The sequence below is a fragment of the Aeromonas aquatilis genome (genome assembly GCF_054052405.1).
On record NZ_JBSTYP010000018.1, the window covers coordinates 1 to 56,116 of the forward strand.

52 protein-coding genes, 4 tRNA genes and 1 riboswitch (1 of these 57 cut by a window edge) are annotated in these 56,116 nt (G+C 60.1%); of the genes, 34 read left to right on the top strand and 22 right to left on the bottom strand.

Annotated features, from left to right (window positions below; all coding sequences use genetic code 11):
• Positions 1-308, top strand: a 308-nt coding sequence (locus ACW5W8_RS08870; RefSeq protein WP_498627428.1) for a hypothetical protein, incomplete at its 5' end; no start/stop codon positions are given.
• Positions 309-532: 224 nt separating this feature from the next.
• Positions 533-1,024, top strand: a complete 492-nt coding sequence (locus ACW5W8_RS08875) for an RNA recognition motif domain-containing protein (RefSeq protein WP_498627430.1) — start codon at positions 533-535, stop codon at positions 1,022-1,024.
• Between the two features lie 7 nt (positions 1,025-1,031).
• Here the strand turns inward: ACW5W8_RS08875 and murI are convergent, their stop codons facing one another.
• The 3 genes from murI to ACW5W8_RS08890 all read right to left on the bottom strand — a co-directional run bounded on the left by murI (position 1,032) and on the right by ACW5W8_RS08890 (position 4,962).
• Positions 1,032-1,835 carry a glutamate racemase gene (gene murI, locus ACW5W8_RS08880; protein WP_498627431.1) on the bottom strand — a complete coding sequence of 268 codons (804 nt, stop codon included), beginning with the start codon at positions 1,833-1,835 and terminating at the stop codon, positions 1,032-1,034.
• Between the two features lie 108 nt (positions 1,836-1,943).
• Positions 1,944-3,794, bottom strand: coding sequence for a TonB-dependent receptor domain-containing protein (locus ACW5W8_RS08885; RefSeq protein ID WP_498627433.1), 1,851 nt, complete (start codon positions 3,792-3,794; stop codon positions 1,944-1,946).
• Between the two features lie 52 nt (positions 3,795-3,846).
• A riboswitch (cobalamin riboswitch) is annotated at positions 3,847-4,024 on the bottom strand.
• 35 nt (positions 4,025-4,059) lie between these two features.
• Positions 4,060-4,962 (bottom strand): LysR family transcriptional regulator, encoded by a 903-nt coding sequence (locus ACW5W8_RS08890; protein WP_498627435.1) that lies wholly within the window; start codon positions 4,960-4,962, stop codon positions 4,060-4,062.
• 109 nt (positions 4,963-5,071) lie between these two features.
• Between ACW5W8_RS08890 and ACW5W8_RS08895 the strand changes: the two genes are divergently transcribed.
• The 4 genes from ACW5W8_RS08895 (at position 5,072) to ACW5W8_RS08910 (ending at position 7,999) form a co-directional block, all read left to right on the top strand.
• Entirely contained in the window at positions 5,072-5,998 is a 927-nt protein-coding gene (locus ACW5W8_RS08895; RefSeq protein WP_498627436.1) for a sodium-dependent bicarbonate transport family permease, read from the top strand.
• Positions 5,999-6,002: 4 nt separating this feature from the next.
• Positions 6,003-6,305 carry a P-II family nitrogen regulator gene (locus ACW5W8_RS08900; protein WP_005321666.1) on the top strand — a complete coding sequence of 101 codons (303 nt, stop codon included), beginning with the start codon at positions 6,003-6,005 and terminating at the stop codon, positions 6,303-6,305.
• Positions 6,306-6,368: 63 nt separating this feature from the next.
• Complete coding sequence (gene purE / locus ACW5W8_RS08905; RefSeq protein ID WP_139394789.1) at positions 6,369-6,878, top strand: 5-(carboxyamino)imidazole ribonucleotide mutase; 510 nt, start codon at positions 6,369-6,371, stop codon at positions 6,876-6,878.
• Positions 6,875-7,999 (top strand): 5-(carboxyamino)imidazole ribonucleotide synthase, encoded by a 1,125-nt coding sequence (locus ACW5W8_RS08910; RefSeq protein WP_498627438.1) that lies wholly within the window; start codon positions 6,875-6,877, stop codon positions 7,997-7,999. Before purE ends, ACW5W8_RS08910 begins: the two co-directional genes overlap by 4 nt.
• A 73-nt stretch (positions 8,000-8,072) precedes the next feature.
• Here the strand turns inward: ACW5W8_RS08910 and ACW5W8_RS08915 are convergent, their stop codons facing one another.
• The 6 genes from ACW5W8_RS08915 to fabV all read right to left on the bottom strand — a co-directional run bounded on the left by ACW5W8_RS08915 (position 8,073) and on the right by fabV (position 15,134).
• Positions 8,073-9,269 (bottom strand): L-lactate MFS transporter, encoded by a 1,197-nt coding sequence (locus ACW5W8_RS08915; RefSeq protein WP_019446255.1) that lies wholly within the window; start codon positions 9,267-9,269, stop codon positions 8,073-8,075.
• Between the two features lie 109 nt (positions 9,270-9,378).
• A complete protein-coding gene (locus tag ACW5W8_RS08920; RefSeq protein ID WP_033115292.1) occupies positions 9,379-10,110 on the bottom strand; it encodes a LytR/AlgR family response regulator transcription factor in 732 nt (243 codons plus the stop codon).
• A 129-nt stretch (positions 10,111-10,239) separates the two neighbouring features.
• The gene (locus ACW5W8_RS08925) at positions 10,240-11,913 is read right to left on the bottom strand and encodes a LytS/YhcK type 5TM receptor domain-containing protein (protein WP_498627440.1); all 1,674 of its coding nucleotides are present in this window, start codon (positions 11,911-11,913) and stop codon (positions 10,240-10,242) included.
• A gap of 81 nt (positions 11,914-11,994) precedes the next feature.
• Complete coding sequence (locus ACW5W8_RS08930; RefSeq protein ID WP_498627497.1) at positions 11,995-13,179, bottom strand: BaiN/RdsA family NAD(P)/FAD-dependent oxidoreductase; 1,185 nt, start codon at positions 13,177-13,179, stop codon at positions 11,995-11,997.
• Between the two features lie 150 nt (positions 13,180-13,329).
• Positions 13,330-13,854, bottom strand: a complete 525-nt coding sequence (gene ftnA, locus ACW5W8_RS08935; protein ID WP_498627441.1) for a non-heme ferritin — start codon at positions 13,852-13,854, stop codon at positions 13,330-13,332.
• 92 nt (positions 13,855-13,946) lie between these two features.
• A complete protein-coding gene (fabV, locus tag ACW5W8_RS08940; protein ID WP_498627442.1) occupies positions 13,947-15,134 on the bottom strand; it encodes an enoyl-ACP reductase FabV in 1,188 nt (395 codons plus the stop codon).
• 489 nt (positions 15,135-15,623) lie between these two features.
• Here fabV and ACW5W8_RS08945 point away from each other — a divergent pair, with 489 nt between their 5' ends.
• Together ACW5W8_RS08945 and trpS are read left to right on the top strand one after the other, a co-directional pair.
• On the top strand, positions 15,624-16,061 hold the full coding sequence (locus ACW5W8_RS08945) for a universal stress protein (RefSeq protein WP_498627444.1): 438 nt from the start codon (positions 15,624-15,626) through the stop codon (positions 16,059-16,061).
• Positions 16,062-16,253: 192 nt separating this feature from the next.
• Positions 16,254-17,267, top strand: a complete 1,014-nt coding sequence (gene trpS, locus ACW5W8_RS08950) for a tryptophan--tRNA ligase (protein ID WP_498627446.1) — start codon at positions 16,254-16,256, stop codon at positions 17,265-17,267.
• Here trpS and ACW5W8_RS08955 read toward each other — a convergent pair.
• Complete coding sequence (locus tag ACW5W8_RS08955) at positions 17,246-18,205, bottom strand: LysR family transcriptional regulator (protein ID WP_498627447.1); 960 nt, start codon at positions 18,203-18,205, stop codon at positions 17,246-17,248. The genes trpS and ACW5W8_RS08955 overlap by 22 nt on opposite strands.
• Before the next feature lie 91 nt (positions 18,206-18,296).
• Here ACW5W8_RS08955 and ACW5W8_RS08960 point away from each other — a divergent pair, with 91 nt between their 5' ends.
• A complete protein-coding gene (locus ACW5W8_RS08960; RefSeq protein ID WP_498627448.1) occupies positions 18,297-19,196 on the top strand; it encodes a DMT family transporter in 900 nt (299 codons plus the stop codon).
• Positions 19,181-19,342, top strand: coding sequence for a hypothetical protein (locus ACW5W8_RS08965; RefSeq protein ID WP_111808873.1), 162 nt, complete (start codon positions 19,181-19,183; stop codon positions 19,340-19,342). Before ACW5W8_RS08960 ends, ACW5W8_RS08965 begins: the two co-directional genes overlap by 16 nt.
• A gap of 125 nt (positions 19,343-19,467) precedes the next feature.
• Here ACW5W8_RS08965 and ACW5W8_RS08970 read toward each other — a convergent pair whose 3' ends face one another.
• The gene (locus ACW5W8_RS08970) at positions 19,468-19,926 is read right to left on the bottom strand and encodes a DUF6314 family protein (protein ID WP_498627498.1); all 459 of its coding nucleotides are present in this window, start codon (positions 19,924-19,926) and stop codon (positions 19,468-19,470) included.
• Positions 19,927-19,968: 42 nt separating this feature from the next.
• Between ACW5W8_RS08970 and ACW5W8_RS08975 the strand changes: the two genes are divergently transcribed.
• A complete protein-coding gene (locus ACW5W8_RS08975) occupies positions 19,969-20,823 on the top strand; it encodes a carboxylate/amino acid/amine transporter (protein ID WP_498627449.1) in 855 nt (284 codons plus the stop codon).
• A 6-nt stretch (positions 20,824-20,829) separates the two neighbouring features.
• Here ACW5W8_RS08975 and ACW5W8_RS08980 read toward each other — a convergent pair whose 3' ends face one another.
• Positions 20,830-21,693 (bottom strand): sensor domain-containing diguanylate cyclase, encoded by an 864-nt coding sequence (locus tag ACW5W8_RS08980; protein WP_498627450.1) that lies wholly within the window; start codon positions 21,691-21,693, stop codon positions 20,830-20,832.
• A 70-nt stretch (positions 21,694-21,763) separates the two neighbouring features.
• On the bottom strand, positions 21,764-22,477 hold the full coding sequence (locus ACW5W8_RS08985; protein ID WP_498627451.1) for a 3-deoxy-D-manno-octulosonic acid kinase: 714 nt from the start codon (positions 22,475-22,477) through the stop codon (positions 21,764-21,766).
• A 222-nt stretch (positions 22,478-22,699) separates the two neighbouring features.
• On the opposite strand from ACW5W8_RS08985, the gene ACW5W8_RS08990 reads away from it, so the two are divergent.
• The 8 genes from ACW5W8_RS08990 (at position 22,700) to ACW5W8_RS09025 (ending at position 30,664) form a co-directional block, all read left to right on the top strand.
• Positions 22,700-23,755: a glycosyltransferase family 9 protein gene (locus ACW5W8_RS08990; RefSeq protein WP_498627452.1), complete on the top strand. Its 1,056-nt coding sequence runs from the start codon at positions 22,700-22,702 to the stop codon at positions 23,753-23,755.
• A gap of 300 nt (positions 23,756-24,055) precedes the next feature.
• Positions 24,056-24,682, top strand: coding sequence for a guanylate kinase (gene gmk / locus ACW5W8_RS08995; RefSeq protein ID WP_005357125.1), 627 nt, complete (start codon positions 24,056-24,058; stop codon positions 24,680-24,682).
• 79 nt (positions 24,683-24,761) lie between these two features.
• A complete protein-coding gene (gene rpoZ, locus ACW5W8_RS09000) occupies positions 24,762-25,037 on the top strand; it encodes a DNA-directed RNA polymerase subunit omega (protein WP_005307060.1) in 276 nt (91 codons plus the stop codon).
• A 131-nt stretch (positions 25,038-25,168) separates the two neighbouring features.
• Positions 25,169-27,286 (top strand): bifunctional GTP diphosphokinase/guanosine-3',5'-bis pyrophosphate 3'-pyrophosphohydrolase, encoded by a 2,118-nt coding sequence (spoT, locus tag ACW5W8_RS09005; protein WP_498627454.1) that lies wholly within the window; start codon positions 25,169-25,171, stop codon positions 27,284-27,286.
• 45 nt (positions 27,287-27,331) lie between these two features.
• Positions 27,332-28,060, top strand: a complete 729-nt coding sequence (gene trmH, locus ACW5W8_RS09010) for a tRNA (guanosine(18)-2'-O)-methyltransferase TrmH (RefSeq protein ID WP_498627455.1) — start codon at positions 27,332-27,334, stop codon at positions 28,058-28,060.
• A complete protein-coding gene (locus tag ACW5W8_RS09015) occupies positions 28,060-28,719 on the top strand; it encodes a CatB-related O-acetyltransferase (protein ID WP_498627456.1) in 660 nt (219 codons plus the stop codon). Before trmH ends, ACW5W8_RS09015 begins: the two co-directional genes overlap by 1 nt.
• Positions 28,719-29,759: an alpha/beta fold hydrolase gene (locus ACW5W8_RS09020; protein ID WP_498627457.1), complete on the top strand. Its 1,041-nt coding sequence runs from the start codon at positions 28,719-28,721 to the stop codon at positions 29,757-29,759. The genes ACW5W8_RS09015 and ACW5W8_RS09020 overlap by 1 nt, the downstream gene beginning before the upstream one ends.
• 89 nt (positions 29,760-29,848) lie before the next feature.
• The gene (locus tag ACW5W8_RS09025; protein WP_498627499.1) at positions 29,849-30,664 is read left to right on the top strand and encodes a Cof-type HAD-IIB family hydrolase; all 816 of its coding nucleotides are present in this window, start codon (positions 29,849-29,851) and stop codon (positions 30,662-30,664) included.
• Between the two features lie 34 nt (positions 30,665-30,698).
• Here ACW5W8_RS09025 and ACW5W8_RS09030 read toward each other — a convergent pair whose 3' ends face one another.
• The 5 genes from ACW5W8_RS09030 to ACW5W8_RS09050 form a co-directional block, all read right to left on the bottom strand.
• The gene (locus tag ACW5W8_RS09030) at positions 30,699-31,214 is read right to left on the bottom strand and encodes a ricin-type beta-trefoil lectin domain protein (protein ID WP_216960166.1); all 516 of its coding nucleotides are present in this window, start codon (positions 31,212-31,214) and stop codon (positions 30,699-30,701) included.
• A gap of 175 nt (positions 31,215-31,389) precedes the next feature.
• Positions 31,390-31,466, bottom strand: a tRNA-Pro gene (locus ACW5W8_RS09035).
• Positions 31,467-31,542: 76 nt separating this feature from the next.
• Positions 31,543-31,628, bottom strand: a tRNA-Leu gene (locus ACW5W8_RS09040).
• A gap of 20 nt (positions 31,629-31,648) precedes the next feature.
• A tRNA-His gene (locus tag ACW5W8_RS09045) sits at positions 31,649-31,724 on the bottom strand.
• A 50-nt stretch (positions 31,725-31,774) separates the two neighbouring features.
• Positions 31,775-31,851 (bottom strand) — tRNA-Arg (locus tag ACW5W8_RS09050).
• A 232-nt stretch (positions 31,852-32,083) separates the two neighbouring features.
• Here ACW5W8_RS09050 and ACW5W8_RS09055 point away from each other — a divergent pair.
• The 10 genes from ACW5W8_RS09055 to ACW5W8_RS09100 all read left to right on the top strand — a co-directional run bounded on the left by ACW5W8_RS09055 (position 32,084) and on the right by ACW5W8_RS09100 (position 48,644).
• Complete coding sequence (locus tag ACW5W8_RS09055) at positions 32,084-32,680, top strand: TetR/AcrR family transcriptional regulator (RefSeq protein ID WP_498627458.1); 597 nt, start codon at positions 32,084-32,086, stop codon at positions 32,678-32,680.
• A complete protein-coding gene (locus tag ACW5W8_RS09060; protein ID WP_498627459.1) occupies positions 32,677-33,810 on the top strand; it encodes an efflux RND transporter periplasmic adaptor subunit in 1,134 nt (377 codons plus the stop codon). Before ACW5W8_RS09055 ends, ACW5W8_RS09060 begins: the two co-directional genes overlap by 4 nt.
• Positions 33,811-33,825: 15 nt before the next feature.
• Positions 33,826-36,906, top strand: coding sequence for a multidrug efflux RND transporter permease subunit (locus ACW5W8_RS09065; protein WP_498627461.1), 3,081 nt, complete (start codon positions 33,826-33,828; stop codon positions 36,904-36,906).
• Positions 36,907-37,024: 118 nt separating this feature from the next.
• Complete coding sequence (locus tag ACW5W8_RS09070) at positions 37,025-38,992, top strand: ATP-binding protein (RefSeq protein WP_498627462.1); 1,968 nt, start codon at positions 37,025-37,027, stop codon at positions 38,990-38,992.
• 76 nt (positions 38,993-39,068) lie between these two features.
• Entirely contained in the window at positions 39,069-40,418 is a 1,350-nt protein-coding gene (gene gorA, locus ACW5W8_RS09075; RefSeq protein WP_498627464.1) for a glutathione-disulfide reductase, read from the top strand.
• Between the two features lie 358 nt (positions 40,419-40,776).
• Positions 40,777-42,471: a potassium-transporting ATPase subunit KdpA gene (gene kdpA, locus ACW5W8_RS09080; protein WP_498627465.1), complete on the top strand. Its 1,695-nt coding sequence runs from the start codon at positions 40,777-40,779 to the stop codon at positions 42,469-42,471.
• Positions 42,472-42,538: 67 nt separating this feature from the next.
• A complete protein-coding gene (gene kdpB, locus ACW5W8_RS09085) occupies positions 42,539-44,596 on the top strand; it encodes a potassium-transporting ATPase subunit KdpB (protein WP_498627466.1) in 2,058 nt (685 codons plus the stop codon).
• A 62-nt stretch (positions 44,597-44,658) separates the two neighbouring features.
• Positions 44,659-45,186 carry a potassium-transporting ATPase subunit C gene (locus ACW5W8_RS09090; RefSeq protein WP_498627468.1) on the top strand — a complete coding sequence of 176 codons (528 nt, stop codon included), beginning with the start codon at positions 44,659-44,661 and terminating at the stop codon, positions 45,184-45,186.
• Between the two features lie 127 nt (positions 45,187-45,313).
• On the top strand, positions 45,314-47,902 hold the full coding sequence (locus ACW5W8_RS09095; RefSeq protein ID WP_498627470.1) for an ATP-binding protein: 2,589 nt from the start codon (positions 45,314-45,316) through the stop codon (positions 47,900-47,902).
• A 58-nt stretch (positions 47,903-47,960) separates the two neighbouring features.
• Entirely contained in the window at positions 47,961-48,644 is a 684-nt protein-coding gene (locus ACW5W8_RS09100) for a response regulator (RefSeq protein WP_498627471.1), read from the top strand.
• A gap of 4 nt (positions 48,645-48,648) precedes the next feature.
• Here the strand turns inward: ACW5W8_RS09100 and ACW5W8_RS09105 are convergent, their stop codons facing one another.
• A complete protein-coding gene (locus ACW5W8_RS09105) occupies positions 48,649-49,776 on the bottom strand; it encodes a multidrug effflux MFS transporter (protein WP_498627472.1) in 1,128 nt (375 codons plus the stop codon).
• A gap of 92 nt (positions 49,777-49,868) precedes the next feature.
• Here ACW5W8_RS09105 and ACW5W8_RS09110 point away from each other — a divergent pair, with 92 nt between their 5' ends.
• Positions 49,869-50,693, top strand: a complete 825-nt coding sequence (locus ACW5W8_RS09110; RefSeq protein ID WP_498627473.1) for an AraC family transcriptional regulator — start codon at positions 49,869-49,871, stop codon at positions 50,691-50,693.
• Here the strand turns inward: ACW5W8_RS09110 and ACW5W8_RS09115 are convergent.
• A complete protein-coding gene (locus ACW5W8_RS09115) occupies positions 50,623-50,856 on the bottom strand; it encodes a hypothetical protein (RefSeq protein WP_005342304.1) in 234 nt (77 codons plus the stop codon). The two genes, ACW5W8_RS09110 and ACW5W8_RS09115, sit on opposite strands and share 71 nt — an antisense overlap.
• A gap of 292 nt (positions 50,857-51,148) precedes the next feature.
• Between ACW5W8_RS09115 and ACW5W8_RS09120 the strand changes: the two genes are divergently transcribed.
• Positions 51,149-52,399, top strand: a complete 1,251-nt coding sequence (locus tag ACW5W8_RS09120) for a valine--pyruvate transaminase (RefSeq protein ID WP_498627475.1) — start codon at positions 51,149-51,151, stop codon at positions 52,397-52,399.
• A 72-nt stretch (positions 52,400-52,471) separates the two neighbouring features.
• Here ACW5W8_RS09120 and ACW5W8_RS09125 read toward each other — a convergent pair whose 3' ends face one another.
• Both ACW5W8_RS09125 and ACW5W8_RS09130 read right to left on the bottom strand, forming a co-directional pair.
• On the bottom strand, positions 52,472-52,912 hold the full coding sequence (locus tag ACW5W8_RS09125; protein ID WP_498627476.1) for an Hsp20 family protein: 441 nt from the start codon (positions 52,910-52,912) through the stop codon (positions 52,472-52,474).
• A 92-nt stretch (positions 52,913-53,004) separates the two neighbouring features.
• Positions 53,005-53,418 (bottom strand): Hsp20 family protein, encoded by a 414-nt coding sequence (locus tag ACW5W8_RS09130; protein ID WP_005339298.1) that lies wholly within the window; start codon positions 53,416-53,418, stop codon positions 53,005-53,007.
• A 281-nt stretch (positions 53,419-53,699) separates the two neighbouring features.
• Between ACW5W8_RS09130 and ACW5W8_RS09135 the strand changes: the two genes are divergently transcribed.
• The 3 genes from ACW5W8_RS09135 to ACW5W8_RS09145 form a co-directional block, all read left to right on the top strand.
• Positions 53,700-54,470 (top strand): MBL fold metallo-hydrolase, encoded by a 771-nt coding sequence (locus tag ACW5W8_RS09135; protein ID WP_498627478.1) that lies wholly within the window; start codon positions 53,700-53,702, stop codon positions 54,468-54,470.
• Between the two features lie 91 nt (positions 54,471-54,561).
• Positions 54,562-55,530 carry a helix-turn-helix domain-containing protein gene (locus ACW5W8_RS09140; RefSeq protein WP_498627479.1) on the top strand — a complete coding sequence of 323 codons (969 nt, stop codon included), beginning with the start codon at positions 54,562-54,564 and terminating at the stop codon, positions 55,528-55,530.
• Positions 55,531-55,595: 65 nt separating this feature from the next.
• Positions 55,596-56,116, top strand: the 5' portion of a protein-coding gene (locus ACW5W8_RS09145; protein WP_498627480.1) for a helix-turn-helix transcriptional regulator. 184 nt of this gene lie beyond the right edge of the window; the window shows 521 of its 705 coding nt (coding positions 1-521); its start codon is at positions 55,596-55,598; its stop codon lies beyond the right edge, outside the window.

Here is a 56,116-nt window from a genome sequence, read left to right on the forward strand (position 1 = left end):
CTTCACCAGACATTGAAAATCAAAAATTGTTTTTGATGTTCGATGCTGTGAGTGCCCACACAGATTGCTTGATTCAAATTGTTAAAGAGCGTCACGCTTGTCGCGCTGAGGAGCGCGTATATTACGCTTCTCGCTTCGAAAGTCAAGCGATTGTTTTCGCTTTTCTTTCGGCGCCCACTTCGCTAGGAAGCTGGCTCATCAGTCAGGCGTGTTCCGCCGTGCTGGTAGGGGCGCATTATAGGGAGCCGCGCCACGATGACAATAGTTTTTTTGAAGAAAATCACGAAAATTTCAAATTATTCAATTAGAAACAGCTTATTCAGTGTATATATACAAGGTTATCCACAATCCAGCTGTTTCACTCCCCTTTTAGCGTCATTTATATCGCCGCCAGAGCCTTTGGGAGTGCCATACTGGAGCCGATAACCTCTTCCGAGTGGACCATGGTAGCGCCAATCAGGAAAGCTGGTTACCATGGAGGTGAATACAGTGTTGCACCTTTTTTGCTTTCATTTACAAAAGGTCTTTTAAGATGAATTTATCCAAGTTTCCCGTCTATATGCAGGCCGCAATCCTTGCTCTGGTATTGGCAGTGGTTGGCTACCTGGTTGCCCAGGCCCTGCAATTCTCTTTGAAAGCGGAAGTCATTTTTGCAGCAGGTCTGGCGATTGGCGGTTTTGTGGTACCGCTGCTCCTGAAAAGAACCCCGGCTAATGCAGCCGAAGCGATCGCCAATCAGGAGGCTTGCACCTTATATGTAGGCAACCTGCCATATCGCGCCAACGAGATTGCCGTGCGCGAATTGTTTGCCGAACAGGGCCAGGTAATTTCCGTACGCCTGATGAAGGACAAGGCAACCGGCAAGCGCAGAGGATTTGGTTTCGTCGAGATGCCTGCTGCCGATGCTGCCAAGGCGATTGCCGCATTGAATGACAAAGAGTATCAGCAGCGAACCCTCAAGGTACGCGAAGCGAACGACAAACGAGACAAAGAGGAGAAGGAGGGTGGTGAAGTCGAGGCTTGATCCCTCGTCAGAACCCCACCTCTTCCAGTGATGACAGCCCCCATGCTTGCAAGGGGGCTGTCAGTTTTTGGGCCTCCCCATCCAGCCGGGTACAGTAAGCCCTGGCAATCACCTCTTCTATATGTACAGGCTGCACGGTGGCATGCCCGCCATTGCTCAGCAACCAGGCCACCCGTTTGGCAACCGCACTGCCTGAGTCGATCAGCTGGCATTGCGGCATCAGTTGCCCTATCTCTTCATTGAGTAGCGGGAAGTGGGTGCAACCGAGCACCAGCGTATCCGGCTGCTCTTCCCCTTCCAGCCAGTCGACCAATACCTCGCGCAGCAGCGCCATATTGACCGGCAGGCCCGCCAGCTTGTGTTCGGCTTCTATGACCAGCTCGGTGGTGCCCTTGAGCAGCACCCGCTTGCCGGGGGCAAACTGGGCGATCAGTTCGTGGGTATAGTCGCGGCTGACCGTGCCCGGCGTGGCCAGCAGACCGATACAACCGTTGCGAGTCTGTGCGGCGGCGGGCTTGATGGCGGGCACCACCCCCACCACGGGAATATCCAGCACCTCACGCAGGGCCGGCAGCGCTATGGTGCTGGCCGTGTTGCAGGCAATCACCACCAGATCGATATGATGACGGGCCACCATGGTGGTCACCAAGCGGGAACATGCAGTAATCAGGGCGGGCTCACTCAATTCACCATAGGGGAAGTTGGCGTTGTCGAAGCAGTAGAAATAGTTGTGTGCCGGCAGAACGCGACGGATCTCGCGGTAGATGGTCAGGCCACCCATACCGGAATCAAACACGAGAATATTGGCCACTTGAGCTCCCCTTTGGTGCAAGGCGGCGATCATACTCCCGCCTGCCGCCAATAGAAAAGGCCCTGCCAATGGCAGGGCCCCTGATTTTTCCACTTGGCCGGGTCCGGCTTAGAGTGAGTAATCCATTGTCATGTAATAAGCGCGCTCATCGGCAGGGTAACCCACCGCAGTCTGATACTCCTTATCCAGCAGGTTGTTGATCTTGCCCGATACCTTGAGCGCCGGGGTGACCTTGTAGCCGACAACCAGATTCCACACGCTGTAGCCACCCAGCTTGGTGGTGTTGGCCACGTCGTCATAGCGCTCTCCCTGATAGATCCAGCTCAACGAGCCATCAAACTGTTGCCACTGCGCCTGCGTAATCCACTTGGCCCCTTTGCGGGAGACCCGCTGCAACTGCTTGTCAGTCACCTTGTCTTTGGGATCCTTGTACTCGGCAGAGACCCTATGGCTCAACCAGCCGGTGTCGAACACCCCTTCCAGTTCGACCCCTTCAATGCGCGCCTTGCCAACGTTTTGTGGTGTCCACATACCCTGACTGTTGGGTGCCCACTGGATCATCTGTTCGAAGTCGTTGCGATAACCGGTGGCTCGCCACTCCACACCAGCAGTTTGACCATCCAGCATCAGCTCGCTGCTCTTCGACTCTTCCGGCTTCAAGTTGGGATTGCCTAACCCCGGATAGTAGAGATCATTAAAGGAGGGGGCGCGGAAACCGGTGCCGTAACGGGCACTCAGGCGGTAATCCTCCGCAAAACGCCAGCCAGCACCAGTCTGCCAGGTGTTGTGGCGCCCGTACTGTTCATTGTCATCACTGCGCCCGCTCAGCTCACCCTGCCATGTCTGGTTGTCGAATTGGGCCAGGGCATAGACCCCGGTATTGTCCCGCTCCTTGGCCCCTGCCGGATAGGGGGAGCCAGAAGAGCGCGAGCGATCGTCCAGCATGTCGCGCTGCCAGTCAGCACCGCCGCCGAGCGTCCACAGCTCGTTCAGCTTGAGGCTGTTGACCCAGTTCAGGCTGTATTGACGGGTATAGCCACGATTATTGGCCTGATCACGGCCGCTATTGTCGAGATAGTCGTAGGCATCCTGTCTGGAGAAGGCGCCGCGCAGTTCGCTCAGATAGCGATCATCGTGATAGCGCGACCCCAGCTGATAGCTCTGGTTTTCAGTCCACGTTTCGGCTCGATGCGGCGCATAGTTTGCATCAGACCCCGCATACTGGGCCACATTGCGGAACCAGCGGGTCGTACCGAACAGATCCCAGTTGCTGCCGAGCGTCTGCTGATAATCGAGCATGGCGTTGTAGCCCTGATGCCCGTGACGGTCACCATCGTTGATGCCGGGCAAGGGGTGTACGTTGTAACCCTCTTCATCATCAAAACCGCCAACCACCTTGAGCTGACCCGCCTCGCCCACCTGGCTGGCGCTACTGAAAGCAGCCTGGCGCTGTTGATGGGAACCGGCACCGATATTGAACTTGTGCTGATTGGTCCCCTTGTCGGGGCGGGTAATGATGTTGATCACCCCGCCGATGGCATCAGAACCATAAATGGTGGCGCGTGGGCCACGAATGTATTCAATGCGCTCCACCTGATTGAGCGGCAGGTTATTCAGTTCGGTCATCCCGGCGGTCAAAGAGGCACTGCGCACCCCGTCCACCAGCACCAGTGTCTGGGAAGAGGTGCCGCCACGCACCCGCAACGAGCTCATCTGGCCGCGGCCACCATTGCTGACCACTTCCACGCCGGGCAGGGTCTTGACCACATCAGTCACGGTCTGGGCTTGCAGGCGATCGATCTCGTCCCGGGTCACCACATTGACCGGGGCCAGTACGCTGGAGGCAGGTTGGGCGACGCGGGTAGCGGTCACCACCATGGTGGGATTGACGGGAATGGTCAGCTGCTGGGCAAACGCCGCCGTCGGCAACAGGGCAGCCGCCAGAAATTTCTTCGACATGAGAGATCCTTAAGTTCGCGTAAGTATCTACTTCGTGGCCGGTTTCTCTCGGCCCGAAATACGAACTCTGGCAGGTCTTCGGGCTCGGGGGCTGATAGCCTACGGCGACGGCTTCCCGCCTGACGGCAGTGCCCTGATGTCGCTTCGTTCCCCCTTACCGCTGCGCGCCAGCTCCGGATTCTCACCGGATTCCCTATTAAGCATGATGCGCCAAAGCGGGAGAATTATAGGCAGAGCAAAACCGGATGTATAGCCATCCAGATTTCTATTTTTTACCCGTTAGCGCAGCAAGCTTCTGGTGAGCCCCTTCCATCACCGACCGAACCCCCGGATGGGAAAGATGGCGCCCTGCAGAGACCAGATAATAAGAGAGGGTGATGTCAGTGAGAGTGGCAATCCGTTCTACTCCGTAGAGGCGGCCAATTTCGTCAGCCATTGCCAGCGGCGCCGGGAAGATCCCCATCCCTGCCTTGCCGAACGACTTCATCAGGGTGGAGTCATCAAACTGCCCCACCAGATGGGGATGAATGCCCTGCTGGCGATACCACTCCAGCAGCCGATCGTGGGTGGCAGACTTCTCTCCGGGGATCAGCAGCGGCAACCCCTCCAGCGAGGCGGGAAAGCCGTCCCGCACCCGCGCCGCCAGCTCGGGGCTGGCAAACAGCGCCAGCGGAGTGCGCCCCAGCTCGTGGTTGTAGCCACGTACACCACTGTCGGGAGGAAGCGGGCGATCGATCAGCACCATATCCAGCTTGTGACGGGCCAGCTCGCTGAACAACTGCTCGGCCCGCTCCTCATGACACACCAGCCGCAGCGGCGTCGCCAGCGCCATGGCGGGAGCCAGCAGCTCAAACGCCAGGGTGCGAGGTACCGAATCGGCGATCCCCACCTGCATGGTCAGCTCCTGGCTGGCGTGGCGCAAGGTGTGCTCCAGCTCGGCACCGAGCGAGAAAATCGCCCCCGCCTGCTCCTGCGCCTGCCGCCCGGCAGCGGTCAGCACCAGACGCCGCCCCACCCGGTTGAACAGCGCCACCCCGAGGGATTGCTCCAGCTCGGCGACCTGACCGCTGATGGTCTGCGGCGTTAAGTGCAGCTGTTCGGCGGCCTGCGTCACGCTGCCGCTGCGCGCCACATGCCAGAAGTAGTAGAGCTGTTTGTAGTTGAGCATGCCGTTCCTTATCAGTTTTTACCGAACAACCATCAACGAGAATCTGATTTTATCGAAACATTGCGGGCTCTAGCATGCAACCATTATCTGAACTGCCCTGCGAGCCATCATGCTGGACGTTGTTGTTCTCTTCTTTCTGTTTGGTCTGCTGGCCGGTCTGGTGCGCTCCGAGCTCAAGCTGCCGCCCGCCCTCTACGACACCCTCTCCCTCTTTCTGCTGCTGGCCATCGGCCTCAAGGGCGGCGTCGGTCTGGCCCAGCAATCCTTGCTGCCCCTGCTGCCGCAACTTGCGCTGGTGATCCTGCTCGGCGTGGTGCAGACCCTGCTCGGCTTTGCCGTGCTGCGCCTCAAGATGAACCGGGTGGATGCCGCCGCCACCGCTGCCCACTACGGCTCGGTCAGCGTCGCCACCTTTGCGGTCGGGGTGAACTGGCTGACCGAACGGGGCATCAGCTTTGAATCCCAGCTATCCATCTTCCTCGCGGTGATGGAGATCCCGGCCATTCTGGTGGGCATAGTGCTGGCCCGCGGCATCAGTCGCGAGACCCGCTGGCGCATGCTGGCCCACGAGACCTTCCTCGGCAAAGGGGTAACTCTGCTGCTGGGCGGCATGGCCATCGGCTATCTGGCCGGGCCGGATGGGATTGCCCCGCTCAAACCGCTGTTTGTCGACCTGTTCAAGGGGGCGCTGGCGCTGTTCCTGCTGGAGATGGGCCTCATCGTCGCCCGCCAGTGTCAGGATCTGCGCCGCCACGGCCTGTTCCTGCTCGGCTTCGCCCTGTTGATGCCGCTCGCCTCGGCGGGACTGGGATTGGCAGCTGGCCAGCTGATGGGGCTCTCTCTCGGCGGCCTGACCCTGCTGGCCACCCTGGCGGCCAGCGCCTCCTATATTGCCGTACCAGCCACCCTGCGCATCGCCCTGCCTCAGGCCAACCCGGGGCTGTCCCTCAGCGCCGTGCTGGGGGTCACCTTCCCGTTCAACATCATGCTGGGGATCCCGCTCTACCACAGCTGGGCCCGCCACTTCACGGAGTAGCCACATGCAGACCGAGACCCGCACCCTGCTGACCGTCATCACGGAAGCCAATCTGGAGCCGACCCTACTGCGCACCCTCACCCGCGAGGGACTGCGCGGCTACACCATTACGGATGCCCGCGGCCGGGGGGATCATGGCGAGCGCAACGCCAGCTGGAGCGAGAGCGGCAACATCCGGCTGGAGGCGATCTGCAGCCGGGAGCAGGCGGAGCGGCTGCTGGCCCATCTGCAGAGTCGCTACTACCCCGACTACGCCATGATCGCCTTTCTGCAACCGGTCGAAATCGTGCGACCCGAGAAATTCTGAGCCGGCTTGCCGGCTCTTTTTGTTTAGCAAAAGCAAACGTTTAACAGCAAGGAACCAATACACATGAACACCCCTCCGCTGATCGGCCTGGTAATGGGCTCCGACTCCGACTGGCCCGTGCTGCAGGCCGCCGCCCGCATCCTCAAGGAGCACGGCGTGCCCTACGAGGCGCAGGTGGTCTCGGCCCATCGCACCCCGGATCTGCTGTTCGAGTATGCCGCCACTGCCCGCGAGCGCGGCCTGCGCGCCATCATCGCCGGAGCCGGTGGCGCCGCCCACCTGCCGGGCATGGTCGCCGCCAAGACCACTCTTCCGGTGCTGGGGGTGCCCATCCCCTCGCGCCATCTCAAAGGGATGGACTCCCTGCTCTCCATCGTGCAGATGCCCAAGGGAGTACCGGTCGCCACCTTCGCCATCGGCGAGGCGGGGGCTGCCAACGCCGCCCTGTTTGCTGTCTCTCTGCTCTCCGTTGCACAAGACGGCGACGCCCCCCGCTACCGGCAGCAGCTCGACGACTTCCGCACCCACGAGCGAGATCGGGTGCTGGCACTGCAACTGGAGGAGCCGACATGATCCTGCCACCTGCCACCCTCGGCATGCTGGGAGGCGGCCAGCTCGGCCGCTACTTCGTGATGGCCGCCCACCGCCTTGGCTACAAGGTAGTAGTACTGGATCCCGACCCGGCCAGCATCGCCGGTGCCGCCGCCGATCACCATATTGTCGCCCCCTATGACGACACTGGGGCACTGGTCGAGCTGGCCAGCCGCTGCGATGCCATCAGCTGCGAGTTCGAAAATGTGCCCGCCGCCACCCTCGCCCTGCTCGAAAAACAAAAGCCGGTGCGCCCGGCCGCCAGCGCGGTCCGCATCTGTCAGGATCGGCGCGAGGAGAAAGCCTTTCTGTGCGGTGCTGACATCCCGGTCGCCCCCTATCTGGCGCTACTGCCGGAAGAACCCATCCCCGCACAGGCCAGCGAACTCTTGCCCGCCATTCTCAAAACGGCCCGCGAAGGGTACGACGGCAAGGGGCAGTGGCAAGTGAGCGACCTGGATGAGCTGGCGACGGCGCTGGCAGCCAGTGGCGTGCCCTGCGTGCTGGAGCAACGGCTGGCGCTGGAGGGGGAATTTGCCCTGACCCTGGCCCGCAGCCCGAGCGGCGCCATCAGCGCCCTGCCACTGGTGCAGAACTGGCACAGCGGCGGCATCCTCGATCAGACCCGCTCACCGGCCAATGTGCCAACGCTGGAGCGCGAAGCCAAAGGAATCGCTGAGCGACTGATTGCCGCCCTCGATTACGTCGGGGTGCTGACGGTGGAGTTCTTTCTGGTGGAAGGCAGATTGCTGGTCAACGAGCTGGCACCCCGTCCCCACAACTCGGGTCACCCCAGCCTCGACAACGCTGTATGCAGCCAGTTCGAGTTGCAGGTACGGGCCCTGTGCGATCTGCCGCTGCCAGAGCAGATCGCCGTGCGCCCCGCCCTGTTAATCAACCTGCTGGGGGATCTCTGGCAAAACGGCACGCCAGACTGGGCCGCCCTGCTGGCACTGCCCGGTGTGCATCTGCACCTCTACGGCAAGGGAGAACCCCGCCCCAGCCGCAAGATGGGTCACATAACCATCTCCGGCGACGAGTGGCCAACGGTGGCGGAGACCTGCAGTCAGGCCCGCCAGCTGCTGGGGCTAGCGCCACGCTGATTGACCATCGGAAATGCAAAGACCCGGGCATGGCCCGGGTCTCTGTTATTGCTTGCTGTGGCAGGGAGGCTTGTCAGGCCCGTTCGGTAGTCAGCGCCACGGGAGCCGGCAGGCGAATGGTGAGGGAGAGCACCAGCGCCACCACCAGCAACACCAGGATCAGGTGGAAGGTCGCCATAAAGCCGCCAAACAGGGAGGCCACGATGGAGCCGATGATGCTGCCCAGACCAAAGCCCAGATAGATAACGCCGTAGTTCTTGGTCAGGTTGTTGAGACCGAAGAAGTCGCTCACCAGCGAGGGGTAGACGGTGATGGTGCCGCCGAAGCTGAACGCCACACAGGCCACCGCCACGAAGAACAGGTTGGCATTGAGCGGCACGAACAGCAGCAGCGCCATGCCCGCCAGGGTAATCAGCTGGGCGATGGTGATGACCCGGATGCGGGACATCTTGTCAGAGAGGATACCCAGCACCAGACGGCCACCCAGGTTTGCCATGGCGATGATGGCGACGGCATTGGCAGCCACCACTGCTGGCAGACCCACCATCTTCTCGCCGATATCCTTGGCCACGCCGATGACGTAGAGGCCACTCATGCAGGCGGTGAGGAACATCAGCGCCAGCATCCAGTATTGTGGCTTGCGCATCGCCTCGGCCAGAGTGAAGTCACGGCTCTCGCTCTGCTGTACGGAAGCGGCCTGCTTGGGCGCATCCTTCATCAGCATGCCGCCCACCAGCACCATGGACATGGCGATCAGCCCCCACAGCTGGAAGGTGGTCTCAAGGCCGGAGCTGGAGAGCAGCAGCAGGTTGATGTATTTGAAACCGAGACTGCCGAGGCCATAGGCACCGATGGAACAGGCGGAGATCAGCCCCTTGCGCTCCGGGAACCACTTCACGCAGTTGGAGAGGGTCATCAGGTAACCGGTACCGTCGGCAAAACCGACCAGAATGCCCGCGCAGAGGTAGAGCATCGCCAGATTGCTGGCATGGGCAGTGAGGAAGAAGCCGATGCCGAGCAGCACACCTGCGCCCAGGGTCACGTTGCGCACACCGAATCGCTCCTGCAGCTTGCCCGCCATGGAGGAGGCGACCGCCAGCGACAGGCTGAGCAGGCCGAAGGCGAAAGCGACCTGACTCACCGGCTCGTCCAGCTTGTCGGAGAGTTGGGCGTTGAACAGGCTCCAGGTGTAGACAGAACCCAGTGCGAACTGGGTGATGATGGTACCGATCAGTGTCAGGTACCGGGTGCGGTTCATCTCTTTGGTCATGATGCGTCTCGGTCGATGGCCTTAAGGAAATTGAGGCCACTATAGGCAAGACGCAGTTCGCGCCGATCGATTAAGGCATGAAATGCAGATCGACGGGAATGAATGACAATCAGAGCCGCATCAGCTGACGGAACGCCTTGATGTTGCTGCGACTGACCGGCACCTCGAACGGCAGATCATGGAGCCGGATGAGGTAGGTGCTGTTAAACCAGGGGACTATTTCGCGGATCTTGTTGATGTTGACGCAGTAGGAGCGGTGGCAGCGAAAGAACCCCTCGGCCGGCAGCCGGCTGACAAACTCGCTGATGGTCATGGTCATCACGTAGCGATCATCGCGGGTATAGACATAGGTGAGCTTCTCGTCGGCTTCTGCGTAGTAGATCTGCTCGCAGGGGGTGACGATGATGCGCTCCCCCTTCACCAGATTGACGGTGCGATTCTGCGCTGCCCCCGGCTCGCTCCCCTGCCCCGCCTGCGACTTGCCCGCCTGCTCCAGCTTTTGCAGCAGGCTGATGAGGCGCGGCTCGTTGTAGGGTTTGAGGATGTAGTCGAATGCCTCCAGCTCGAACGCCTCCACCGCGAACTCTTTGTAGGCGGTGACGAAGACGATGTGGGGCGGGTGACTCGACTTGTGCAGGTTCTTGGCCAGCAGCAGGCCGTCGATGGAGGGGATCTGGATATCCAGAAACACCACGTCCACCTCGTGATCCTGCAGGTATTTGAACGCCTCCAGCCCGTCCTCGAAACTCGCAACTATCTCGATCTGGCTGTGCTGATTCACCAGATAGATCAGCTCCTCGCGGGCCAGATACTCATCTTCCACTATGATCGCTTTCAACATGACATTGCCCCCTGAAGAAGCACAGGAGAGGCAAGCTCCTCACGAATCAAACATTCGTCTTCCACAATGATCGCTTTCAGCATGACAACACCTCTCGCGGCACACACTTATCCTCAACCATGATGGCACTCAGCACGGCATCGACTCCTGATCCGGCAGATAGAAACTCACTTCGGTACCCGGCTCCAGCCGCTTGAGGTGCAGACCATCGCCATAGAGCAGCTTGACCCGCTGATGCACGTTCATCAGGCCGATGCTGCGGCTCTCCACCCGACCGGCGGCCACCCCGTCGATCACCGTCTGACTGATGCCGTAACCGGTGTCCCGCACCGATACCCGGATGCCGCCCGCCAGCTGCTTCACCTCGATGGTGACCCGACCCGGCGCGCTGCGGGGCTGGATGCCGTGCAGGATGGCGTTTTCCACCAGCGGCTGCAACAGCAGGCTCGGCACCTGAATGTGCACGTCGTCCACCTCGAATACCACCTCCAGCTTGTCGCCGAAGCGGGCCTGCTCGATTGCCACGTAGTCGCGCACCTGCTGCAGCTCCTCCTGAATGTCGATGAGCTCATCCCCCTTGTTGAGGTTGTAGCGCAGATAATCCGCCAGATTGGCGATGAGCTGGCGCGCCTGCTGGGGCCGGATGCGGATCAGCGACGAGATGGCGTTGAGGGCATTGAACAGGAAGTGCGGGTTGATCTTGCTCTGCAACGCGGTGAACTCCGCCTTGCGGGTCATCTCCTTGAGCTGCTCGATGCGCGACACCTCCATCTGGGTGGAGATGAGCTGGGAGAGGCCGACCGCCATCTCTCGCAGCGAGCTGGTGATGCTGTGGGTGCGGCGGTAGTAGATCTTGAGGGTGCCGCTGACCGAACCGTTTTCCCGCAGCGGAATAATGATGACCGAGTGGAAATCGGAGAGGTGGTACTGGCGCAGATCATTGTTGATGATGATCTGGTCGAGCAGCACCGCCTGCTGGGTCATGCCGCTGATGGCGTGGTGCTCATCCAGCTCGTAATAGTCCTTGCCCACTCCGACATAGGCCAGCACGTCATGGGTATCTGTGATGGCCACCGCATCGGAGCTGATGTCGCGCCGGATCACATCGCACACCTGACTGAGGGAGTGGCGGTCGATGTTCTGGAAGAAGGGCAGCGTCTTGTTGGCGATATCGAGCGCCAACTTGGCCTGCTTGGCGGCAATCAGCTCCTTCTCGTCATCCAGATCCTGCACCAGCTTGATGATAAGGCCGATGCAGAGCGCCCCGGCGATCATCGGATAGGCGATATGGCTGACAATCTCCACCCCGACTTCGTGGGGCTCGGTCAGCAGCCAGATCAGCAGCATGGTCAGCCCTTCGCAGAGCATCCCCGCCAGAATGCCGTAGAGCCAGAGCCGCGACTTGCGGCAGCGCAGGTGCAGCCAGGTGGCGAGCAGGCCGGCAATGATGCTGGCGATAAGGCAAGGGATGGAAGTGTGACCATCCATATCGATGAGGTAGCGGTGCAGGCCGGAGATGACCCCGGCCGGAATGCCGACCCAGGGGCCGAACAGGATGCCGCCGGAGATGATGGCGATGATCCGCACGTTGATCAGCGCCCCCTCTACCGGAATGCCGGTGTAGGTACTGAACACCGCAAACAGGCAGAAGATGGCCGCCACCAGCACCAGTTCGGCCGGGGTGTGATCCCGCTTCTGGAAGAGCCGCTGGAACGGCCTAGTGCGAGTCAGAAAGAAGAGGGTCATCAGCATCAGCGCCGCCCGTTCGAACACCGCCAACAACATCATCTGATTCTCAAGCATCTGCGCCCCCTTGCGGCAACCCGACCGATCACCCTAACCCTGACCAATAAATCGGGGCCGGATAAACCAGCCCCTGTGACATCAACAGTACTGACCGGCCACCCAGCCGGAGGACCAGGCCCACTGGAAGTTGTAGCCGCCGAGCCAGCCGGTCACATCCACCACTTCGCCGATGAAGTAGAGGCCGGGCACCTTGCGCGCCTCCATGGTCTTGGAGGAGAGCTCGTTGGTATCGACGCCGCCCAGGGTTACTTCGGCGGTGCGATACCCCTCGGTGCCGTTGGGCAGGATCTGCCAGTCACCCAGCAGGTTGGCCACCGCTTCCAGCTCCCGCTCGTTGTACTGGCGCATCGGCTTGCTGACCAGTTGGCCCAGCTCCACCAGCTTGTCGACGAAGCGCTTGGGCAGCTCGCGCCCCAGCACGGTTTTCAGCTCCTGCGCCGGGTGCGCCTGCGCCCATTCGCGCAGGGCGGCCGGAATATCCAGCTCCGGCAGCAAATTGATATGGATCTTCTCGCCGGCATGCCAGTAGGAGGAGATCTGCAGGATAACGGGGCCGGAGAGGCCGCGATGGGTGAACAGCATCGCCTCTTTAAAACGGGTGCCATCCTCGGCGGTCACCGCGACCGGCAGGCTGATGCCAGCCAGATCGGCAAACGCCTCTTTCTCCGCCTGATGCAGGGTAAATGGCACCAGACCGGCGCGGGTCGGCAGCACCTTGAGGCCGAACTGCTCCGCCAGCTTGAAGCCATACGGGGTGGCCCCCAGCTTGGGCATGGAGAGGCCGCCGGTCGCCACCACCAGCGAGTGGCAGCCGATCTCCCCCTTGCTGGTGGTCAGCACGAAGCCCTCGTCCTGTTTGCTGACGGTGAGGATCTCGGTCTGGAACTGCAGGGTCACCCCGGCCCAGTCACACTCGGTGAGCAGCACATCGACGATATCCTTGGCGCTCTCGAGACAGAACAGCTGCCCCAAAGTGCGCTCGTGATAGTTGACCCCGTGGCGATCCACCAGATCGATAAAGTCCTGCTGGGTGTAACGGGCCAACGCCGACTTGCTGAAGTGCGGGTTGGCGCAGAGGTAGGCGTGAGCACCTGCCTGATGGTTGGTGAAGTTGCAGCGGCCACCGCCACTGATGAGGATCTTGCGGCCCGGCTTCTTGGCATTGTCGAGCACCAGCACCGAGCGGCCCCGATAGCCCGCCTGCGCCGCACACATCAATCCGGCCGCACCGGCCCCGATCACCACCACATCGACCTGCTTCATCATCACTCACTTATCAAAATAGAAACGGCACCTGGCCAGAACCGTGATTGCCTCTGGCGGAACACAACCATAGTGGCTGCCCACCAGAATAAACAACGGCCCTTAAAAGGGCCGTTATTGTACTGGCTGAACACTAAGTGTCCACGACTATCAGGCGTTGCTGTCCATGATGCTGGCAGGGGCGCCCTTGGCCAGTTCGGCCAGCTCCTTGTCGATGAAGTAGAGGCCTTTGCCATCTTCACCCACCAGACCCAGACGGTCGACGATGCTCTTGAACAGCTTCTCCTCTTCATGCTGCTCGGCCACATACCACTGCAGGAAGTTGAAGGTGGAGTAGTCCTGAGTGGTGAAAGCTACATGGGCCAGACCATTGATGCACTTGGTGATGTGATACTCGTGCTCCAGGGTGGTACGGAATACATCCCCCAGCGACTTGAACTCGTGGGGAGGGGCATCAATAGCGCCCAGACGTGGCATGGCACCGGTCTCGCTCACATAGGTGAACAGACGCTCCATGTGCTGACGCTCTTCGACCGCATGCTGTCGCAGGAAGGTCGCCGCACCCTCGAAGCCCTTGTCTTCACACCAGGCGCTCATCTGCAGATAGATATTGGAGGAGTAGAACTCCAGGTTAATCTGCTCGTTCAACTTCTCGATCATGGCTTGGGCCAGCATCTTGTTTCTCCTCAGTGATTTGGTATCGATTGTCGCCACACTCCCGTCACGAATCAACCCGCCAACGAGAGGGAGATCCCGTTTCTTTCAGCTCAGGGGGTCAGCTCACCAAGGGAGGCGACATCCACCGGCGCAGCATAATCGACCCCTGACAGCTCGAAGCCGTTGAGCTGCATGAAATCCTGCCGCAGCCCGGCAAAGTCCCCCAGCGCGTGGAAATTGTCCGGCGTCACCTTGGGCCAGAGCGCCGAAACGGCGGCCTGAATGGCCGGGTCGAGCTCGTGGTCATCCATCCGGATCAGCCGGCTGCCATCGGCCACCACCCCATTGGGCCCGTACATCTTGGCGGCAAACAGTCGCTGCATCTGTTCGATGCAGCCCTCGTGTACGCCGCGCTCTTTCATCACCCCCATCAGCAGGCCCAGATAAACCGGCAGCACCGGAATATAGGCGCTCGCCTTGGTCACCAGCGCCTTGCAGACCGACACCCAGGCATGGCCGCCAATCTCGGCCAGCTGCAAATTGATGGTCTCGGCGGTGGCGTGCAGATGCTCCTTGGCATAACCGATGGTGCCATCCCGATAGAGGGGATAGGTGGATTCGGGACCGATGTAGGAGTAGGCGACGGTCTGCGCGCTAGGGGCGAGACAATCCGCCTGCTGCAACGCCTGCATCCAGAGCTGCCAATCCTCGCCCCCCATCACGGTGACGGTATCGCGGATCTCCTCCGGCGTGGCGGGCGCCAGCGACTGCTGCACCAGGGTATCGCGCTCCAGATCCAGCCCCCAGCCGCTGAACGGCTGGCCAGTAGTCTTGAGCACAGAGCGCACTTGCGTGCCATCTGGCAGCACCCGGATACCGCTCGCCAGCGAGTAGATCACCAGATCCACCTGCCCCAGCTGCTGGCGGATGGTGTCGATGGCCTGCTGGCGCATGCCGTCGGAGAAGGCATCACCGATCAGGTTGATGGCGATGCGCCCCTCCTGCTCCGCCTCCTTGCGAAACCAGATGTTGTTGTACCAACCGGCACTGCCCAGCCCCTTGTCGGAGGGGCCCCGCTCGAACGAGATGCCAATGGTGTCGGCATCGGCACCGAAGGCGAGCGCAATACGTGACGCCAGCCCGAAACCGGAGGAGGCCCCCAGCACCAGCACCCGCCTGGGGCCGTTGAACGGGCCAGCAGCCTTGATCCGTTCGATCTGCTGCTGCACGGCGGCGCGACAGCCGATAGGGTGACAGTTGCGGGCAACACAACCCTGGATCTGTGGATGAATGATCATGAATGAATCTCCAATACATCAAGACGATATGAAGGACGACCGTGGCGGGCAACCCCACCCCACTCTTGAATCTGGGGATGAATGATCATGGGAAGGCCTCCAAAGAAACTGGCTACAGCATAACCAAATCGAAGGAGATTAACTTGATGCCGGATCGCTATCAGTCAGAAAAGCAGCGGGAAATGAGGCGGATAAACAAAAGGGAGCACGTGGCTCCCCAAAGCGGTATTCAGATGCTTTTTGTTGTTTTGTGTTCATTGCGAAGCACGGGCCCATCCTATGCCTCTCCCCTTTCATGGGCAAGCCAAAGGGTGTGATCGGCTTCAAACTCCTGTTTAATTTATAGACAAATAATGGTCAATACTGAGTGGCCAACCCTCCGACGTTAAAAATTAAACTCATTTAAATCCCGAAACTGTGCCTACGACACCATTTTAGTTTCAGCAGAGATGGGTATAGTGGAGTGAAGGATCGGTAAGGAGATATCCCATGAGTGGAACAACTTATTACAAGCATATTCTGGCCGCGATCGACCTCTCTGAAGATAACCGCAAGGTGATCGACAAGGCGGTGGACAGAGCCCGTTCCAACGGCGCCAAGCTGTCGGTTATCCATGTCGATGTGGACCTCAAGGATCTCTACACCGAGATGATCGATATCGACATCGACAACGTGCAGGATCAGGTGATCACCGAAGCGAAAGAGAAGCTGGAGGCCTTCCTCGCCTCGGTGGACTACCCCATCGAGAAGAAGCTGGTGATCTGCGGCGATCTGAGCGAGCGGGTCAATCAGGCGGTCAAGGAGTACGAGATCGACCTGCTGGTGTGCGGCCATCGCCAGAGCTTCTGGAGCCTGCTCACCTCCAGCGCCCGTCAGCTGATGAATACCGTGCCCTGCGATCTGCTGGTCGTCCCCTTGCAGAAGTAATGAAACCGGCGTAGTTTGATTTGCTATGAACATGACCACATTCAATCACAACTACTGGTGGTGCTGCTCCTAAACAGGCGGCACCGCGTTTCTATTGTAAATTTCCCAAAGAAAACACCGTGACCGCCGAGAGGCGGTCAACTGTTTTTATCCCTTTGTCGCCTCCCGGCTCACCCAACTGGAGAGAGTGACATGCACAACCCCGTAATCCTGACTGGCGATCGTCCCACCGGCAAACTGCACATCGGCCACTATGTCGGCTCCCTGCGCCAACGGGTCGACGCCCAGCACCACTACCGTCAATTCGTGATGATCGCCGACTTGCAGGCGCTGACCGACAACGGCCACAATCCGGCCAAGGTGACCGACAACGTGTTGGAGGTAATGGCCGACTATCTGGCAGTCGGCCTCGACCCGGCCAAGACCACCTTCTGCCTGCAGAGCGCTCTGCCCGCCCTCGCCGAACTCACCTGCTACTACCTCAATCTGGTCAGCGTCGCCCGGCTGGAGCGCAATCCCACCGTCAAGGCGGAGATCCAGCAGAAAGGGTTCGAGCGCACGCTGCCGGCCGGTTTTCTGGTCTATCCGGTGAGTCAGGCCGCCGACATCACCGCCTTTCGCGCCAGCCACGTGCCGGTTGGGGAAGATCAGCTGCCGATGCTGGAGCAGACCAACGAGATCGTCCGCCGCTTCAACTCTCTGGTAGGCAAAGAGGTGCTGACCGAATGCCAACCAATCCTGAGCGACACCGGCCGCCTGCCCGGCATCGACGGCAAGGCCAAGATGTCCAAATCCCTCGGCAACACCATCGAACTCGGCATGTCGGCGGAAGAGGTCAAACAGGCGGTGTTCGCCATGTATACCGACCCCAACCACCTCAAGGTGAGCGATCCGGGTCAGGTGGAGGGGAATACGGTGTTCGCCTATCTCGATGCCTTCCACCCCGACAAGGCGTTAGTAGCCGAGATGAAGGCGCACTACCAGCGCGGCGGGTTGGGGGACATGCGCTGCAAGCAGGTGCTGAACGACTGCCTGCAGACCCTGCTCTCCCCGATGCGGGAGCGCCGGGCCGCGGCCATTGCCGACAAGAAGATGCTGCTGGAACTGCTCTATCAGGGCACCGAGCAGGCTCGCATCATCACCGATGAGGTATTGGCGGAGGTGAAGAGCGCCATGGGACTGGATTACTTCGCCAGGCTGCGCTGAGCCGGGGTGCCGAGCGCATCGGCGCCGTAGAGGTCGTACACCAGCTGGTGCAGCAGGCTCTTGAACCAGCTGATCGCCTCGTCATGGGCAGTCAGCGGGTGGCCCGCCATCAGATAGACGATGGGGATCTCCGGATCCAGCTGATGCATCCGCAGCGGGTAGTAGCGGCAGAAGTGACGCCCGATCATCTCGGGCACCACCACCAGATAGCGCCCGGTCGCCATCAGCGGCGGCACCGCCATAAAGCTCGGCAATCTGACCCCCAGCTCCCGCTCCACCCCGAAGCGGGCCAGCCAGAGCTCCACCATCGCCTGGCTGTGGCCCCAGCTGGAGGTGTGGATATGGGGGCGGCTGACCAGCTCGACCGGAGTCAGCAGATCGGGCAGCTCGCTACCAAGGGGCGACAGGCAGACCAGCGGATTGCTGAACCACTCCTCGCGCCAGAGACGGGGCGAGAGGTGGTTGGCACCGGCAAAACCGATCACCAGATCCAGCTCCCCCTTCTCCAGCTCCCGCTCGTAGTTGCTGTCGGCCAGCTCGCACACCTCCAGCCGACAGTGAGGGGCCTGCCGATGGAGCCTGTCCACCAGCAGCGGCACCAGTCCGTGCTCCACCGAGCCCGGGGTAGCGATGCGGAAGATCCGCAGCGCGCTGGCAGGTTCGAATCCTTTGGCCTGACGCAGCCCCTGCTCCAGCATCGCCAGCGCCTGCCGCACCGGCCCGGCCAGCGCCTTGGCGCGCTCGGTAGGCATCATCTCCCGTCGACTCATCACGAAGAGAGGGTCATCCAGCGCGATCCGCAACCGACCCAGCGCATGACTGACGGTGGATTGGGAGAGATGCAGCCGCTCGGCGGCGCGGGTGACGTTGCGCTCCTGCATCAGCATGTCGAATACCGCCAGCAGGTTGAGGTCGAGGCGGGAGAGAGAGCTATTCATCGATATTAGCCATAGTTGAATGCCGACAATTCATTTTTACCATAGTAACAGATTACCTAGAATGCGCAGGCTTAATACATCGGAGATTAAAATGCGTAGCTATCTGTTATTGCTGGCCATCGGCCTGCTGTGGGGTTCCCAGTTCATTTTCATGCACCAGGCCGTTGCTGAGCTGCCCCCCATTCTGGTGGCTGCCGGTCGTGCCCTGTGCGGCAGCCTGACCCTGGGTCTGCTCTGCCTGTTCATGCGTCTCAAGAGTGAAAACACCCCGTGGCGTACCTATATGCTGATCGCCCTGCTGGATGCCACCATCCCCTTCATCATGGTCGCCTGGGGCCAACAGTATGTGGATAGCGCCATCGCCGCCGTGGTCATGGGTTGTATCCCGTTTGTGACCATTCTGGCTGCACCGCTGTTTATTTCTGGTGAAAGAATCACCAAAAGTGGTCTGCTCTCGGTGATCATCGGCTTTGCCGGTGTGCTCACCCTGTTCTGGCCGAAACTCTCTCAGGGCATGAACGCCGGTCTGCTCGGTGCCGTTGCCATCCTGTTCGGTGCCAGCTGCTTCGCCATCGGTCTGCTGATGATCAAGCGCTTCGCCAAGGATCACCCTGTGGTCGTTGCCCGAAATATCCTGATCTCCTCGGCCACCCAGTTGCTGCTGGTCGCCCCCTTCATGGTTGACCTGAGCAGCCTGACCCTGCCGAGCAGCCAGGCCCTGAGCGCGATTACCGTGCTGGGTACCCTCTGTACCGGTCTGGTCTACTTCCTCTACATGGCGCTGATCCAGAAGGCTGGCCCGACGTTCGCCTCCTTCAGCAACTATCTGGTGCCGCTGTTCGGCGTGATGCTGGGCGCCCTGTTCCTCGGCGAGCAGATCCACCCCACCACCGGCGTGGCCCTGGCCCTGATCCTCGGCTCGGTCGCCATGAACCAGTGGGCGCAACAGCGTCGCATGCAGCGCGAGGTCTCCCTATGTCAGGCATCCTGACCACACTGTGCGGTGGTCTGGTACTGATTGCCGGCTGGCAGTATCGCCAGCGACTGGCCGGGATCATGGGCCTGCTGATGGTACTGCTGCCCTGGTTCTTCGATAGCAAGCTGCAAGCCATGCTGAGCTATGCCCTGAATGCCTGAAGTCCATCTCTGAATGTGTGACGAGAGTGTATCTCTCCTGTTTTTGGGACTGTTTTAAAAAAACCTCCGATTTGTCCCCCGCTACCGGCGCTCTGCGCCGGTTTTTTTGTGCCTGCCAGCGGGTATCAGACCAGATAGCGATAGCTGAGCCGCTCATTTTTGCGCGGCCCGGTGATCTGCCAGCTCAGCAGAAAACCGCCGTCTATCTCGCTCAGCTCGGCGCTATAGTGATCCGCCCCGCACAGATACGGCTCGGCGGTCAGCCAGCGGCCATCCCCTTGCGGCAGCAGCTCGAACAGTTCGACCGGCGCATCATAACGCAGATGGGAGAGGCGGATCCCCCGCTCGCTGCGCTGCCACCAGAAACGGTTGTGCATGGCGAGTTCCCGTCCATGGGGCGTGGTGTAGCGCCCCTGCTCGCTGAAGAGCCAGCCCCCCTGATGATCGGTCACCTGCACACGCCCCTCACCCCGACCATTCCAGTCGGTCGCCGACCCCTCACCATTGCTGGCGGTAAAGCTAAATGCTCCGACCTGTGGCAATCGCGCCCATAAACGCTGGATTGCCGCTTCCATCTCGGCCATCATAGCCCCCTTAAAATTGACAACTGACGATAAATCAACCACATGAACTACTTGATAGGGGTCACCCTGCTCTGGTCATTCTCCTTCAGCCTGATCGGGGTCTACCTCGCTGGCCAGGTGGATGCCTACTTCTCGGTGCTGACCCGCATCGCCCTCGCCAGCCTGGTGTTTCTGCCCTTCCTGCGCCGCCGCTGGCTGCGCCCCGATCTGGTGGCCAAGCTGATGGCCCTCGGCGCCATCCAGCTCGGCATCATGTATCTCTTCTACTACCACTCCTTTCTGCTGCTGACTGTGCCGGAAGTGCTGGTCTTTACCATCTTCACCCCCATTTACGTCACCCTGCTGCACGACCTGCTGGAGGGGCGCTTCAAGCCCACCTATCTGTGGGGCGCCCTGCTGGCAGTGATCGGGGCTGCCGTCATCCGCTTCGACGGCCTGACCGAAAGCTATGTGCTGGGATTTCTGGTGGTGCAGGGGGCCAACCTCTGTTTCGCCCTCGGTCAAGTGGGCTACAAGGTACTGCTGGCGCGAGAGGCGGAGCAACCGCCGCAACTGGCAGTATTTGGCTGTTTCTATCTGGGGGCGCTGGTGATCGCCCTGCCCGCCTGGTGGCTGCTGGGCAAACCGCAATATCCGACATCAGGGTTGCAATGGGGCATTCTGCTCTGGTTGGGGGTGGGAGCCTCCGGCCTCGGCTACTTCCTGTGGAACAAGGGGGCAACGCTGGTCACCAGCGGAGTGCTGGCCATCATGAACAATGCGCTCATTCCGGCCGGCTTGCTGGTCAATCTGCTGCTCTGGGGCAAGGATACCGACCTGACCCGGCTGACCATCGGCGGCCTGCTGATGCTGGCCTCGCTCTGGGTCTGCCAGCGTGACAAGCGCGGCCAACCCTGACCACACTCAGCCGATGACGGTGTTGTGCTCCCGTCTGGCCTGACCGTGGCAGGTGGCCAGCCGGGCCAGCAGGTGATCGAGCTGCTCACCGGTCTGGCTCTGCACCAACCCGATGCTGACGGTGACCGGCCGCTGTGACAGCAGGCTGGCATCGGCAATCTCGAGGCGCAGCCGCTCGGCGATCTCCAGCGCACTCATCCGCTCGGTCTGGGAGAGCATCAGGATAAAACCGTCCTCATCCCAGCGGGCGAAGGAATCTTCCCGCCGCAGCTCGTGGCGCACGATGCGCGCCAGCTTGGCCAGCATGGCGTCGCAAGCCGCTTCGCCAAACAGTTGCTGGATTTTGACCATGTGATCGACCGAAAACTGCAGCAGACTGAAACGTCCCCCCTCGGCCAACAGCCTCTCCTCCAGCAGTTGCTCGAAGCGGCTGCGACTCTCCAGCCCGGTCAGCGGATCGGTGCCATGTCGCCCCTCCACCAGCACGGCAGCGGGATCGAGGTGACGGACGACCCCCAGCAGATGACCCCGCTCATCGCGACGCATCCGCTCTTCCAGCCGGATGTAGTGACCATGATGATGCAGAATGCGGTATTCGAGGCGCAGACCGTTGCTGCGGCCGCTCTGGCAGGCGAGCAGGGCATCTTCCAGCCGGGCGACATCGTCGGGATGAACCCGATCCAGCCAGCCGAGATCATCCGGCCAGCACTCTCCCAATCCCAGCAGGCGCAGGCAGGAGGGATCACGGCGCAGTCCCTGTTGTGCTGACCAGCTCCAGATCCCTGCCTCCAGCAGAGTCATGGCATCAGACAGCAGACCCGGATCAAGCCGGGCAGTCACATCGACCAAAGGTGTCTTGAGCATTTCCATGGGGCGCCTCGAAACCGAATCTGAATACCTGCTCAATAAGTAACATTGGCGTTCACGCCGAGCAACAGGGTCAGATCGCTTTTCCCTGATACCCGTTCATCAAGGTCTGCCAGTTCTCCGGTACGAAGTGGAAACTGGTATGCATTTGAGACTCTTTATTGAATGAACGGAGCAAGCGTTCCAGATTGGCCTTCTGCCATTCGCCGGGGGAGCGGATCGCCCCCTTGTCAAAATCGATCACCCACACCTTGCCCTCTTTATCGAGCAGCAGGTTGTGGCTGTTGAGATCGGCGTGATAGACCCCGGCATCGTGCAGCTGGCGCACCGTCTGACCGATCTTGTGCCACACCTCGGTCGCCACCGGCCCCTGTTTAAGCAGCGCCACCATATCCTTGGCACCGCGAATTCGCTCGATCAGGATATCGGCACGATAGAAGGGGCCCTGTTTGACCATGCGGGCACCAAACGGACGCGGCACCGGCAGCCCCAGCTCGCACAACTTGGCCAGCAGGGTATATTCGGCCATGGCACGGCTCGACTCGACCCCTTCGAACCAGAAGCGATCCCGCACCACCTTGCCCACCATGCCGCCGCGATAGTAGTGGCGCAGCACCAGATGGCGGGACTCATCCTTGACGAACCAGGTCACTCCCCGCCCGATGGAGGTACCCACCACCTGACGGTTGTTCTGCCACCAGGCAGGATCGAATAACTGGGGAGAGGGGTCGCGAAAGGCCCCTTCGGCATACCAGCAGATCTGGTTGTGTTCGGTCTGTACTCGCATCGTGGAGATCCCGCTCGGTGGGTCATGGATCGCAATTTTTCAATTGGCGATGAGGCTGCCGCTCTGGCATGCCCGCAATAGTGGCCTTTAATCAACGACGTGCAGAAACAGGTCATGGCGCAGGGCCCGGCCTATCCCAGCTGACGATTGTGCGCAATTTTACAATCCAGAGGGGAGTTTGCATAATGCCATCCACCCTTTTTGCCAGCCGTGCGCCACAACATGCCGCTATTTCAAACGCCACCCTCCTCTATCTGCATCCTGCGGCTCTCCGCCATCGGGGATTGCTGCCACGCACTGGCGCTGGTGCGCGTCATCCAGCGGGAGTGGCCACAGACCCGCATCACCTGGATCACCGGCAAGATCGAGGCAACCCTGTTTGCCGATCTGCCCGGGGTCGAGATAATCCCCTTCGACAAGAGCAAGGGGTGGCGCGGCTATCGCGATCTCTGGCAGACCCTCAAGGGGCGCAAATTCGATGCCCTGCTCCACCTGCAGGCGGCGATGCGGGCCAGCATCGCCACCCTCGGCATCCAGGCCAAGGTCAAACTCGGGTTTGATCTGGAACGGGCCAACGACGGTCAATGGCTGTTCACCAACCACAAGGTGCCATCCCCCGCTTCCCCCCACGTGCTGGACGGTTTCCTCGCCTTCGCCAAAGAGCTCGGCATCAAGGATCTGACCCCGGATTGGCAACTGCCCATCAGCGCCGAACATCAGGCGTGGGCAAGGGAGAAGATTGGCGGCAAACCGACTCTGCTGATCTGCGCCGCCGCCAGCAAGGCGTTCAAGAACTGGACTGCCGCAGGCTATGCCGCGCTGGCGGATCACGCCGCCAACAAGGGCTTTCAGGTCTATCTCTGTGGCGGCCCAGCCAAGCTGGAGCGGGATCTGGCTGCCGACATCCAGCGCTTAAGCCAGAGCAAGCCGGTCGATCTGGTGGGGCAGACCAACCTCAAGCAGCTATTGGCACTGATTGGCGAGGCGAGTCTGGTACTGGCCCCCGATACCGGCCCCACCCATATGGCCACCATTGTCGGCACGCCGGTGATCGGCCTCTATGCCCACCACAATCCGGCGCGCACCGGCCCCTATCTGTGCCGCGACTACGTGGTCAGCATCTATCAGGAGTTGGTCGAGCAGAAGACCGGCAAACCGCTGGCCGAATTGAGCTGGCGCACCCGCCTCAAGGACCCGGAGGCCATGGCCAAGATCACCCACGAGCAGGTGATCGCTGCCTTCGACCGGCTCTGCGCCGATCGCCAGTTGCCGTGCTGACAGGGCAACTCGGGAATTCCGAGCCATCAGGCAGGGATAACCTGATGGCCCCTGCCCGCCCCCAAAGGCACAATGCAGGCTGATGTGGGTTACGCTCCCGCAGCAAGCTACGAATACTTTGATCGGCTGGAATATGATTCCGGCCGTTTTTTTATTCGCCGCATTCTGGTAAAATTCGCCGCCTTTACATCCTCCTGACTCAATAATTTTCCGCGTTTTGCGTTTGGCTGTCTCCCTTTCGGGCACAAGACGGCGGCCTCTGCTACAACCAAAACAGCGGTTTCGATTAAAGGTAATAACATGGCGCAACAAGGCACTCTCTATATCATCTCTTCTCCGAGCGGCGCGGGTAAATCCAGTCTGCTCAATGCCTTGCTGACCCAACATAACGCTGCGGGCAAGATGCAGCTATCGGTTTCCCACACCACACGTGCCACCCGCCCGGGCGAGGAGCATGGCGTGCACTACCACTTCGTCCAGGTGGAAGAGTTCAAGGCGCTGATCGAGCGCGGTGATTTTCTGGAGTGGGCCGAAGTATTCGGCAACTACTACGGCACCTCACGCGCCGCCATCGAAGCCTGTCTGGCCAAGGGGATCGACGTATTCCTCGACATCGACTGGCAGGGTGCTCGCCAGATCCGCGAGCAGATGCCGACCAAATCCATTTTCATCCTGCCCCCCAGCCGCGAAGAGCTGGAACGCCGCCTGATTGGGCGCGGTCAGGACAGCGCCGAAGTGATTGCCGGCCGGATGGCGAAAGCCATTGCCGAAATGGTGCACTACGACGAGTATGACTATGTCATTATCAATGAAGACTTCGAGCAGGCGCTGTTCCAACTCAGGTCCATTATTGAGTGCCAACGGCTGGAGATGCGTCACCAGCAACAGGCGCAAAAAAACTTGCTGCAACAGCTACTGGCAGAGTAAGCCAAAAACAAGTAAACTTTTGCGTCATTTTTAAACACTGCTTTTCTAAATACAGAAAGCCCAAACACTGGAGTCCTGCATGGCACGCGTTACTGTAGAAGATGCTGTAAAACAGGTAGGTAACCGTTTTGACCTGGTGCTGGTCGCCGCGCGCCGCGCTCGTCAAATCGCGGTACAAGGCAAAGATCCCCTGGTCGACGAAGAGAACGACAAGCCGACTGTGATCGCCCTGCGTGAGATCGAGCTGGGTCTGGTGAACAATCAAGTGATGGACACCCAGGACCGCTACGAGCAGCAAGAGCAGGAAGCCGCCGAGCTGGCTGCCGTTGCTGCCATCGCCGAAGGCCGCGGTTAAGTAATTCCCCCGGTTGGCACCCGCCCGGGTGCCGACTGTTCATCCCCATTTACAACCGCTCGAAAACCTCGCAAACTCAGGGCTATACCCTCAATTCCACGAATTGCCGTTTCACCGCTGCGGGGACTGTCTTGTATTTATTTGAAAACCTTAAAGAAATAGCCAGTTCCTACCTGCCGCCAGAGCAGGTTGAGAAGCTCAAGCAAGCCTATGTGGTGGCCCGTGATGCCCACCAGGGCCAGATGCGTTCCAGTGGCGAACCCTATATTACCCACCCTGTAGCCGTTGCCCGAATCTTGGGTGACATGCGCCTCGATCATGAAACCCTGATGGCCGCCGTGCTGCACGACGTCATCGAAGACACCTCTGTCACCAAGGCCGATCTGGCCGAACAGTTTGGCAATGCGGTTGCAGAACTGGTGGCCGGGGTCTCCAAGCTCGACAAGCTGAAATTTCGCGATCGCAAAGAGGCGCAGGCCGAGAACTTCCGCAAGATGGTGATGGCGATGACCCAGGATATCCGGGTCATTCTGATCAAGCTGGCCGACCGCACCCACAATATGCGCACCCTGGGCTCACTGCGACCGGACAAGCGCCGCCGCATCGCTCGGGAAACCCTCGAGATTTTCGCCCCCATCGCCAACCGCCTCGGTATTCACACCATGAAGAACGAGCTGGAAGAGCTGGGCTTCGAGGCACTCTATCCGATGCGATCCCGCGTGTTGCGCGAATCGGTGCGCCGCGCCCGTGGCAATCGCCGCGAGATCATCGACTCCATCCAGAGTGAAATCAGCGGGCGCCTGCGTGAGGCAGGGATCGAACATCAGGTCAGTGGCCGAGAGAAGAACCTCTTCTCCATCTACAACAAGATGGAGAAAAAAGAGCTGCAATTTCATGAGGTAATGGATATCTACGCCTTTCGGGTCAAAGTGAAGGACATAGATACCTGTTACCGGGTGCTGGGACAGATGCACAGCCTCTACAAGCCGCGTCCCGGCCGCTTCAAGGATTACATCGCTATCCCCAAGACCAACGGCTACCAGTCGCTGCACACCTCGCTGGTGGGGCCGCACGGGGTGCCGGTCGAGGTGCAAATCCGTACCGAATTCATGGATCAGATGGCAGATAAAGGGGTTGCCGCCCACTGGGCCTACAAACAGGATGGCGACAGCTCGGGCACCACTGCCCAGATCCGCGCCCAGCGCTGGATGCAGAGCCTGCTGGAATTGCAGCAGAGTGCTGGCAGCTCCTTTGAATTTATCGAGGGGGTCAAAACCGACCTGTTCCCCGACGAGATCTACGTGTTCACGCCGGAAGGGCGCATCATGGAGCTGCCCGCGGGCGCCACGCCGGTGGACTTCGCCTACACGGTGCACACCGACATCGGCCACGCCTGCGTCGGTTCGCGGGTCGACCGCCACCCCTACCCGCTCAGCAGCCCGCTGCACTCGGGCCAGACCGTGGAGATCATCACGGCACCGGGCGCCCGCCCCAACGCGGCCTGGCTCAACTTCGTGGTGACCACCAAGGCGCGCTCCAAGATCCGCCAGTTCCTCAAGAACCTGCGCACTGAAGAGTCGGTGGTGCTGGGTCGCCGCCTGCTCAACCATGCGCTGGGCGCCAAGAATATCGAAGACATTCCCGAGCCGCGCATCAAGCAGGTGCTGGCCGATACCAAGCATGAGAACCTGCAGGGGCTGCTGGCCGATGTGGGCCTCGGCAACGCCATGAGCGTCATGGTGGCGCGCCGCATGCTGGGGGATGAACTGCCACCGGAAGAGCAACCCAAGTCCAGCAGCAAGAAGATGCCGATCAAGGGTGCCGACGGCATGCTGGTCACCTTCGCCAACTGCTGCCGACCGATCCCGGGGGATGCCATCATCGCCCATATCAGCCCGGGCAAGGGGCTGGTGATCCACCAGGAAGCCTGCCGCAACATCAAGGGCTACAGCAAAGAGCCGGACAAGTATCTGCCGGTGCAGTGGGAAGTGGACAAGGAGCAGGAACAGGAGTTCCGCACCGGCATCAGCATCGAGATCATCAACCATCAGGGTGCGCTGGCCGAGCTGGCCAACGTGATTGCCGCCACCGGCGCCAACATTCACGCCATCAGCACCGAAGAGAAGGATGGCCGGGTCTATCAGGTGAGCCTGCTCATCACCACCAAGAGCCGCATCCACCTGGCCAACATCATGCGCAAGATCCGCGTCATGCCCAACGTGCTCAAGGTGAGCCGGCAAAAGAACTGATCACACAGGCGGCGCAAGCCGCCTGCTGCTTTTTAAGAGACAACCATGACCCCCGAACGCTTCAAGCGCATCACCGACATGCTGGCCCAGCGTCAGCTCGATTTGACCGTCTGTATGGAAGAGGTCCATAAACCTCACAATCTGGCCGCCATCGTGCGTACTGCCGATGCCATCGGTATCCACCGGGTACACGCCGTCTGGCCCAAAACCTGGATCCACAAGCGCAAGGGCACCGCCCGCGGCAGCCAGAACTGGGTGGATGTGAAACTGCACCCGGATATCGGCAGCGCGGTAGCCGAGCTGAAAGCCTCCGGCATGCAGATCCTGGCAACCCACCTCTCCGACAGCTCCGTCGATTTTCGCGCTATCGACTACACCAAACCGACCGCCATTCTGGTGGGTCAGGAGAAGCACGGCATCGGTGAAGAGGCGCTGGCGCTGGCCGACCACCATATCGTCATCCCCATGGTGGGCATGGTGCAATCCCTCAACGTCTCGGTGGCCGCTGCCGCCATCCTCTACGAGGCGCAGCGCCAGCGTGAGCTGGCTGGCTGCTATCAGCGTGGCTGCCCGCTCACTCTGGAAGAGCAGAACAGCATTCTGTTCGAAGGGGGTTATCCCATCTATGCCCAGCTCTGCAAAGAGAAAGAGATGCCCTACCCCCAGCTCGGCCCGGCCGGTGAAATTCTGGCGGACAAAGAGTGGTGGCAACGGATGCAGCTGACCCGCAAAGGGTGGGCGCAGAGTGAAGATAACTATCTGGAGGAAAAATAATGGAAAATTTTTTTGGCAGCTGGTTGGAGTCCAAAATCATCCGGGATCACCTGACCAACCCGAACATAGAGGCTGGCGACTATAGCTACTACTCCGGCTACTACCACGGCAAACCGTTTGAGGATCACTGCGTACGCTACCTGCTCGGCGATGGCTCGACCCGCGACACCTGGGAGAGCGGCCTCTGGGGCGAGGTGGATCGGCTGATCATCGGCAAGTTCTGCTCCATCGGCTCGGGCGCTACCTTCATGCTGGCAGGCAATCAGGGCCACCGACTGGATTGGGTCTCCACTTTTCCGTTCAACCCCGACACCTTTGGCGAAGGGGTGCAGAGCGGCTTTCAACGCAAGGGGGATACCCAGGTCGGCAATGACGTCTGGATCGGCTCGGAAGCGATGATCATGCCCGGCATCACCATCGGTGATGGCGCCGTCATCGCCACCCGCGCCGTGGTGACCAAGGATGTGGCCCCTTACACCATAGTCGGCGGCAACCCGGCCCAATCGATCCGCCACCGCTTCAGCGATGAGCAGATCGCCATGTTGCAAGAGATGCGGTGGTGGGACTGGCCCCTGCCCCGCTTGCAAGCCAGCATGGCGCTGCTCTGCTCGGGGGATATCGCCGCCCTTTATCATCATTGGCAACAGGAGTGTGCCTGATGAAACCCCTCTCTATTCCCCTGTTGGCCCTGACCCTATTTTCTGCCGGAGCCCTTGCCGTGACCAATTCCTATCCGCTCACCAGCGAAGCCGATGTGCCCGCTCTTTACCAGCAAACTCTGCCTGACTTCTGGCGCCAGCATGCGGTTGAGGGGGAGTTCAAGGGCAAGGATGGGGTGACAATACGCTATGCAGCGCTGCGGCAGGAGAAGGTTGATCGCGCCATCCTCATCGTCAATGGCCGGGTCGAGAGCTACCTCAAGTATCAGGAGCTGGCGTGGGATCTCTGGCGTCAGGGCTACAGCCTCTATCTCATCGACCATCGCGGCCAGGGGATGTCCGATCGGATGCTGGATGACCCGCAGAAGGGATATGTCGACCAATTCGACGATTATGTGGTCGATCTGAAGCAGTTTCACGACCAAATCATCATGGCGGACCAACCTGCCAAGCTGTTCCTGCTGGCTCACTCCATGGGGGGGGCCATCTCGGCACGCTATCTGGAACGCTGGCCCGATGATATCAAGGCGGCCGTGCTCTCCTCCCCCATGCTGGGCATCAATCTCGGCGGTCTGCCCAAGTGGCTGGCCAAAGGATTGGCGGCCACCATTGGCACGGTCGGCGGCTGGATCGGCGAGCCCCCCTACGGTCCCGGTCAGGGCGCCTATCAGGATCACGGCTTTGCCGATAACGAACTGACTCACAGCCAACCCCGCTATCAGGCGTTCCGCCAGCTCTACGAGCAGCACCCGCAGATCAAGCTGGGGGGTGCCACCGCCCACTGGATTTATCAGGGGATCACTGGCGCCGATGCCGCTATCGCCGATGCGGGCTCCATCAAGACCCCGCTGTTGGTGCTGCAGGCTGGCGACGACAAGATTGTGGATAATGCCGCCCAGGATCGCTTCTGCTCTCTGGCAAAATGCGAAGGGGGCAAGCCGCTGCGTATCGAGGGTGCCTGGCATGAACTGCTGATGGAGACGGATGACAAGCGCCAGCCCGCCCTGACTGCTATGGCTGAATTTTTCGCCCGCTTCTGAGCTGGCTATTTTTTGTAACCCTAAATAAATGGGGTGACAGTGCGGGCTAAGGTAAACTGCCCCTGTTTTCAATTGATGCCGAGGTAATGATGTTCAAGGTAGTTGTATCCGATCTCGATGGCACTCTGCTCAACAAGCAGCACCAGATCTCTTCCCGTACCCGGGATACCCTGCACCGCCTGGTAGCACACGGTGTGAAATTCGTGGTCGCCACCGGCCGTCATCACGTTGACGTACGCAGCTTCCGCGATGCGCTGGGGATGGACATCAACCTCATTACCTCCAATGGCGCCGTGGTCCATGACAAACAGGATCAGCTGATTTTCAACCAGCCGCTGCCGGCCGAGATCGCCGCCGAACTGATTGCGCTGGAGCGCGATCCCTCCATCCACCTCAACGTCTATCAGGGGGATGACTGGGTGGTGGAAGAGGAGCTGCCCTGGCTGCTGAGCTTCCACGACGAGTCAGGGTTCACCTACCGTCTGGTCGATGACCTGAAGCAGGAACCGAAAGAGAAGATCAACAAGGTGTTCTACATCGGCGACCACGAGAAACTGCTGAAGATCGAGGCGCACCTCAACCAGCGCTACGGCGACCAGCTCAACGTCACCTTCTCATTGCCAGACTGCCTCGAAGTGATGCACGCCGGGGTGCATAAGGGCAATGCGGTGCGTGCTGTGCTGGAGCAGAACGGTTTCGACATGTCGGAGGCGATCGCCTTCGGCGATGGCATGAACGACTTCGAGATGTTGACCATGGTGGGACGCGGTATCGTGATGGGCAACGCCCATGACCGCCTGAAAATGGCGCTGCCGGAGTATGAGCAGACCCTCACCTCCGACGAAGATGGCGTCGCCGTCTATCTGGAGAAGCTGTTCGAGCTGGAGAGCGTCAGCGCAGCCTGATCCTCTTCATCCCGAGATCCGATTCAGCAAAGCCTCACCATGTGAGGCTTTGTTTTTTCAGTGTTTCCAGCCAGGGATTGGGCCGCTGCCAGCTGAAGCTCTGGTTCGCTCCGCCGTAGCATTCGGCCAGCCGCAGTGGCGTGCCGGGGGTATGACGTCGCCCGGCCACATCGAGGCAGCGGGAAACCTTGCTGTTGAACAGCTTGTCTTTCTGCCACTCCCACTGCGCCTGACCGTCACAGGGTGCCAGCATCACTTCGCTGTCATTTTTGGCTTGCAAACAGAGATCCTGCAGGCGCAACTCTCCCAGATCCCACTCGAACAGTTGATCGTCTTTTCCGCTGCAAGGTTGTGCCAACACCTTCTGTTGGGACACCGCAACGCAAAAATCACCGCTGGTCAGCAAGGGGGAGAGAGAACGCTCCTCCTGCGGTTGCGATGCAATGGAGCCCATCATCACATCGGTGGATGGCGGCTTGATGGTACAGCCCCCCAGCAGCAAGGCAGCCAGCAGGGCGGGAGAGCAAGCAAAGGAAATTTTGTTATTCATGGAAAAATGCCTGAAATGGGCCGATGACATCCGGTTGTCAGTGACTCGAGGCTGAAGCATAACCGAAAGGCGGGGCGTGCTGCCCAAATAGAGTGTAAACAGACGTAACAGGGAGAGAGTGCTGAGCGGAGGCCGGAAAGCAAAAAACCCCGCCGAAGCGAGGTTTTTCTAAATGTGGTCGGTGATAAAGGATTCGAACCTTTGACCCTCTGGTCCCAAACCAGATGCGCTACCGGACTGCGCTAATCACCGAGGCTATTTCTTTCAAAATAGTTTACTTCAAAAAAACAAAGACGACCTGATAGTCATCCTCGTCATACAGCAAGTATGGTGCGAAGAGAGGGACTCGAACCCTCACACCCGGGGGGCACTAACACCTGAAGCTAGCGCGTCTACCAATTCCGCCACCTTCGCGTACCTGACAAGCTGTAAAATGGGGTGGCTGATGGGGCTCGAACCCACGACAACCGGAATCACAATCCGGGACTCTACCAACTGAGCTACAGCCACCACAGCTGTTTCGTTCCACAACAACGCCCGTTTAACCGACGCACTTTTGATGGTGCGCCCGACAGGATTCGAACCTGTGACCTCTGCCTCCGGAGGGCAGCGCTCTATCCAGCTGAGCTACGGGCGCTACGCTGTCGAACGGGGCGAATAATAATAACGGGGGGCATGATTGTCTACACTTTTTTTGGCATCTTGCGCCAACCGTTGCTTTTTCAAGCGCATTGCGCAATTTTCTTCCACAACGCCCCTGCAATCCGCGGAAAAGGGGCTGATTCCCACCGCAAATCGCCTTGCTGCCTTGACTTGACTTGATGCCCATCTAGAATGAATGAACGTTCATTCAATCGAAAGTCACACTGATGATTCTGGATAAAAAAGAGAGCATCTTCAACGCGGCCCATGAGGTGCTGGGTGAACGGGGTTTTCATGGTCTGTCGATTGCGGAAGTAGCCAAAAAGGCCAATGTTGCCACCGGCACCATCTATCGCTACTTCGGCGATAAGGATGATCTGATCCGCCAGCTGCATCAGCACACTATCTTGCAGTGTGTGCCCATGGTCATGGCCGATGTAGAGATCGATAAAGTTTCATTTCAACAATTTCGCCAATTATGGCTCAATATTCATGCCATTTTTGTTAACGAACCGAACGCTATCCGGTGCAAATTGCAGTACGAGAGCTCTCCGCTAGGGGCAGAATTGGAGACCAATCCAGCCATCCTGGCCGCCTGGGCACCGCTGGACCGATTCTTTGCACAGGGCGTGGCACAAGGATTGTTTATTGATTTACCGATACGGGCACTCCAGGTGTTGAGTCTGGACAGTGTCATGCATCTGGCCCTGCAGTGCAGGGTTCATCACATCACGCTGACCGAATCGCAGTTGGAAACAGCAATCCGGGCCAGCTGGAATGCCATTTTATCCCCCAATCTTTCCACCTCAGGAGCCTGTTCATGAAAAAGTGGATGGCCATTATGTTGCTGATAGCGATCGCCTTGTTTGGCAGCGTCATCGGCTTCAATTTGTTCAAACAGAAGATGATTGCCCAGTACATGGCCAACCGGCCGGAACCCGAGTTCCCTGTCACCGCCATGGTGACCAAGGCGCAGGATTGGGTACCGACCATCGAAGCGATCGGCTTCATCGAGCCGAATCAGGGGGTGACCCTCTCCACCGAACTGGCCGGCACCATTGACGCCATCACCTTCGAATCAGGCAAACCGGTCAAGGCTGACCAGCTGCTGCTGAGCCTGGACTCCACCGTGGAACGGGCCAATCTGCGGGCCTCCCAGGCCAAGCTGCCGGCGGCTAAGGCCAAGTTCGAGCGTTTCCAGAACCTCTACAAGACCAGCTCCATCTCCAAAGAACAGCTGGATGAGGCGGAAGCGGCCTATCGCTCGCTGGAAGCGGATATCGAAAGCCTGAAGGCGACCATTACCCGCCGTGAAGTTCGCGCGCCGTTCAGCGGTGTCGTTGGCCTGCGTAACGTCTTCCTCGGCCAGTATCTGCAGCCGGGTACCGATATCGTGCGGCTGGAAGATACCAGCGTGATGCGCCTGCGCTTCACCGTGCCCCAGACCGATATCTCCAAAATCACTCTGGGCCAGACCATCAAGATCAATGTGGATGCCTATCCGCAAACCCAGTTTGATGGTCACATCACCGCCATCGAGCCTGCGGTCAACTTCCAGAGCGGCCTGATCCAGGTACAGGCAGACATCCCGAACAACGACGGTCAGCTCCGTTCCGGTATGTTCGCCCGTGCCAGCATCATTCTGCCGACGGTGAAAGATCAGATGGTGATCCCGCAAACCGCTATCTCCTTCACCCTTTACGGTCAGAACGTCTACGTGCTCAAAGAGGGCGAAGAGACGGACAAAGAAGGTAACAAGGTGAAAGTGCTGCGAGCCAAGCAGGTAGTAGTCAAGGCCGGTGAGCGCCGTGGCAACGATGTGCATGTGCTCTCCGGCATCCAGGCCGGTGACCAGATCGTACTGTCGGGTCAGGTTCGCCTGAGCAACGACACCAAGGTGCATGTGGTCGAGAACGATGCCCTGGCCGTTCCGGCACAAACCCCGATGCTGTAAGCGCGGAGATCTGCGATGCGATTTACTGACATATTTATAAAACGGCCTGTGCTGGCGATCTCGCTCAGCTTCCTGATCGCCTTGCTGGGCTTTCAGGCCATCTTCAAGATGCAGGTACGGGAATACCCCGAGGTGACCAACACGGTGATCACCGTCAGCACTGGCTACTATGGCGCCAGTTCTGATCTGATCCAGGGGTTCATCACCCAGCCGCTGGAACAGGCGGTCGCGCAAGCCGACAACATCGACTTCATGACCTCCTCCAGCCAGCTGGGCAGCTCCACCATCACTGCGTACATGAAGCTCAACACCGACCCCAACGCCGCGCTGTCCGACATCCTGGCGAAGGTGAACTCGGTACGCTCCCAGTTGCCGAAAGAGGCGGAAGACCCGTCGGTCACCTCCTCCACCGGTTCAACCACCGCGGTGCTCTACCTCGGCTTTACCAGCCCGGAGCTCAATTCCAGCCAGATCACCGACTATCTGGAGCGGGTTATCAAGCCGCAGCTCTTTACTGTCGGCGGGGTCTCCAAGGTTGACCTCTACGGCGGTGTCGAGTTTGCCCTGCGGGTATGGCTGGATCCGGCCAAGATGGCGGCCTTCAACCTGACTGCCAGCGACGTGATGACGGTGCTCAACAGCAACAACTATCAGTCCGCGACAGGTCAGGCGACCGGTTACTTCACCCTGTTCAACGGCAACGCCGAGACCCAGGTCAAGGATGTCGACGAGCTGAAGCGTCTGGTCGTTGCTACCCGTGATGGCAAGGTGATCCGCCTTTCCGATATTGCCAAGGTGACCCTCGAGAAGAGCCACGACATCTATCGCGCCAGCGCCAACGGCCGCGAAGCGGTGGTCATGGCGGTCAACGCCGCGCCGACAGCCAACCCCATCAACATCGCCCACGATGTGCTGGCGTTGCTGCCGAGCCTTGAGCGCAATATGCCGAGCACCATGCATCTCAACGTGATGTATGACTCCACCGTGGCGATCAACGAGTCCATCCACGAGGTTATCAAGACCATCCTGGAGGCAGCCGCCATCGTTCTGGTGGTCATCACCCTGTTCCTCGGTTCGTTCCGCGCGGTCATCATCCCGATCATCACCATTCCGCTCAGTCTTATCGGCGTAGTGATGATGATGGATATGTTCGGCTTCTCGATAAACCTGATGACCCTGCTGGCGATGGTGCTGGCGATCGGTCTGGTGGTGGATGACGCCATCGTGGTGCTGGAGAACGTCGACCGCCATATCAAGGAGGGGGAAGAGCCGTTCCGGGCCGCCATTATCGGTACCCGTGAAATTGCGGTGCCGGTTATCGCCATGACGGTTACCCTGGCCGCGGTTTATGCCCCTATCGCCCTGATGGGGGGTATCACCGGCTCTCTGTTCAAGGAGTTTGCCCTGACCCTGGCTGGCGCCGTGTTCGTCTCGGGCATCATCGCCCTGACTCTGTCCCCGATGATGTGTTCCAAGATGCTCAAGGCCAACGAGAAGCCGGGCAAATTCGAGAGCACAGTCCACCACCTGCTGGAACGGATGACCGATCGCTACGACAGCATGCTGCACGCCGTGATGAAAAAGCGCCCCGTCATCGTGGTGTTCGCCGTCATCGTCTTCGCCAGCCTGCCGCTGCTGTTCAAGTTCATCCCGAGCGAACTGGCACCGTCAGAGGACAAGGGGGTAATGGCCGTGCTGGGTACCGCACCGTCCAACGCCAACTTGGACTACATCGAAAACACCATGGCGGATGTGAACAAGATCCTGGACGACCAGCCCGAGATCGCCTTCTCCCAGGTCTTCTCAGGGGTGTTCAACGCCAACCAGGCGTTCGGTATCGCCTCCATGGTGCCCTGGAGTCAGCGTGAAGCGAGCCAGAAAGAGGTGTTGGACCGGGTCGCCAATCTGGTGAAAGACATTCCGGGTATGGCCATCACCACCTTCCAGTTCCCGGAACTGCCGGGTGCATCGAGTGGTCTGCCGATCCAGTTCGTCATCACCACCCCGAACAGCTTCGAAAGCCTGTTCCTGGTGGCTGGTGAAATTCTGGCAGCGGCGCAGAGTAACGGTCAGTTCGTCTATTCGGATCTCGATCTGAACTACGACTCCGCCACCATGAAGATCCGCATCGACAAGGACAAGGCGGGTGCCTACGGCATCACCATGCAGGATATCGGAATCACCATGGGCACCATGATGGCGGACGGTTACGTCAACCGTATCGACCTGGATGGCCGCTCCTACGAGGTGATCCCGCAGGTCGAGCGCAAATACCGCCTCAATCCGGAGTCCATCAAGGGCTATTACGTGCGGGCCGCCGACGGCAAGTCGATCCCGCTCGGCAGTCTGATCAGCATTGAAGTGGTTGGCGAGCCCCGTGCCCTGCCCCACTTCAACCAGCTGAACTCCGCCACCATAGGCGCCGTTCCGGCGCCGGGCGTGGCCATGGGTGATGCGATCAACTGGTTCCAGACCACCGCCGACGAGAAGCTGCCACAAGGCTATCGTTACGACTTCATGGGTGAAGCCCGTCAGTTCGTCACCGAAGGCAATGCGCTCTATGCCACCTTCGCGCTGGCACTGGCGATCATCTTCCTGGTGCTGGCAATCCAGTTCGAGTCGGTGCGTGACCCGCTGGTCATCATGGTTTCTGTACCGCTCGCCATCAGCGGTGCCTTGATTGCCCTGGCATGGGGTATGGCGACCATGAACATCTACTCCCAGGTGGGCCTCATCACTCTGGTGGGTCTGATTACCAAGCACGGTATCCTGATCTGTGAAGTAGCAAAGGAAGAGCAGTTGCTGCGCGGCATGAACCGAATGGAAGCCGTGATGCAGGCCGCCAAGGTGCGTCTGCGTCCAATCCTGATGACCACGGCCGCCATGATTGCCGGTCTGATCCCGCTGCTCTACGCCACAGGTGCCGGTGCGGCACAGCGTTTCAGCATTGGTATCGTCATCGTGGCCGGTCTTGCCATCGGTACCCTGTTCACCCTGTTCGTGCTGCCGGTGATCTACACCTATCTGGCTTCCGAGCACAAACCCTTGCCGGTATTCGATGAAACCATTCCGCCCAAAGCAAACGGCGGACATTAATCATCAATCACATTCAAAGGCCCCGTATCGGGGCCTTTTTTATGCTTCGCAGGAAAGACGACATAAGTGCATGAAGCAGTTAAACTAAAAAACACCACATCCAGACCGCAAGGACGCCATGTCAGGACTCTTCTCCAAGACCGCCAGGGCCGTAGGCCGCAACGGACTCTCATATCGCCTGCTCTCCTACATTCTGGTGTGCAGTACCGTATTGGCGATGATCATTACGGCGCTACAACTCGCCTGGGATTACCGCAAGGATGTTGCCGTCATCGAAGACAGCATCGGCCAGATCGAGGCCTCGTTCCTGCAACCCATCGCTGCCAGCTTGTGGAACCTGGATGAAGAGCAGGTCAAAGTGCAAATTGAAGGGATCATGAACCTGCCCAACATGCAGTTCGTGATGGTCAAGGAGATGCTCGGCAACTCCGAAGTCCCGCTGCTGACCCAGGGGGTCGAGCGGGAAAGCTATGATATCTCCCGCGAATTCAACCTCACCTATCAGGGTGAAATCGTCGGCAAGCTGTTCGTTGCCGCCTCTCTCGAGCAGATCTACCAGCGCCTCATCGAAAAATCGGTGCTGATCATGGTCAGCCAGACCATCAAGACCCTGGTGGTCTCATTTTGCATCCTGATCATCATTTACTATCTGGTGGTCAGGCACATCAACCGCATCGCCAACTACGCCCAGAAGTTCAACCTCGATCGGCTCGACATGGAGCTGGAGCTGGAAGGCCGCCCGCTGCCACGCAAGAAAGCCGATGAGCTGGATACCCTGGTTTCCACCCTCAACCAGATGCGCACCCGGCTGCGCGATGAGCTGCTGGCTCGCCATCAGGCGGCCGAACAGCTGCAACATGAGCGGGACTTCTCCGCCACCCTGATCAACTCCGCCAACATGGTCATCTGCTGCATGGAGCCAGATTTGACCATCGCCAGCATCAACCCAGCAGCCATACTGCTGACTGGCTACCATCAACAGGAGCTGTTGCAACACAACTGGCTGGATATCTTTGTCAGCCCAGCCCAGCGCGGCGAACTGAATAATATTCTGGCAGCAGAAGGCTCACTGGCCGACAAAGAGGTCATCATGCATGACCAGGAAGCCCACGAGCTGGTGCTGCAGTGGACCTTCGTCCCCTTCTACGATGGTCCCAACCTCAAGTACCAGATCGGCTTCGGCTACGACATCACCCAGCTGAAGAAGGTCGAGCGGGAGATTATCCAGCTCAACGAACAGCTGGAAGGCAAGGTGGTTGAACGTACCCGCAGCCTGAGCGAAGCCAACAACCAGCTGGGCAAGGCGTACGACGACCTGAAACAGGCCCAGCAAACCCTGGTGGAGTCGGAGAAGATGGCCTCCCTCGGCTCGCTGGTAGCCGGGGTGGCACACGAGATCAACACTCCGATCGGTATCAGCGTGACCGCCTCCTCCTACCTGCAGGAGCGGGTCGCCGACTTCAAGTCCCATATCGACTCCAAGCAGCTGTCGCGCTCCTATCTCAACGAGTTCACCGTCAACCTCGACGAGTCGATGCAGCTGCTGCAGAGCAACCTGCGGCGCGCCTCCGAGCTGATTGCCAGCTTCAAACAGGTGGCTGTCGACCAGTCATCGGAAGCGCGCTACAACTTCAGCCTCGCCGACAACCTGCATCAGGTGGTGGTCTCTCTCGGCCACAAACTGAAAAAGGCCCAGTGCGAGGTCGATATCCAGTGCGATCCCAAGCTGTCGATCTTCTCCTTCCCGGGCAGTTTTACCCAGATCTATTCAAACCTGATCCTCAACTCCATCAACCACGGTTTCGACAACTGGGATAAGCCGAAAAAGATCACCATCAAGGTGGAGCAACAGGGAGAGGAGCTGTTTATCGACTACTCGGACAACGGTCGCGGCATCCCGCCCGAAATATTGCCGCGCATCTTCGATCCCTTCGTCACCTCCAAGCGGGGCCAGGGTGGCAGCGGGCTCGGTACTCACATCATCTACAACCTGGTGGTGCAACTGCTGCGCGGTCGCATCAACTGCGTCAGCGAGCCGGACAACGGCGCCCAGTTTCATATTCGCCTGCCGATCCAACATAACTAAGCGCTGGCTCTTGTGAGCCAGCCGCTTTATCCCCATCATGCTGTGATTGCATTCTTAATGAGCGGAGAACCTCGCAATGGCACAGCATTTTGACTATATCGCCATCGGCGGCGGCAGCGGTGGTATCGCCTCTGCCAACCGGGCTGCCATGTACGGTAAGAAAGTTGCCCTGATTGAAGCCAAAGAGTTGGGTGGAACCTGCGTCAACGTAGGCTGCGTACCGAAGAAGGCCATGTGGTATGCAGGCCAGATCGCCGATGCCCTGAAATATGGCGCCGACTACGGCTTTGACACCACCCTCAACCACTTCAACTGGGCCAAGCTGGTCGAGTCCCGCCAGGCCTACATCGGCCGCATCCACCAGTCCTATCAGAACGTGCTGGGCAAGAACCAGATCACCGTCATCAAGGGCTTCGCCCGCTTCGTCAGCAGCAACACCATCGAGGTTAATGGCGAGCAATACACCGCCGATCACATCCTGATCGCCACCGGTGGCCGCCCGGAAATTCCGGCGATCCCGGGTGCCGAGCTGGGTATCGACTCCGACGGTTTCTTCGATCTGCAAAGCCAACCCAAGCGGGTTGCCGTGGTTGGTGCTGGCTACATCGCCGTCGAGATCGCTGGCGTGATGCAGGCACTCGGCTCCGAGACCCATCTGGTGGTGCGCAAGCACGCGCCGCTGCGCAACTTCGACCCCATGATCCACGAGACTCTGGTCGAAATCATGGCGCAGGAAGGGCCCAAGCTGCACACCCACGCCATTCCCAAAGCCGTGCTCAAGAACGCAGACAACAGCCTGACCCTGCAACTGGAAGATGGTCGCCACCTCACCGTCGACTGCCTGATCTGGGCCATCGGCCGGGTACCGGCTACCGACAACCTCAATCTGGCCGCCGCAGGCATCGCGCTGGACGAGAAGGGCTTTATCCCGACCGACAAGTTCCAAAACACTTCCGTCGCCAACATCTATGCGGTGGGTGACAACACGGGTCGCATCCAGCTCACCCCGGTGGCCGTCGCTGCCGGCCGTCGCCTCTCCGAGCGGCTGTTCAACAACAAGCCGAACGAGCACCTCAACTACGATCTGGTGCCGACCGTGGTGTTCAGCCACCCGCCCATCGGCACCATCGGCCTGACCGAACCGGAAGCCATCGCCGAATACGGCGAAGATCAGGTGAAGGTCTACCGCAGCCAGTTCACCGCCATGTACTCGGCGCTGACCCAGCATCGCCAGCCCACCCGGATGAAGCTGGTCTGTGTCGGCCCGGAAGAGAAGGTGGTCGGTCTGCACGGCATCGGCTTTGCGATGGACGAGATCCTGCAAGGTTTCGGCGTCGCCATGAAGATGGGTGCCACCAAGGCTGATTTCGACAACTGCGTTGCTATCCATCCGACCAGTGCAGAAGAGTTCGTCACTATGCGTTAAGGGCAGATGAAGTTGGCCTGTCACGAGCAGCCGGCTTCGACAACCATCTAACCCCTTCTCCCAAACCCGGCTCAGGCCGGGTTTTTTGATCCCTCCTCGCTATTTCTCTCGCAAATCCGTCGTTCTTTACGCCGATTTTACGCCTGCCACATGGCGCTTTATGGCGCCTTTACGCCTGTTTTACATACCCTTTTCAGCGTCAATGACACCAACAGAGTCGATACGCTCTTACATCGGCTCTCGCAGCTAATTATCTCAATGGAGTCGATATGAATTGGCTATATCTGCTGCTGGTCCTCGCCTTGATGGTCTATCTGCTGCGCGCACTCACGCGCAGTCACGAGTGAGGAACTAGAACATGTGGCAAGAAATAATCTATCCGGTGGCCTTCGTGCTGCTGGTTCTGCTACCGGCACCGCTGCTGGGCAACTACATCTACCGGGTATTTGAAGGCAAAATCCGCTGGCTGGCTCCGGTCGAGCGCGCCACGCTGGCTTGCTGTGGCACCGATGGACGGGAGCAGGACTGGAAGTCCTACGCCCTCAGCCTGCTGGCCTTCAACGGCGCCGGTTTCGGTCTGCTGTTCCTGATCCTGATGGCGCAGGGGTTGCTGCCCCTCAACCCGCAACAACTGCCGGGTCTGAGTTGGCAACTGGCATTCAACACCGCGGTCAGCTTTATGACCAACACCAACTGGCAAGCCTATTCCGGTGAGGCCAGCCTCTCCTACTTCAGCCAGATGGTGGGCCTGACCACCCAGAACTTCGTCTCCGCAGGGACGGGCGCCGCCGTCGCCATTGCCCTGTTCCGCGGTATCGCCCGTCAGCAGACCATCAACCTTGGCAACTTCTGGCAGGATCTGGTGCGTTTCTGCCTCTATGTGCTGCTGCCCATCGCGCTGATCATGGCGCTGGTGCTGGTGTGGCAAGGGGTGCCGCAAAGCCTCTCCGCCTATCTGCCGTTCCACGGTGTGGAAGGTCAGGAGCAGCTGCTGCCGCTCGGCCCGGCTGCTTCGCAAATTGCCATCAAGCAGCTCGGCTCCAACGGCGGCGGCTTCTTCGGCATCAACGCGGCACATCCGTTCGAGAATCCGACAGCCCTCTCCAACTGGCTGGAGATGGTCGCCCTGCTCACCATCGCCGCCGCCATGGTCTTTACTCTGGGCCGCTATGTGAAAGACATGGCCCACAGCCGCGCTATCGTCATTGCCATGACCATCATGCTGGCATTGGGACTCTTCGTTTCCATCACTCAGGAGATGAAGCTGGATCCGGCCATCGCCCAGCTCACCACTGACGCCAGCAATATGACTGGCAACTGGGAAGGCAAGGAGAGCCGCTTCGGCCCAGTGCTCTCCAGTATCTGGGAAGTGGCGACCACTGCCGCCTCCAACGGCTCGGTCAACTCAATGCACGACAGCTTCGCCCCTCTCTCCGGCATGGTCGCCATGATCAACATGCTGCTGGGTGAAGTGGTGTTCGGCGGCGTGGGTGCCGGCATCTACGGCATGATGCTGTTCGTGCTGCTCACCGTCTTCCTGTGCGGTCTGATGGTGGGTCGTACCCCGACCTATCTGGGCAAACGGCTCGGCATCACCGAAATGAAGTGGGTCGTCGCCAGCATACTGGTCATGCCGGTGGGGGTTTTGGTGATCGGTGGTGTCACCCTGCTGATGCCGGATGCCAGCACCATCATCGGCCATGATGGCCCGCACGGTCTGTCACGCCTCATCTATGCCTACGCCTCGGCTGCCGGCAACAACGGCTCCGCCTTCGCCGGTTTTGCCGCCGGTGACAACTGGCAGTGCATCGCCATCGGTCTGGCCATGCTGCTCGGTCGCTTCGGCTACATCATTCCGGTACTGGCCATCGCCGGTCAGCTGGCCCGCGCGCCCCGTCAGGAGACAAGCGAAGGGGACTTCCCCATCAGCGGCCCGCTGTTCGTTACACTGCTGATCATCACCGTCCTGCTGATAGGTGGCCTCTCCTTCCTGCCGGTGCTGGCTCTGGGCCCGGTGGCCGAACATCTGAGTCTGATCGGAGGTGCATTCTGATGAACCTGACCCTGTCGATCACCATCCGGATGCCAATGGCCAACTATCTGATGCTGGGAGCTTTCCAATGAGCAAGTCCACTGCAATGAGCACTGACACCATGTTGGTGAAGGGCAAAAAACAGAAATCACAGATCATCCAGGCAATGGTTGAGGCCCTCTATCGCTTCAACCCCAAGGCGCTGTTTGGCAGTCCCATCCTGTTCACCCTCTGGCTGGCCGCAGTCATGGCGACGGTGGAGTCCCTGCTGGGGCAGCCGTTCTCCGGGGTCGCCCCCTCACTGGCCTGGCAGCTGACCGCCTGGCTCTGGCTCACCCTCTGGTTTGCCAACTTCGCCGAGACGCTGGCCGAAGGTCGCGGCAAGGCGCGAGCCGACAGCCTGAAGGCTGGCATGAGCCAGCTCAAGGCCCGTCGGGTGGCTAATGCAAAAGATGGTCAGGGCGAATGGGTACCGGCCACCAGCCTGATGAAGGGGGATCTGGTGCTGATACGCAGCGGCGAGATGATCCCGGCCGACGGCGAAGTGGTCGCCGGCATCGCCTCGGTCAACGAGGCCGCCATCACCGGCGAATCCGCCCCCGTCATTCGCGAGTCGGGTACCGATCGCAGCGGTGTAACCGGCAATACCACCGTCGTTTCAGACGAGATCTGGGTACGCGTCAGCAACAATCCGGGCGAAAGCACGCTGGATCGCATGATAGCACTGGTGGAAGGGGCCAAGCGCCAGAAGACCCCCAACGAGATGGCGCTGGACGCCCTGCTGGTGGGCCTGACCCTGATCTTCCTGTTGGTGGTCGCCACCCTGCCCTGGTTCCTCGACTACAACGGCACCCAGGTACCGCGCCTCTACCTGATTGCCCTCTTTATCACCCTGATACCGACCACCATCGGCGGCCTGCTCTCCGCCATCGGTATTGCCGGTATGGATCGACTGGTGAAGCTGAACGTCATCGCCAAGTCTGGCCGTGCCGTCGAAGCGGCCGGTGACGTGCGCACCCTGCTGCTGGACAAGACCGGCACCATCACCTTCGGCAACCGGATGGCTGACGAACTGATCCCGGCCCCCGGCGTCGACCCTGCCCTGCTGGCACAAGCGGCCATGCTGGCCTCGCTGGGTGACAATACCCCGGAGGGCAAATCCATCCTGACCCTGGCCAGCAAGAGCATGGCCAAGCCGAGCCAGCTGGAGAGCGACAAGGTGATCCCCTTCAGCGCCGAGACTCGCCTGAGCGGACTGGATCGCAACGGTCATCAATATCGCAAGGGGGCGGTGGATGCCGTGTTGAACTACCTCAGCCTCGACCGCAAGGCGGTGCCTGAGCTGGTGCTCAAGTCAGTCGACAGCATCGCCCGTCAGGGTGGGACTCCGCTGCTGGTCTGCACTCAGGAGAAACTGCTGGGGGTGGTCTACCTCAAGGACATCATCAAGCCCGGTATCAAGGCTCGCTTCCAGATCCTGCGCCATATGGGGATCCGTACCGTGATGATCACCGGTGACAACCCGAAAACCGCCGCCGCCATCGCCGCCGAAGCCGGGGTGGATGACTTCATCGCCGAAGCGACGCCGGAGAAGAAGCTCGCCTATATCCGGCAGGAGCAGGCCGATGGTCGTCTGGTTGCCATGTGCGGCGACGGTGCCAACGATGCACCGGCACTGGCACAGGCTGATGTGGGTCTGGCCATGAACGAGGGTACCCAGGCCGCCAAGGAGGCGGGCAACCTGGTGGATCTCGACTCCAACCCCACCAAGCTGCTGGACGTGGTGCTGGTCGGCAAACAGCTGCTGGTGACCCGTGGCGCCCTGACCACCTTCTCCATCGCCAACGACGTGGCCAAGTACTTTGCCATCCTGCCAGCCCTGTTCATCGCCGCCTACCCGCAACTGGGGGCGCTGAACCTGATGCAGCTGGGCAGCCCACAGAGCGCCATCCTGTCGGCCATCATCTTCAACGCCCTGATCATTGTGGCGCTGGTGCCACTGGCTCTGCGCGGTGTCGACCTGAAAGGCTCGGCCGCCAGCCTGCTGCGCCGCAACCTGCTGATCTACGGTGTCGGCGGCCTGCTGGTGCCTTTCATTGGAATCAAGCTGATCGACCTGGTCATTACCGGCCTGGGTCTGGTGTAACGACGCAACCGGGATGCGAGGCGACCCCGCATCCCCAGCCATCCTTTTGGAGCAAGAGAATCATGATAGCAATCAGAACCCTGCTGACCCTGACCCTGCTGCTGGGCGTGGGTTATCCGCTGGCCGTCACCGGACTGGCCCAACTGCTGTTCCCCTGGCAGGCCAACGGCAGCCAGCTCACCGACAGCAAACAGCAACTGATCGGTAGCGCCCTGCTGGGGCAGAAATTCGAGCGGGCTGACTACTTCCATCCCCGTCCCTCCGCCAGCGATTTCAACACCATTGGCGGCAGCGCCAGCAATCTGGGGATGGGCTCACCGCTGCGGGCGGAGTTCGCCGAACAGGCCGCCAAGGCACAGGCTGAAACCCGCTCCCCCGCCATGCTGACCCGCTCCGCCTCCGGCCTCGATCCCCACCTGCCGCTCGATGCGGTGCTGGCGCAGGTAGATCGCGTCGCCAAAGAACGTGGACTGGATCCCGCCCAACTGACGGAGCAGGTCAAGTCGGCCACACAAGCTGGTATCCTTGGCCCGCAGGTGGTCAACATTCTCCAGCTGAACCTGCAACTGGATCATCAAAAGGGCGCCTGAGGGCGCTCCTTGCCGATCTGGCGTTGACCTCCATTTTCGACGCGGGCAGTTGGCTCGATAAGGATAACAATGGCTGATGTAGCAAGCGCTGACGCCCTGCTGACGAGTCTGATGCAGGAGCATGGGGATGCGTGATGAGGTAAGGGCTGACGCCCTGCTGGCGAGCCTGGAACAGGAGCACAAGGGCAAGCTGAAGGTGTTTCTCGGGGCCGCTCCCGGCGTCGGCAAGACCTACGCCATGCTGCAGGCGGTGCGGGAACAGGCCAAAGAGGGGGTCGATATCCTGATCGGCGTGGTGGAGACCCACGGCCGTCAGGAGACCCTGGCCCTGCTCGACAAGCTCGCCATCATGCCGCGCAAGATCCACATGCACCGTCAGCAGCGACTGGAGGAGATGGATCTCGACGGCCTGCTCGCTCGTAAACCGGCCATCGCCGTGGTGGACGAGCTGGCCCACAGCAACGCTCCCGGCTGCCGCCACGAGAAACGCTGGCAGGATGTGGAGGAGCTGCTCAACGCCGGAATCGACGTCTACACCACCCTCAACGTGCAGCATCTGGAGAGTCTCAACGATCTGGTGTGGCAGCTGACCGGGGTCAGGGTGAAAGAGACCCTGCCCGATCAGGTGCTGCTGGAAGCCGACAGTCTGGTGCTGATCGACCTCCCCCCCAAGGAGCTGCTCGGCCGCCTCAAGGAGGGCAAGGTCTATGTGCCCCATCAGGCCAAAGCGGCGCTGCAATCCTTCTTCTCCCTCAACAACCTCACCGCATTGCGGGAGCTGGCGATGCAGACTGCCGCCAGCCATGTGGAGGGCGATCTGCAACTGCAGTGGCAGGCAGCAGGCAAGAGCACCTTGCCGCTGCGGGGCAAGCTGATGGTTTGCCTCGGTGACCTGCACGGCTCGGCGCTGGTGCGTTACGGCCACCGCTTTGCCCAGCGCCGTCAGCTTCCGTGGCTGGTGGTACATGTCGACAGCAATGGCCGCCGCTCTGCCGATGTGGAGCAGGCGCTGGCGCTCGCCTCCCACCTCGGCGCCAAGGTGCTGACGCTATCCAGCCCAGCGGTCGCCAACACCCTGCTGGAGACCGCCGAACAGCAGCAGGTCTCCCAGCTGCTGCTCGGCAAACCCCACAAGGCGCCGTGGCGCCGTTCGCTGGTGCAACACCTGCTCAAACAGGCGCAGGGGCTCGAAATCACTCTGGTCGATACCGAGAAGCAGAAGCCCGAAGTGGGGATGCGCGTCTCGACGCCGAAAGATATACACCACAGCCTGCTGGCAGTGGTGATCATGGGGATCACCTCGGCCATCGCATGGGGACTCTCCTACTGGCTGCCCCCCGCAGCGTTGCCACTCATCTTCGTGCTGGGGGTGCTGGCGACTGCCCTCACCACCAGTCTGGTGCCCGCCACACTGGCGGCTGTGCTGGGCTTTATCGCCCACAATCTGCTGTTCACCGCCCCCTACTTCTCCCTGAGCGTCGCCAACCACAGCGACCTGCTCACCCTGTTTGTGCTGCTTATCGTCGGCATGACGGCGGGACGGCTCGCCTCCCGTCAGCGGCAACAGCTGATCGGCCTGCGTGAAACCCAGTTGCTGGGCAATGCTCTGCTCTCCCTGAGCCAAGGGCTGGCTACGGCCAGCAGCCCGGAGGAGGTGCTCAGAGAGGGAGCCCAAGCCATTTCGCTGGCACTCGGCCAGCCGACCGTGGTGATCGACAAGGAGTTCAACGACAGGCTCGGCAACGAGAAGCACAGACCCGGCCAGACCGACAAGGCGGCCATCGACTGGTGTCTGGCCCAAAAGCAGAGCGCCGGAGCCCACACCGCCACCCTCAATGCCGCCGAGGCCCAGTATCACCATCTCAGCGACGATCTGGTGATCGGCATAACGCTGGCCTATCCGCTCTCCTCCTCTGCCGAACACCAGCTGCAGGCGCTGCTCACCGACATTCGCGCCGCGCTGGCGCGGATCGACCTCAACGAGCGGCTGGCCGACAGCCAGCTACAGGCGGAGACCGACCGGATGCGGGCCGCTCTGCTCTCCTCGGTCTCCCACGATTTGAAAACGCCGCTGGCGACCATCATGGGGGCTGGCAGCACCCTGCTGGAATATGGTGACCGGATCCCCGCCGAAGACCGCAACGAACTGCTCCACTCGGTGCAGGAAGAGGCGCGCCGCCTCCACAGCTATGTGCAGAATCTGCTGGATATGACCCGCATCGGCTCCCCGGACTTCCAGCTGAAACGGGATTGGGTGGACCTGACCGATCTGGTGGAGAGCGCCCGCAAGCGGCTCGACTCCTCCTGGCGCCAGCACAAGCTGCGGGTCCATTTCGATCAGCATGTGCCCCAGCTCTATGTGCACGGCGCCCTGATCGAGCAGGTGCTGGTCAATATTCTCGACAACGCCTCCCGCTACTCGCCGGCTGGCACCCCCATCGAGTTCAAGGTGATGGTGGCCGAACCCGACCTTATCATCGATATCATCGATATCGGGGTCGGTATCGCCGAGTCGGATCGGGAGAAGATCTTCAATCTCTTCTACACCCAGCCGGTTGGCGATTGCGGCAGCCGTGGCACCGGGCTTGGCCTCGCCATTTCCCGCGCTATGATAGAGGCCCACGGCGGCAAGATTTGGGCCTTCTCCGGCCCCAATGGCAACGGCACCTGCATGCGCATCTCCCTGCCGCTCGCCCTCAATTCACCGGAGGTCTGATGTTTGACCGCCAGATCGGGTCACTCAGCCCCTCCCACCATTCGCCTCTGGAGGTTCGATGGCGCACATTCTGGTCATAGATGATGAAGCGGCGATCCGTCGCTTTCTGCGGATCAGCCTGATCGCCGAAGGACATCAGGTGAGCGAGGCGGTCAGCGTCACCGAGGGGCTGGAGCAATACCGTCACCTCAACCCCGATCTGGTGATCCTCGATCTCGGTCTGCCGGACGGCGATGGCATTCAGGTGTTGCAGGCCATTCGCGAGCACCACCCTAACCCGGTGCTGGTGCTGTCGGCCCGCGATTCGGAGCAGGAGAAGGTGCGGCTGCTGGATGCGGGCGCCAACGACTACATGAGCAAGCCGTTTGGTATCGGCGAGATGATGGCCCGTATTCGTGTGCTCTTGCGCCAGCGGGCCGGGGTCAGCAGCGGCGAGCAACGTCACTTCCCCGATTGCGGCCTGACGCTCGATATCAGCAGCCACAAGGTGACCATGAAGGAGGAGGAGATCCCGCTTTCCCGTAAAGAGTTCGCCCTGCTGCAAGCGCTGGTGTGCCACCCCGGCAAGCTGGTGATGCAGACCCAGCTACTCAACGACATCTGGGGGCCGAGCCACAAGGAAGACACCCACTACCTGCGCATCGTCATCGCCAGCCTGCGCAAAAAGCTGGGGGATAACCCCCAGCAACCAACGCTTATCGAGACCGAATCCGGTATTGGCTACCGCTTTATCGGCAACTGACGTTTCACGTGGAACGGCGCCCACAGCCAAGCAGTGCCAGCAGACCGCAGCCACTCAGCAACAGGCCGAGATCCTGCAATCCGGCCGCCACCGCCAATCCCAGACTGAGCAGCAGGTAGTAACCAAGCCCGAACAGGGCGCCTGCACTGCCTGCTACCTCGCGATAAGCCAACAGTGCCTGACTCAGCACATTGGGAATAGCCAGCCCGAAAGCGACGACGACACCCATCATGGGCAACAGGAACCAGAGGCTGGCCTGAGTCGCCCAGACCAGCAGCCCGGCGACCAACGCCAGAGCGCAAGCCAACCTGACCAGAGAGGACGGCAGCCACCCCCTCCCCAGCAGATGCTTGTTAAGCAGACTGCCGAGCAGGGTCGCCAGCGCCAGCAAGATCCCCGAGTAACCAAACTCGCCGACGCTCAATCCCAATCCGGCAAACAGGAACGGCGCCAGACTGTAGTAACCAAACAGCATGGTGTTGAACAGGGCGACCAGCATGGCACTGCGCCAGACTCCGCCATCCTTCATCATCCGGCACGCCAGCGGCCAGAGTGCGACTCGCTGGCTGGTGGCCGGACGGGTTTCCGGCAACTGCCAGCAGGTCACCAGCAGCAAACCTACCGCCAGTACCAGCAGACCGCTGAACACCCCGAGATAGCCGAACCCGCTCGCCAGCTGGCCGCCACTGAGCAGCCCCAGCACCGGACTGAGTGAGAGCGCTATGCCCATCACCGAGAAGACCCGCGCCAGATCGCTCCCCTGATAGCTGTCGCGCAGCATGGTCTGGGTCACTACGGATCCCACGGCGGCGCCAAAGGCCGAGATGACCCGGGCCAGCAGCAGAGTTTCAAACTGGTTGGCCAGCAGCGCCAGCAGGGTGCCGACACCATAGGTGAGCAGACCCGCCAGCATAGCGGGACGCCGCCCGATCAGATCGCAGAGCCGCCCCCAACAGACTACGCCTACCGCAAACGCCAGAAAATAGACCGACAGGGTCTGGGATGCCTGCCCCTCGCTCACCCGAAACTGGGTGGCGATGTGGGTCAGGACCGGGCTGTAGATAGTCTCCACAATCTGGGGAAACATCATCAACCCCACCACCAGCCAGAGCGGTGGCAACTTGTTGTTCATGACAAACCTCCTTCACAAGAGGTCGCCATTCTAGAGAGATGCCGATTGTCTGATTACAATAAGCAGGACTATAAACATCAAAAATCGGACATATGGCCTTTATTCTTCCCGATCACCCTTTTGACCCCGACCAGCTGACGGGCAGCGTGATCGGCATTGCCTCCGCCCTCGGTTGGCACGACTCGGGCCTGCATCAGCATCAGCGCCATCAGCTGCTGTTCGCTCAATCCGGCTGCATGACCATGGAGCTGGAAGGCCGGGTCTGCCTGCTGCCGCCCACCCGTGCCGCCTGGCTGCCTGCGGGCACTGCCCACCGGGTATTGATGCGTGGAGTGGTGGCCTACCGCTCCCTCTACTTCCAGCCGCACCCCGAGTTGCCCGGCACGGTGGAGGTGCTGGCGGTCAATCCGCTGCTGCACGAACTGATCGAACGGATGGCGCTTTGGCCGTGGGACAAACCGCAAGAGCAGCAGCAACGGACGGTGGCACTGTTTATGGAGGAGTTGGAGCAGGCACCGCGGGAGTCGTGGCAGTTGCCGCTGCCGACCGATCCCAGAGTGGGCGACTGGCTACAGCAGTTGAAACGGGGGAATGCCCTGCCCGATCGGCTCAACCGGCTGGCCGAGCGGGTGGGTGCCAGTGACAAGACCATTGGCCGCATCTTCATGCGGGAGACCGGCATGAGCTATCAGGCGTGGCGTCAGCAGTGGCGGCTGTTGCGCGCCATGGAGCTGCTGGCCGAAAGCGAGTCCATCAGCCGGATTGCCGCTGCGCTGGAGTTCTCCAGCGACAGCGCCTTCATCAGCTTCTTCAAACAACATACGGGACAGACCCCCCTGCGCTACCTCAACTCTCGGGGTGAGTCGCCACAGCCTGGCTCGCCTCCACCACCAGGGTATCCAGCGCCAGCGGTTTGAGGTTGTGCAGCGCATCCTGCACCACGGCATGGGATGCCTGTTGCAACTCGCTCTGCACATCCTGCTCCAGCTGGGCACTCTCCAGCTCGGGCCGCGGGTTTTCGTTGGCCATCACGTTCAGGCTCAGGGCACTCACAATCAGGGTAGCGATCAGGCTTTTCATCTGGTTTGCTCCGGTATGGTTGAGATGACCAGATAGCTATTCCAATAGTTGTGCCAATCGTCACGCAATTCATAACATGATGATTTTGTTTAAATTAACTATCTTTCGATACCAAATTGAGTCGCAAAATGCATTCAACCCGGTCATTTTTAAACCAACAGTTGGTGCTTTTAACCACGCTTGATTTTTGCACCATGTTCCACGTGGAACGTCCCATCTTTTTGATCGACACCCGCTTTTAAACTGAGCTATGGTGCTACATCTTCGTAACTGATTCTGGATCTGTCACCGAATGGAATTTTCCTTGTTCGGCGAGAAGTTCACTCGCCACGCCGGTATTACCCAACTCATGGATGACCTCAATCAGGGGCTGACCAATCCGGACGCCATCATGCTGGGTGGCGGCAATCCGGCCCCAATCCCCGCCATGCTGGAACGCTTTCAGGCCGAGGCCAAGAGCCTGCTCGACAACGGCGAGCTGGTCAAAGCGATGGCCAACTACGATGGCCCGCAAGGCAAAGACAGGTTCACCAAAGCGCTGGCCGCCCTGCTCAGCAAGGAGCTGGGATGGGATATCTCGGCTCGCAATATCGCCCTGACCAACGGCAGCCAGAATGCCTTCTTCTACCTGTTTAACCTGCTGGCCGGTGAATTTGCCGATGGCCGCAAGAAGAAGGTGCTGTTCCCGCTCGCCCCCGAATACATCGGCTATGCCGACTCGGCGCTGGCGGACGACTACTTCGTGGCCTACAAGCCCACCATCGAGAAGCTGCCCGATGGCCAGTTCAAATACCACGTGGATTTCGAGAGTCTGCAGGTAGGTGACGATATCGGGGTGATCTGCGTCTCCCGCCCGACCAACCCGACCGGCAATGTGCTGACCGACGAAGAGATCGAACATCTCGATCAGATCGCCCGCGACAAGGGAATCCCGCTGCTGATCGACAACGCCTACGGCGTCCCCTTCCCGGGCATCATCTTCAGTGAGGCCAAGCCGTTCTGGAACGCCAATACCATCCTCTGCATGAGCCTCTCCAAGCTCGGCTTGCCGGGCACCCGCTGCGGCATCGTCATCGCCGACGAGAAGATCATTCAGGCCATCACCAACCTGAGCGGCATCATCAATCTGGCGCCGGGCAGTCTGGGGCCCGCCATCACCATCCCGATGATCGAGAGCGGCGCTATCATCGCCCTCAGCGAACAGGTGGTGAAACCCTTCTATCAGCAGAAGGCGGAGCTGGCGGTGCAGCTGCTGCGCGAAGCGATCCCCGACCCGCGCTTCCACATTCATAAACCGGAAGGGGCCCTCTTTCTCTGGCTCTGGTTTGAAGGCTTGCCGATCCACTGTCAGGAGCTTTATGAGCGACTGAAGGCGAAGAATCTGCTGATCGTGCCGGGTCACTACTTCTTCCCCGGTATCGATGACCCCGAGTGGCGCCACAGCCAGGAGTGCATCCGCCTCAACTACTCCCAGAGCGAGGAGCTGGTGCGCCGCGGCATCGCCATTCTGGCCGACGAGATCAACGCCCTCTACGCTGGTTAATCCAATCCAGCGATACAAAAACAGAAAGGCCTGCAGATGCAGGCCTCTCTTGTTTATCGCGATCCGGTTTGCTTAGCCGGGCAGCGCCAACGGCTCGGGTTTACCGATGGGGATGGCACGGGGCTTGAGCGCCTCCGGCAGTTCGCGCGCCAGCTCGATGGTCAGCAGACCATGCTCCAGTTTGGCGCCCTGGACTTCCACGTGCTGGCTCAGCTTGAAGGCGAGCTCGAAGTCACGCTCGGCAATCCCCTGATGGAGGAACTGACGCTCACCGGCCGCAGCCCCTTTGCGCCCCTTCACCTTGAGGGTGCCGTTTTCGGTCTCCAGCTCCAGCTCTTCGCGCTCGAAGCCAGCCACGGCGACCGTGATGCGATAGCCATCCTGATCGCGCTTTTCAATATTGTACGGGGGGTAAGCGGCGGTCTTCTGATCGAACAGAGCTTCCAGCTCACGGGCCATCCGCTCGAAGCCGACAGCATTGGAATAAAGATGAGAAAAATCGAGGTTACGCATAATCCTATCCTTCTAATAAGCAACAGGTTCAACTCTCCACAGGCCCGTCGTCGGCACCCGGGAAATTTTAAAATTTCAGTGGATTCAGGCTATCAGCCGTTGATCTCGATCTTGCGCGGCTTCATCGCCTCGGGCACTTCACGCACCAGCTCGATGTGCAGCAAGCCGTTTTTCAGGTCGGCCCCTTTCACCCGCACATAATCGGCCAGCTGGAAGCGGCGCTCGAAACCACGTTCGGCGATCCCCTGATAGAGATAGTTGCGCCCGGTATCGGCCTGCTTGTTGCCCTTCACCGTCAGCAGATTTTCCTGGAAGCTCAGCTCCAGCTCTTCCTGGGTAAAGCCCGCCACCGCCATGCTGATGCGGTAGTCGTTGTCACCCAGCTGCTCGATGTTGTAGGGGGGATAACCGGCATTGCCATTGCTGGCCGCAGATTCGATGAGATTGGCCAGACGATCGAAACCAATGGCAGAACGATAGAGCGGAGAAAAGTCGATAGAACGCATAGTATTACCCTATTGTGAGCGATAATGGATTGTTTGCCCTCCTTATGGACGGGCGTCTGGTCGAAACCTCTGTCGAGCGTTCCGGCCTTGTTACCTATATAGGGGCTCACTTTTTCCTTTCAAGGGGATTTCTTTCAAATTTTTTAAATGTCCGCGCCGACCTGTAGAACATCAACCTGTTGGCCCGATAGTGATGATAATCGACCCGTGGGCCACTGATGGCAACTCGCTCCGTCTCCCATAATTGGTTGCATATCCACCAGCCAACATGGAGCTATCCCATGAAAATTACCCAGGTTCGCAACGCCACCTTGCTGCTCGACTATGCCGGCACCCGCTTTCTGATCGACCCCATGCTCTCGGCCAAGGGGGCTTTCCCCGGCTTTGAGGGCACCGCCAACAGCCAGCTGCGCAATCCGCTGGTCGAGCTGCCGCTACCGATCGATGAGCTGGTCGATGTGGATGCCGTTATCGTCACCCACGACCATCCCGACCACTGGGATGATGCCGCCAGAGAGCTAATCCCCAAGCATCTGCCGCTCTTGGTGCAACATCAGAAAGATGCTGATGCCATTCGTGCCAGTGGCTTTGAGGATGTGCGCCTGCTGAACGACCAGCCCGAGTTTGCCGGCATTCGCCTGCAACAGACCGGTGGCCAGCACGGCAGCGACCAGTTGATGGCGGTACTGGGCGAGCGCATGGGAGAAGTGTGCGGCGTGGTCTTCTCCCACCCCGATGAGCAGTGCCTCTATCTGGCCGGTGATACCATCTGGCATCCCCGGGTCGAGCAAGCCCTGCAACAGCATCAACCCGAGGTCATTATCCTCAACTGCGGCGATGCACAGGTGCCCGGGCTTGGTTCCATCATCATGGGCAAAGAGGATGTCGCCGCCGTTTATCAGGCTGCACCGCAAGCCATGCTGATCGCCAGCCATATGGAGGCGGTCAACCACGCAGTGCTGTCACGCCAGGAGCTGCGCGACTATCTGGCGGAACGGGGCATGATGGATCGGGTACGGGTGCCAGAAGATGGCGAGGCGATATCGCTGTGACCCGCAGGAGGGCCATGCCAGAGATGGCCCTTCGGCTTTCACTGCCGAACGCTTATGATGAGTGGTCTGCGCGCAGAGAGGAGCCAACATAATGCCCACCCCGATCGTTGCCGTGGTGACCTTCGATCACTTCAGCCCTTTTCACTGCGCCGTCCCCTGTCTCATCTTCGGCGATATTCTGCCGGGCCAACCGCTGTTCGAGCTCAAGATCTGCTGCGGCGATGGCAACCCTCATTCACACTCGGCGCAAGGCTTCACCATTCAGGCTCCCCATGGGCTGGAGGTGCTGGCCGAGGCGGAGATCATCGTTATTCCCTTCTGGCACGACCCGGCAGCACGGCCATCCGCAGCGCTGCTCGATGTCCTGATTGCCGCCAGAGCCAGAGGTGCCCGACTGGTCGGGCTCTGCCTCGGTACCTATGTGCTCGCCTACGCCGGACTACTTAATGGTCGCAATGGTCGCAAAGCATCGACCCACTGGGAGTACGAGCAGGATTTCTGCCACCGCTTTCCCTGCGTGCAGCTCGATACCAACGCCCTCTATGTCGATGATGATGGGCTGGTCACCTCGGCAGGCACTGCCGCCGGGCTGGACTGCTGCCTCTATCTGGTACGCCAGTACCACGGCTCGGCCATCGCCAACAAGGTGGCACGGAGGCTGGTGATCCCGCCCCACCGGGAAGGGGGTCAGGCCCAGTTTATCGAGCAGCCGGTGCCCGCCTCCACCCGCGATGTCCGGATGAACCAGTTGCTCGATCACCTGCGTGCCCATCTGGCCGAGCCTCACACCCTGGAATCTCTGGCGGCCCATACCCTGATGAGTCGGCGCACCTTTACCCGCCGTTTTCATCAGGCAACCGGCCTCTCGGTGGGTGAATGGCTGCTGGCGGAACGGCTCAGGCGCAGTCAGGAGCTGCTGGAGGTAAGCAGCCATTCCATCGATCGCATTGCCGAGCTGGTCGGCTTCAAGAGTGCTACCTCTCTGCGCAATCACTTTCGTGCCCGCTTTGCCATCTCCCCCAGCGAGTGGCGACGATCTTTTCGTGGCAACAATGTCTGATGACATCCTCTATACCCGCACACTCCGCTATGGCAGGTTAACCAGAGATCCCGAGGAGTCATTCCATGTCCCGTTCCGAACGCCTGCTGGCCCTGCTCCAGTTGCTGCGCGGCCATCGCTACGCCATCACAGGTGCGGAGCTGGCCAGCCAGCTTGGCATCAGCCTGCGCACCCTCTACCGGGATATCGCCACCCTGCAGGCACAAGGCGCCCATATCGAGGGTGAACCCGGGATCGGCTATGTGTTGCGTCCCGGCTTCATGCTGCCGCCGCTGATGTTCAGCGAGGAGGAGCTGGATGCGCTGGTGCTGGGGTCACGTTGGGTCGTCGCCCATGGTGATGGAGCCTTGAGTGCATCGGCCAGCAGTGCGCTTGCCAAGATAGAAGCCGTGCTGCCCGCCGACTATCGCCAGCAGCTCCAGAGCAATGCCCTGCTGATCGGCACCTCCCGCAGCGAGAGCCTCACCGATGAAGCCCCGCTACGCAGCGCCATCCGCCAGCAACGCAAGGTGACACTGAGCTATCGGGATCTCAAGGATGAGGCCTCTGAGCGCACCATCTGGCCCTTTGCCCTCGGCTACTTCGA

Coding starts and splice junctions, on each gene's coding strand:
- ACW5W8_RS09100 (WP_498627471.1), top strand. CDS start 47,961: ATGGCGCACATTCTGGTCATAGATGATGAAGCGGCGATCCGTCGCTTT.
- ACW5W8_RS09025 (WP_498627499.1), top strand. CDS start 29,849: ATGTTCAAGGTAGTTGTATCCGATCTCGATGGCACTCTGCTCAACAAG.
- ACW5W8_RS08980 (WP_498627450.1), bottom strand. CDS start 21,693: ATGGAAATGCTCAAGACACCTTTGGTCGATGTGACTGCCCGGCTTGAT.
- ACW5W8_RS09015 (WP_498627456.1), top strand. CDS start 28,060: ATGGAAAATTTTTTTGGCAGCTGGTTGGAGTCCAAAATCATCCGGGAT.
- fabV (WP_498627442.1), bottom strand. CDS start 15,134: ATGATCATTCATCCACAGATCCAGGGTTGTGTTGCCCGCAACTGTCAC.
- ACW5W8_RS08915 (WP_019446255.1), bottom strand. CDS start 9,269: ATGACCAAAGAGATGAACCGCACCCGGTACCTGACACTGATCGGTACC.
- ACW5W8_RS09105 (WP_498627472.1), bottom strand. CDS start 49,776: ATGAACAACAAGTTGCCACCGCTCTGGCTGGTGGTGGGGTTGATGATG.
- ACW5W8_RS08895 (WP_498627436.1), top strand. CDS start 5,072: ATGCTGGACGTTGTTGTTCTCTTCTTTCTGTTTGGTCTGCTGGCCGGT.
- gorA (WP_498627464.1), top strand. CDS start 39,069: ATGGCACAGCATTTTGACTATATCGCCATCGGCGGCGGCAGCGGTGGT.
- ACW5W8_RS09055 (WP_498627458.1), top strand. CDS start 32,084: ATGATTCTGGATAAAAAAGAGAGCATCTTCAACGCGGCCCATGAGGTG.
- ACW5W8_RS08970 (WP_498627498.1), bottom strand. CDS start 19,926: ATGGCCGAGATGGAAGCGGCAATCCAGCGTTTATGGGCGCGATTGCCA.
- ACW5W8_RS09095 (WP_498627470.1), top strand. CDS start 45,314: ATGCGTGATGAGGTAAGGGCTGACGCCCTGCTGGCGAGCCTGGAACAG.
- ACW5W8_RS09140 (WP_498627479.1), top strand. CDS start 54,562: ATGCCCACCCCGATCGTTGCCGTGGTGACCTTCGATCACTTCAGCCCT.
- ACW5W8_RS09065 (WP_498627461.1), top strand. CDS start 33,826: ATGCGATTTACTGACATATTTATAAAACGGCCTGTGCTGGCGATCTCG.
- ftnA (WP_498627441.1), bottom strand. CDS start 13,854: ATGCTGGCCCAAGCCATGATCGAGAAGTTGAACGAGCAGATTAACCTG.
- ACW5W8_RS08875 (WP_498627430.1), top strand. CDS start 533: ATGAATTTATCCAAGTTTCCCGTCTATATGCAGGCCGCAATCCTTGCT.
- ACW5W8_RS08960 (WP_498627448.1), top strand. CDS start 18,297: ATGCGTAGCTATCTGTTATTGCTGGCCATCGGCCTGCTGTGGGGTTCC.
- ACW5W8_RS09090 (WP_498627468.1), top strand. CDS start 44,659: ATGATAGCAATCAGAACCCTGCTGACCCTGACCCTGCTGCTGGGCGTG.
- ACW5W8_RS08965 (WP_111808873.1), top strand. CDS start 19,181: ATGTCAGGCATCCTGACCACACTGTGCGGTGGTCTGGTACTGATTGCC.
- trmH (WP_498627455.1), top strand. CDS start 27,332: ATGACCCCCGAACGCTTCAAGCGCATCACCGACATGCTGGCCCAGCGT.
- ACW5W8_RS08955 (WP_498627447.1), bottom strand. CDS start 18,205: ATGAATAGCTCTCTCTCCCGCCTCGACCTCAACCTGCTGGCGGTATTC.
- ACW5W8_RS09020 (WP_498627457.1), top strand. CDS start 28,719: ATGAAACCCCTCTCTATTCCCCTGTTGGCCCTGACCCTATTTTCTGCC.
- kdpA (WP_498627465.1), top strand. CDS start 40,777: ATGTGGCAAGAAATAATCTATCCGGTGGCCTTCGTGCTGCTGGTTCTG.
- ACW5W8_RS08910 (WP_498627438.1), top strand. CDS start 6,875: ATGATCCTGCCACCTGCCACCCTCGGCATGCTGGGAGGCGGCCAGCTC.
- ACW5W8_RS08945 (WP_498627444.1), top strand. CDS start 15,624: ATGAGTGGAACAACTTATTACAAGCATATTCTGGCCGCGATCGACCTC.
- ACW5W8_RS09060 (WP_498627459.1), top strand. CDS start 32,677: ATGAAAAAGTGGATGGCCATTATGTTGCTGATAGCGATCGCCTTGTTT.
- ACW5W8_RS09120 (WP_498627475.1), top strand. CDS start 51,149: ATGGAATTTTCCTTGTTCGGCGAGAAGTTCACTCGCCACGCCGGTATT.
- ACW5W8_RS08885 (WP_498627433.1), bottom strand. CDS start 3,794: ATGTCGAAGAAATTTCTGGCGGCTGCCCTGTTGCCGACGGCGGCGTTT.
- ACW5W8_RS08900 (WP_005321666.1), top strand. CDS start 6,003: ATGCAGACCGAGACCCGCACCCTGCTGACCGTCATCACGGAAGCCAAT.
- ACW5W8_RS09135 (WP_498627478.1), top strand. CDS start 53,700: ATGAAAATTACCCAGGTTCGCAACGCCACCTTGCTGCTCGACTATGCC.
- kdpB (WP_498627466.1), top strand. CDS start 42,539: ATGAGCAAGTCCACTGCAATGAGCACTGACACCATGTTGGTGAAGGGC.
- ACW5W8_RS09115 (WP_005342304.1), bottom strand. CDS start 50,856: ATGAAAAGCCTGATCGCTACCCTGATTGTGAGTGCCCTGAGCCTGAAC.
- ACW5W8_RS08990 (WP_498627452.1), top strand. CDS start 22,700: ATGCCGCTATTTCAAACGCCACCCTCCTCTATCTGCATCCTGCGGCTC.
- trpS (WP_498627446.1), top strand. CDS start 16,254: ATGCACAACCCCGTAATCCTGACTGGCGATCGTCCCACCGGCAAACTG.
- gmk (WP_005357125.1), top strand. CDS start 24,056: ATGGCGCAACAAGGCACTCTCTATATCATCTCTTCTCCGAGCGGCGCG.
- ACW5W8_RS08890 (WP_498627435.1), bottom strand. CDS start 4,962: ATGCTCAACTACAAACAGCTCTACTACTTCTGGCATGTGGCGCGCAGC.
- purE (WP_139394789.1), top strand. CDS start 6,369: ATGAACACCCCTCCGCTGATCGGCCTGGTAATGGGCTCCGACTCCGAC.
- ACW5W8_RS09110 (WP_498627473.1), top strand. CDS start 49,869: ATGGCCTTTATTCTTCCCGATCACCCTTTTGACCCCGACCAGCTGACG.
- ACW5W8_RS08975 (WP_498627449.1), top strand. CDS start 19,969: ATGAACTACTTGATAGGGGTCACCCTGCTCTGGTCATTCTCCTTCAGC.
- ACW5W8_RS08930 (WP_498627497.1), bottom strand. CDS start 13,179: ATGAAGCAGGTCGATGTGGTGGTGATCGGGGCCGGTGCGGCCGGATTG.
- ACW5W8_RS08920 (WP_033115292.1), bottom strand. CDS start 10,110: ATGTTGAAAGCGATCATAGTGGAAGATGAGTATCTGGCCCGCGAGGAG.
- ACW5W8_RS09070 (WP_498627462.1), top strand. CDS start 37,025: ATGTCAGGACTCTTCTCCAAGACCGCCAGGGCCGTAGGCCGCAACGGA.
- ACW5W8_RS09030 (WP_216960166.1), bottom strand. CDS start 31,214: ATGAATAACAAAATTTCCTTTGCTTGCTCTCCCGCCCTGCTGGCTGCC.
- ACW5W8_RS08985 (WP_498627451.1), bottom strand. CDS start 22,477: ATGCGAGTACAGACCGAACACAACCAGATCTGCTGGTATGCCGAAGGG.
- ACW5W8_RS08925 (WP_498627440.1), bottom strand. CDS start 11,913: ATGCTTGAGAATCAGATGATGTTGTTGGCGGTGTTCGAACGGGCGGCG.
- rpoZ (WP_005307060.1), top strand. CDS start 24,762: ATGGCACGCGTTACTGTAGAAGATGCTGTAAAACAGGTAGGTAACCGT.
- ACW5W8_RS09125 (WP_498627476.1), bottom strand. CDS start 52,912: ATGCGTAACCTCGATTTTTCTCATCTTTATTCCAATGCTGTCGGCTTC.
- ACW5W8_RS09130 (WP_005339298.1), bottom strand. CDS start 53,418: ATGCGTTCTATCGACTTTTCTCCGCTCTATCGTTCTGCCATTGGTTTC.